At 59.9% G+C, this 42,379-nt stretch carries 35 protein-coding genes, 7 pseudogenes and 1 riboswitch; of the genes and pseudogenes, 23 read left to right on the top strand and 19 right to left on the bottom strand.

The features are described from left to right. Nucleotides 1-20: 20 nt before the first annotated feature. The 4 genes and pseudogenes from JFT80_RS09985 to JFT80_RS09970 form a co-directional block, all read right to left on the bottom strand. Nucleotides 21-149, bottom strand: a pseudogene (locus JFT80_RS09985) (helix-turn-helix-type transcriptional regulator); the annotation flags it as partial. Next, entirely contained in the window at nt 149-1,111 is a 963-nt protein-coding gene (locus JFT80_RS09980) for a DUF523 and DUF1722 domain-containing protein (RefSeq protein ID WP_201147739.1), read from the bottom strand. The gene JFT80_RS09980 and the pseudogene JFT80_RS09985, both read right to left, overlap by 1 nt. Nucleotides 1,112-1,329: 218 nt before the next feature. Continuing rightward, nucleotides 1,330-1,545, bottom strand: coding sequence for a TIGR02450 family Trp-rich protein (locus tag JFT80_RS09975; protein ID WP_201147738.1), 216 nt, complete (start codon nt 1,543-1,545; stop codon nt 1,330-1,332). Then, nucleotides 1,542-2,528, bottom strand: coding sequence for an NAD(P)/FAD-dependent oxidoreductase (locus JFT80_RS09970; protein ID WP_201147737.1), 987 nt, complete (start codon nt 2,526-2,528; stop codon nt 1,542-1,544). The genes JFT80_RS09975 and JFT80_RS09970 overlap by 4 nt, the downstream gene beginning before the upstream one ends. 197 nt (nt 2,529-2,725) lie before the next feature. Here JFT80_RS09970 and JFT80_RS09965 point away from each other — a divergent pair, with 197 nt between their 5' ends. Both JFT80_RS09965 and hemH read left to right on the top strand, forming a co-directional pair. Further along, on the top strand, nt 2,726-3,628 hold the full coding sequence (locus JFT80_RS09965) for a TIGR01777 family oxidoreductase (RefSeq protein WP_201147736.1): 903 nt from the start codon (nt 2,726-2,728) through the stop codon (nt 3,626-3,628). Between the two features lie 13 nt (nt 3,629-3,641). Further along, nucleotides 3,642-4,666: pseudogene (hemH, locus tag JFT80_RS09960) on the top strand (ferrochelatase). Between the two features lie 113 nt (nt 4,667-4,779). On the opposite strand, the gene JFT80_RS09955 reads toward hemH, so the two are convergent. Continuing rightward, nucleotides 4,780-6,054 carry a uracil-xanthine permease family protein gene (locus JFT80_RS09955; protein WP_201147735.1) on the bottom strand — a complete coding sequence of 425 codons (1,275 nt, stop codon included), beginning with the start codon at nt 6,052-6,054 and terminating at the stop codon, nt 4,780-4,782. A 2-nt stretch (nt 6,055-6,056) separates the two neighbouring features. Continuing rightward, nucleotides 6,057-6,695: a uracil phosphoribosyltransferase gene (gene upp, locus JFT80_RS09950; protein ID WP_007912842.1), complete on the bottom strand. Its 639-nt coding sequence runs from the start codon at nt 6,693-6,695 to the stop codon at nt 6,057-6,059. A 175-nt stretch (nt 6,696-6,870) separates the two neighbouring features. Between upp and JFT80_RS09945 the strand changes: the two genes are divergently transcribed. The 4 genes from JFT80_RS09945 (at nt 6,871) to JFT80_RS09930 (ending at nt 8,894) form a co-directional block, all read left to right on the top strand. Beyond that, nucleotides 6,871-7,428 (top strand): hypoxanthine-guanine phosphoribosyltransferase, encoded by a 558-nt coding sequence (locus JFT80_RS09945; RefSeq protein WP_016987197.1) that lies wholly within the window; start codon nt 6,871-6,873, stop codon nt 7,426-7,428. Between the two features lie 3 nt (nt 7,429-7,431). Further along, nucleotides 7,432-7,905 (top strand): WbuC family cupin fold metalloprotein, encoded by a 474-nt coding sequence (locus tag JFT80_RS09940; protein WP_045059242.1) that lies wholly within the window; start codon nt 7,432-7,434, stop codon nt 7,903-7,905. A gap of 152 nt (nt 7,906-8,057) precedes the next feature. After that, the gene (locus JFT80_RS09935) at nt 8,058-8,543 is read left to right on the top strand and encodes a hypothetical protein (protein ID WP_201147734.1); all 486 of its coding nucleotides are present in this window, start codon (nt 8,058-8,060) and stop codon (nt 8,541-8,543) included. A 63-nt stretch (nt 8,544-8,606) separates the two neighbouring features. Beyond that, the gene (locus JFT80_RS09930; RefSeq protein ID WP_201147733.1) at nt 8,607-8,894 is read left to right on the top strand and encodes a PA4642 family protein; all 288 of its coding nucleotides are present in this window, start codon (nt 8,607-8,609) and stop codon (nt 8,892-8,894) included. Between the two features lie 53 nt (nt 8,895-8,947). On the opposite strand, the gene mqo is transcribed toward JFT80_RS09930, so the two are convergent. Continuing rightward, nucleotides 8,948-10,456 carry a malate dehydrogenase (quinone) gene (mqo, locus tag JFT80_RS09925; protein WP_201147732.1) on the bottom strand — a complete coding sequence of 503 codons (1,509 nt, stop codon included), beginning with the start codon at nt 10,454-10,456 and terminating at the stop codon, nt 8,948-8,950. A gap of 706 nt (nt 10,457-11,162) precedes the next feature. Continuing rightward, nucleotides 11,163-11,396, bottom strand: coding sequence for a hypothetical protein (locus JFT80_RS09920; protein ID WP_201147731.1), 234 nt, complete (start codon nt 11,394-11,396; stop codon nt 11,163-11,165). Between the two features lie 195 nt (nt 11,397-11,591). On the opposite strand from JFT80_RS09920, the gene JFT80_RS09915 reads away from it, so the two are divergent. Beyond that, nucleotides 11,592-12,176 (top strand): YajG family lipoprotein, encoded by a 585-nt coding sequence (locus JFT80_RS09915; RefSeq protein ID WP_201147730.1) that lies wholly within the window; start codon nt 11,592-11,594, stop codon nt 12,174-12,176. A gap of 58 nt (nt 12,177-12,234) precedes the next feature. Here JFT80_RS09915 and JFT80_RS09910 read toward each other — a convergent pair whose 3' ends face one another. Beyond that, nucleotides 12,235-12,441, bottom strand: a complete 207-nt coding sequence (locus JFT80_RS09910; RefSeq protein ID WP_122838833.1) for a hypothetical protein — start codon at nt 12,439-12,441, stop codon at nt 12,235-12,237. 193 nt (nt 12,442-12,634) lie between these two features. On the opposite strand from JFT80_RS09910, the gene JFT80_RS09905 reads away from it, so the two are divergent. Then, nucleotides 12,635-12,913 (top strand): hypothetical protein, encoded by a 279-nt coding sequence (locus JFT80_RS09905; protein ID WP_201147729.1) that lies wholly within the window; start codon nt 12,635-12,637, stop codon nt 12,911-12,913. A 39-nt stretch (nt 12,914-12,952) separates the two neighbouring features. Here JFT80_RS09905 and JFT80_RS09900 read toward each other — a convergent pair whose 3' ends face one another. Then, entirely contained in the window at nt 12,953-14,116 is a 1,164-nt protein-coding gene (locus JFT80_RS09900; RefSeq protein WP_201147728.1) for a 1-acyl-sn-glycerol-3-phosphate acyltransferase, read from the bottom strand. Between the two features lie 142 nt (nt 14,117-14,258). Here JFT80_RS09900 and JFT80_RS09895 point away from each other — a divergent pair, with 142 nt between their 5' ends. The 4 genes and pseudogenes from JFT80_RS09895 (at nt 14,259) to JFT80_RS09880 (ending at nt 16,318) form a co-directional block, all read left to right on the top strand. Continuing rightward, on the top strand, nt 14,259-14,441 hold the full coding sequence (locus JFT80_RS09895; RefSeq protein ID WP_201147727.1) for a CPXCG motif-containing cysteine-rich protein: 183 nt from the start codon (nt 14,259-14,261) through the stop codon (nt 14,439-14,441). A 9-nt stretch (nt 14,442-14,450) separates the two neighbouring features. Further along, nucleotides 14,451-14,711, top strand: a complete 261-nt coding sequence (locus JFT80_RS09890) for a putative signal transducing protein (protein ID WP_025109321.1) — start codon at nt 14,451-14,453, stop codon at nt 14,709-14,711. Nucleotides 14,712-14,746: 35 nt separating this feature from the next. Next, nucleotides 14,747-15,369: pseudogene (locus JFT80_RS09885) on the top strand (SOS response-associated peptidase). A 129-nt stretch (nt 15,370-15,498) separates the two neighbouring features. Further along, nucleotides 15,499-16,318: pseudogene (locus JFT80_RS09880) on the top strand (M48 family metallopeptidase). 147 nt (nt 16,319-16,465) lie between these two features. Here JFT80_RS09880 and JFT80_RS09875 read toward each other — a convergent pair. The 3 genes and pseudogenes from JFT80_RS09875 to JFT80_RS09865 form a co-directional block, all read right to left on the bottom strand. Further along, on the bottom strand, nt 16,466-17,050 hold the full coding sequence (locus JFT80_RS09875; RefSeq protein WP_129395459.1) for a TMEM165/GDT1 family protein: 585 nt from the start codon (nt 17,048-17,050) through the stop codon (nt 16,466-16,468). A 90-nt stretch (nt 17,051-17,140) separates the two neighbouring features. After that, nucleotides 17,141-17,263: riboswitch (yybP-ykoY riboswitch) on the bottom strand. A 51-nt stretch (nt 17,264-17,314) separates the two neighbouring features. Beyond that, nucleotides 17,315-18,313: a class I SAM-dependent methyltransferase gene (locus JFT80_RS09870; RefSeq protein WP_141127560.1), complete on the bottom strand. Its 999-nt coding sequence runs from the start codon at nt 18,311-18,313 to the stop codon at nt 17,315-17,317. A gap of 32 nt (nt 18,314-18,345) precedes the next feature. Next, nucleotides 18,346-19,310, bottom strand: a pseudogene (locus tag JFT80_RS09865) (2-hydroxyacid dehydrogenase). A 132-nt stretch (nt 19,311-19,442) separates the two neighbouring features. Here JFT80_RS09865 and JFT80_RS09860 point away from each other — a divergent pair. After that, a complete protein-coding gene (locus JFT80_RS09860) occupies nt 19,443-20,072 on the top strand; it encodes a LysE family translocator (protein WP_201147726.1) in 630 nt (209 codons plus the stop codon). A gap of 42 nt (nt 20,073-20,114) precedes the next feature. Here the strand turns inward: JFT80_RS09860 and JFT80_RS09855 are convergent, their stop codons facing one another. Continuing rightward, the gene (locus tag JFT80_RS09855) at nt 20,115-20,747 is read right to left on the bottom strand and encodes a CatB-related O-acetyltransferase (RefSeq protein ID WP_201147725.1); all 633 of its coding nucleotides are present in this window, start codon (nt 20,745-20,747) and stop codon (nt 20,115-20,117) included. Between the two features lie 28 nt (nt 20,748-20,775). Beyond that, entirely contained in the window at nt 20,776-21,660 is an 885-nt protein-coding gene (locus JFT80_RS09850; protein WP_207187754.1) for a glycosyltransferase family 2 protein, read from the bottom strand. 243 nt (nt 21,661-21,903) lie between these two features. On the opposite strand from JFT80_RS09850, the gene JFT80_RS09845 reads away from it, so the two are divergent. The 4 genes and pseudogenes from JFT80_RS09845 to ltrA form a co-directional block, all read left to right on the top strand. Then, complete coding sequence (locus tag JFT80_RS09845) at nt 21,904-23,586, top strand: fatty acid--CoA ligase (protein WP_201147723.1); 1,683 nt, start codon at nt 21,904-21,906, stop codon at nt 23,584-23,586. 337 nt (nt 23,587-23,923) lie between these two features. Then, nucleotides 23,924-25,813: a DUF1302 domain-containing protein gene (locus JFT80_RS09840; RefSeq protein WP_201147722.1), complete on the top strand. Its 1,890-nt coding sequence runs from the start codon at nt 23,924-23,926 to the stop codon at nt 25,811-25,813. 28 nt (nt 25,814-25,841) lie between these two features. Beyond that, the gene (locus JFT80_RS09835) at nt 25,842-27,206 is read left to right on the top strand and encodes a DUF1329 domain-containing protein (RefSeq protein WP_201147721.1); all 1,365 of its coding nucleotides are present in this window, start codon (nt 25,842-25,844) and stop codon (nt 27,204-27,206) included. A 485-nt stretch (nt 27,207-27,691) separates the two neighbouring features. Continuing rightward, nucleotides 27,692-28,719, top strand: a pseudogene (gene ltrA / locus JFT80_RS09830) (group II intron reverse transcriptase/maturase); the annotation flags it as partial. A 354-nt stretch (nt 28,720-29,073) separates the two neighbouring features. Here ltrA and JFT80_RS09825 read toward each other — a convergent pair. The 3 genes from JFT80_RS09825 to JFT80_RS09815 are packed head-to-tail and all read right to left on the bottom strand — an operon-like array spanning nt 29,074 to nt 33,808. Next, a complete protein-coding gene (locus JFT80_RS09825) occupies nt 29,074-29,811 on the bottom strand; it encodes a hypothetical protein (protein ID WP_201147720.1) in 738 nt (245 codons plus the stop codon). A 5-nt stretch (nt 29,812-29,816) separates the two neighbouring features. After that, nucleotides 29,817-32,039, bottom strand: a complete 2,223-nt coding sequence (locus JFT80_RS09820; protein ID WP_201147719.1) for a hypothetical protein — start codon at nt 32,037-32,039, stop codon at nt 29,817-29,819. After that, nucleotides 32,018-33,808: a hypothetical protein gene (locus tag JFT80_RS09815; protein ID WP_201147718.1), complete on the bottom strand. Its 1,791-nt coding sequence runs from the start codon at nt 33,806-33,808 to the stop codon at nt 32,018-32,020. Before JFT80_RS09815 ends, JFT80_RS09820 begins: the two co-directional genes overlap by 22 nt. A gap of 471 nt (nt 33,809-34,279) precedes the next feature. Between JFT80_RS09815 and JFT80_RS09810 the strand changes: the two genes are divergently transcribed. The 3 genes and pseudogenes from JFT80_RS09810 to JFT80_RS09800 all read left to right on the top strand — a co-directional run bounded on the left by JFT80_RS09810 (nt 34,280) and on the right by JFT80_RS09800 (nt 38,555). Further along, nucleotides 34,280-37,018, top strand: coding sequence for a LuxR C-terminal-related transcriptional regulator (locus JFT80_RS09810; protein WP_201147717.1), 2,739 nt, complete (start codon nt 34,280-34,282; stop codon nt 37,016-37,018). A gap of 59 nt (nt 37,019-37,077) precedes the next feature. Then, nucleotides 37,078-37,722, top strand: a complete 645-nt coding sequence (locus tag JFT80_RS09805; RefSeq protein WP_122838774.1) for an MBL fold metallo-hydrolase — start codon at nt 37,078-37,080, stop codon at nt 37,720-37,722. Between the two features lie 103 nt (nt 37,723-37,825). Then, nucleotides 37,826-38,555: pseudogene (locus tag JFT80_RS09800) on the top strand (OmpA family protein). A gap of 81 nt (nt 38,556-38,636) precedes the next feature. Here the strand turns inward: JFT80_RS09800 and JFT80_RS09795 are convergent. After that, nucleotides 38,637-39,071, bottom strand: a complete 435-nt coding sequence (locus JFT80_RS09795) for a YhcB family protein (RefSeq protein WP_008086953.1) — start codon at nt 39,069-39,071, stop codon at nt 38,637-38,639. Between the two features lie 144 nt (nt 39,072-39,215). Here JFT80_RS09795 and JFT80_RS09790 point away from each other — a divergent pair, with 144 nt between their 5' ends. The 3 genes from JFT80_RS09790 to zapE all read left to right on the top strand — a co-directional run. Then, a complete protein-coding gene (locus JFT80_RS09790; RefSeq protein WP_201147740.1) occupies nt 39,216-39,845 on the top strand; it encodes an alpha/beta hydrolase in 630 nt (209 codons plus the stop codon). 24 nt (nt 39,846-39,869) lie between these two features. Then, complete coding sequence (locus tag JFT80_RS09785) at nt 39,870-41,225, top strand: tryptophan--tRNA ligase (protein ID WP_201147716.1); 1,356 nt, start codon at nt 39,870-39,872, stop codon at nt 41,223-41,225. 91 nt (nt 41,226-41,316) lie between these two features. After that, nucleotides 41,317-42,379 (top strand): cell division protein ZapE (zapE, locus tag JFT80_RS09780; RefSeq protein ID WP_201147715.1); only part of this gene is annotated, 1,063 nt, incomplete at its 3' end.

The raw sequence follows: 42,379 nt of genomic DNA, 5'->3' as shown, positions 1-42,379 counted from the left end.
TCGAACCGCAGCTACCGTCTTCGCAAGGTCACGGCATTCACGCCGGTTTGCCGGGCCACTTCACGGATCGGCAGCCAGCCTTCGTCCAAGGCTTTCTTGAAATCGTCGCCGAGGTCTTCGCTGGCGCTGGTGTCGAGTTGGTTAGTCATTAAATCGCATTTCGCAGGCTGAGGTTTTCCGGGTGCGGTTGCAGGTAAACCTGTTGCGCGATGTAAGGATCCGGGTGTTGGCGGAAGTGGTGCTTGAGCAGGGTCATGGGGACCACCAATGGCACGATGCCGTGGCGGTACTGGCCAATAACGTGCTGCATTTCCTGTTTGTCTTCGGCGCTGATCGCCTGTTTCAGATAGCCGCTGATGTGCAGCAGCACGTTGCAGTGAGTGCCGCGTGTCGCGCATTTTTTCAGCGCCGCCATCAGCTCGCTGAAGTAGCGTGGGCCGATTTCGCCGGGGTCGCTATGCGCCATGTTGCCCAGCAGCTTGCCGAGGGCCTTGTATTGCGGCGGGTTGTGGGCCATCAACAGGTATTTGTAGCGCGAGTGGAATTCGGTGAGGGCGCGACGGCTCAGGCCGTCGGCAAGTACTTGCTGCCATGCGCTGTAGGCGAAGACGCGCGTGATGAAGTTCTCACGCAATACCGGATCGTTCAGGCGCCCGGCTTCTTCCACCGGCAAGTCCGGGTGGCGCGCGCAAAAGGCTTGAGCGTAGATGCCACGTCCGCCGCCGTTCACCGGCGCGCCGTTGGCGTGGTAGACCTTGACTCGCTCCAGTCCACAGGACGGCGATTGCTGCATGAAGATGTAGCCGCAGATGTCTTCGAGTTCGCCGGCCATTTGCTCGCCGTACGCGGCCAGAGGCTCGGTGACGTTGATTGCCGGATTGACCGTGCCGATGGCTTGAGGACTTTCCGGATCACCGACCAGGCGGATCGGTTCGCGCGGAATGCCGAGACCGATGGCGACTTCCGGGCAGACCGGGGTGAAATCGAAATACTCAGTGAGGGTGCGGCTGCACAGGCGCGATTCCTTGTGTCCGCCGTTATAGCGCACCTCGGCACCCATCAGGCAGGCGCTGATGGCGATTTTCGGTTTGGCGCAAGGAAGAGCGGACATAGTCACCTCGAATCTAAACCTGTACAGAGATCAATCTCTGTACAACATTGGCTTAGCATAGATCCAAAGGTGTACAAGTCAAATAGTTTGTATAGGTTTTTACGCGACGACCTTTGTAGGAGCAAAGCTTGCTCGCGAAGGCGTCGGCTCATTCAATATCAATCTTGAATGTGAAATAGCGTTCGCGAGCAACCTTTGCTCCTACCCAAGCAAAAGCGTTATTGCCAGCCGAGTAGCCAGTGCTCGTTGTTCTTGAGAATCTGCCAATCGAGGCGTTCGGCACGTTTGGTCAGCACTGCCTGCAGTTCAACTTCCAGCACCGTGCCTTCCTCATCACGGAACAGCTCCGTCACCAGAAAGTGTTTTTCGCGATGCTGCGGGTGGGCTGCTGTCCATTTCGACAGCAGCAATTTGCGCGGATTGATTCGGTTCATTGCAGGTGTTCGTGTAAGCGTCGTGCCGCTTCCTGGCCACTGAGCCATGCCCCTTCAACACGTCCTGAGAGGCACCAGTCGCCACAGGCGTACAAGCCCAGATCGGCATCGGCCAACGTGCCCCATTCATGGCCGATGGCAGGGCGGGCGTAGAGCCAGCGATGCGCAAGGCTGAAGGTCGGCGCGGGCATGGCACTGTGCAGCAATTCGGCAAACGCACCGTGCAGTTGTTCGATCACAGCCTCCTTGGACAGGTCGATATGTTGCCGGCTCCACGCGCTGGTGGCGTGCAGCACCCAGGTGTCGAGCGTGTTGTCGCGCCCCGGTTTGCTGCGATTGCGCGCCAGCCAGTCGAGCGGGCTGTCCTGCACGAAGCAACCCTCGATGGGCGTATCCAGAGGTGTATCGAAGGCGAGGGCGACGGCCCAGGTCGGGTCCATTTTCACCCCGGCGGCGGCACCGGCGAGTTTCGGCGCAGCGGCCAGCAACGCGGTGGCTTGCGGCGCGGGCGTGGCGATGACCACATGGCTGAAGGGACCGTGAGTGAAACCTTCGGCGTCCTGCAAATGCCAGTGTTCTTCACCGCGAAAGACCTCGGTGATGCGGCAGGCGAAATGCACTTCCAGGCCATCGAGCAAGCCCCGGGTGATGGCGCTCATGCGCGGCGCGCCGACCCAACGGGTCTGCTCGTCTGGCGACAGGTTCAGCTGCCCGCCCTGATAGGTGTAGAGCTGCGGCGTCCACTCGGCGACCCAGCCCTGGCTTTGCCAACGCTGGACCTCGGTGACAAATCGCCGGTCACGAGCAGTGAAATATTGCGCGCCCATGTCCAGTGAGCCGGCGTCGCTGCGCTTGCTCGACATGCGCCCGCCGCTGCCGCGACTCTTGTCGAATAATTGGACGGTGTGCCCGCTCTCTGTCAGAGCCTGGGCGGTGGAGAGCCCGGCGATGCCGGTGCCGATGATTGCGATAGGTACAGTCATAGGGGCCTCGTTTACCTTTCTGTACAGACTACGCCGTGGATGAAACCTGTACAATTTTGTTTTTTGGTATAACTTCTAGCGTTCTCGTTCTGACAGCTTGGCCTATGGTTAAACAATAGAGCCTGCCCGATAGAAAAGATCCCTGCTTTTAAAAATAGACTAGTGATCCGGGTTAAACGCCACGCGAGGAAGATGTCATGCACATATTGCTGACCGGCGGTACTGGTTTGATAGGACGCCAACTCTGCCAACACTGGTTGAGCCAGGGACATCGCCTGACGGTGTGGAGTCGTCAACCGGACAAAGTCGCGAAAATCTGTGGTGCGCAGGTGCGCGCAATTGCACGGCTGGAAGACCTCGGCGAAGAGCCGGTGGACGCGGTCGTCAATCTGGCCGGCGCGCCGATTGCCGATCGGCTGTGGACGCATCGGCGCAAAGCGTTGCTGTGGAGCAGCCGCATTACGCTGACCGAAACGTTGCTGGCGTGGCTCGACAGCCGCACGCAGAAACCGGCGCTGCTGATTTCGGGCTCGGCGATTGGCTGGTACGGCGACGGAGGCGAGCGCGAGTTGACCGAGGAGTCGGCACCGGTGATTGACGATTTTGCCAGTCAGCTGTGCATTGCCTGGGAAGAAACTGCCCAGCGTGCCGAGGCCTTGGGCCTGCGCGTTATCCTGATCCGCACCGGGTTGGTGTTGTCGGCCGATGGCGGCTTTTTGTCGCGCCTGTTACTGCCCTTCAAACTCGCGATGGGCGGGCCTCTGGGTAATGGTCGGCAGTGGATGCCGTGGATCCATATCAAGGATCAGGTCGGCCTGATTGATTTTCTTCTGCACCGCGATCAGGCCAGGGGTCCTTATAATGCGTGCGCGCCGAAACCTGTGCGCAATCGCGAATTTGCCAAAACGCTGGGCAACGTGTTGCACCGCCCGGCGTTCATGCCGATGCCGAGCCTGGCACTGAAGGTTGGCCTCGGCGAGATGTCTTTGTTGTTGCTCGGTGGTCAAAAGGCCGTGCCGGCACGCTTGCTGGAAGCGGGTTTCACTTTCCAGTTCACGGATTTACGCGCGGCGTTGGACGATCTCTCCAGCCGCCTCTGAAATAGGACGTTGCATGACCGATCACGCCTTGCTTCTGGTTAACCTGGGTTCCCCGGCCTCAACTTCTGTGGCCGATGTGCGCAGCTACCTCAATCAATTCCTGATGGACCCGTACGTGATCGACCTGCCGTGGCCGGTGCGGCGTTTGCTGGTATCGCTGATCCTGATCAAACGCCCGGAGCAGTCGGCCCACGCTTATGCGTCGATCTGGTGGGAAGAAGGTTCGCCGCTGGTGGTGCTCAGCCAGCGCCTGCAACAGCAGATGAAAGCGCAGTGGACCCAGGGGCCGGTTGAGCTGGCCATGCGTTACGGCGAGCCGTCGATCGAGTCCAAACTGTTGCAACTGGTTGCCCAGGGCCACAAGCGAATTACCCTCGCACCGCTGTATCCGCAGTTTGCCGATAGCACCGTGACCACGGTGATTGAAGAGGCGCGGCGGGTCGTGCGCGAGCACCAGCTGGATGTGCAGTTCTCGGTGCTGCAGCCTTTTTACGATCAGCCGGAGTACCTCGACGCGCTGGTTGCCAGTGCCAAGCCATACCTGGAGCAGGATTACGATCACCTGTTGCTGAGTTTTCACGGCTTGCCCGAGCGCCACCTGACCAAGCTGGATCCCACGGGACAGCACTGTTTCAAGAATGAAGACTGCTGCAGGAACGCTTCGCCAGAAGTGTTGGCCACCTGTTATCGGGCCCAATGCCTGCGCAGCGCATCGGAGTTCGCCAAACGGATGGGGCTGCCGGACGGCAAGTGGTCCGTGTCATTCCAGTCGCGCCTGGGTCGGGCGAAGTGGATCGAACCCTACACCGAAGCCCGCCTTGATGAGTTGGCCGGAATGGGGGTTAAGAAGGTGCTGGTGATGTGTCCGGCGTTTGTCGCCGATTGCATCGAGACCCTGGAAGAGATCGGCGACCGGGGGCTGGAGCAGTTCCGTGAAGCGGGGGAGAGGAGTTGGTGCTGGTGCCGTGCCTGAACGATGACCCGCAGTGGGCTAGGGCGTTGAGCACGTTGTGCGAGCGAGCGCCTTTGGCGCTGTAAAGCATTGCGGCCAAGCCTTGCTCCCACAGATTTCATGTCAGTGCGCATCCATGTGGTTCGACTGAGTACCTGTGGGATCAACGCTTGCCCGCGATGGCGATTTCAAGCCTGGCTTACAGCAGAGGCTCATCCGCTTTTTTGTGCTTCCAGCTGTCATTCCCTGGCAGCAGCAAGTTAAGGGCAATGGCCACCACCGCGCACAGCGCAATGCCTTTGAGGCCGAAATCGTCCGGCCCTGTGCCTGTGCCGACCAGCACCCCGCCAATCCCGAATACCAGTGTCACCGACACAATCACCAGGTTGCGCGCTTCGCCCAGATCGATCTTGTGGCGAATCAACGTGTTCATCCCCACTGCCGCGATCGAGCCGAACAACAGGCAGAGAATCCCGCCCATCACCGGCACTGGAATGCTTTGCAGCAGCGCGCCGAACTTGCCGATGAACGCCAGGCTGATGGCGAAGATCGCCGCCCAGGTCATGATTTTCGGGTTGTAGTTCTTGGTCAGCATCACGGCGCCAGTCACTTCGGCATACGTGGTATTCGGCGGACCACCGAACAGGCCTGCCGCGGTGGTGGCAATGCCGTCACCCAGCAGCGTGCGGTGCAGGCCCGGCTTCTTCAGGTAGTCGCGACCGGTCACGCTACCCACGGCAATCACGCCGCCGATGTGCTCGATGGCTGGAGCCAATGCCACGGGAACAATGAACAGAATCGCCTGCCAGTTGAACTCCGGCGCAGTGAAGTGCGGGATCGCGAACCACGGTGCAGCGGCAATCTTCGCGGTGTCGACCACGCCGAAATAGAACGCCATGCCGAAGCCGACCAGCACGCCCGAAATGATCGGCACCAGGCGGAAGATGCCTTTGCCGAACACCGCCACGATCAACGTGGTGAGCAGGGCGGGCATCGAGATCATCATGGCGGTCTGGTAATGGATCAGTTCAGAACCGTCGCCAGCCTTGCCCATCGCCATGTTCGCGGCAATCGGCGCCATGGCCAGGCCGATGGAAATGATCACCGGACCAATCACCACCGGCGGCAGCAGACGGTCGATGAACCCGGTGCCTTTGATCTTCACGGCCAGGCCGAGGAAGGTGTAGACGAAACCGGCAGCCATTACGCCGCCCATGGTCGCGGCGAGGCCGAACTGGCCTTTGGCGAGAATGATCGGGGTAATGAAAGCGAAGCTCGACGCGAGGAACACCGGTACCTGACGGCCGGTTACGATCTGGAACAGAATCGTCCCCAGACCTGCGGTAAACAGTGCCACGTTCGGGTCAAGGCCCGTGATCAGCGGCATCAGAACCAGGGCGCCGAAGGCCACGAACAGCATCTGCGCGCCGGACAGCACCGTGCGCCAGAGCGGATCGTTGAACTCTTGCTGCATGCTCAAGCGTCCTTCTGCTTGGTGCCGAAGATCTTGTCACCCGCATCGCCAAGCCCAGGAATGATGTAACCGTGCTCGTTCAAGCGCTCATCGATGGACGCGGTGTAGATGGTCACGTCCGGGTGAGCTTTTTCTACGGCAGCAATGCCTTCCGGCGCGGCAACCAGAACCATTGCGCGGATGTCTTTGCAGCCAGCCTTTTTCAGCAGGTCGATGGTCGCAACCATGGAGCTGCCGGTGGCGAGCATCGGGTCGATGATCATTGCCAAGCGTTCGTCGATTTCCGGAACCAGTTTTTCCAGATAGGTGTGCGCTTGCAGGGTTTCTTCGTTGCGGGCAACACCCACAGCGGAAACCTTGGCACCCGGGATCAGGCTCAACACGCCTTCGAGCATGCCGATGCCGGCGCGCAGGATCGGCACGACGGTGATTTTCTTGCCGGCGATTTTCTCGACCGACACAGTGCCGCACCAACCTGCGATATCGTAGGATTCGAGCGGCAAATCTTTTGTAGCTTCATAGGTCAACAGGGCGCCGACTTCCTGAGCAAGCTCACGGAAATTCTTGGTGCTGATGTCAGCGCGGCGCATCAGGCCGAGTTTATGGCGGATCAGCGGGTGGCGGATCTCGAGGATGGGCATGAAAAAACTCCGGCGGCGGGCAAAAAAACCGGCCTAGATTAATCTATCCGAGGGTGATGTCCTATAGGACATTCTGTACGTTAGTCCATAAAGGCTTGATTCGACCGCGCTAGATGCGTACCTTTGCCCGCTTTTCGCGGTTATACCCCCCGCCAACCACCCCCCGGAGAGCGCCATGTCCGCTGATCTCGAGCATATCCGTCAAATCATGCGAGAGGCTGACTGCCTGTACACCGAATCTGAAGTCGAGGCCGCCATCGCCCGCGTCGGTGCACAAATCAACGAACAACTGGCTGACAGCAACCCGGTGGTGTTCTGCGTGATGAACGGCGGCCTGATCTTCTCCGGCAAACTGCTGACTCATCTGCAATTCCCGCTGGAAGCGTCGTACCTGCACGCGACCCGTTATCGCAACGAAACCAGCGGCGGCGACCTGTTCTGGAAAGCCAAGCCGGAAGTGTCGTTCATCGACCGCGACGTGCTGATCATCGACGACATCCTCGACGAAGGTCACACCCTCGGCGCGATCATCGACTTCTGCAAACACGCCGGCGCGCGCAAAGTGCACACCGCCGTGCTGATCGACAAGGATCACGACCGCAAGGCGCGTCCTGACCTGAAAGCCGATTTCGTTGGCCTGCCGTGCATCGACCGTTACATCTTCGGTTATGGCATGGATTACAAAGGCTACTGGCGCAACGCCAACGGGATCTTTGCCGTTAAAGGCATGTAAGCAATGACCACGCCGAGCTTTCTTGATAACACGCTGTTCGCTGAACTGGCCGAGAAAGCGGCGGCGAATCCGCGCGGGCGCCAGCATCATAACTTTCATCAGATGGAAGATGCCTGCCACCGCATGGCGGTAGGTCTGCAGCCGAGCACATACATTCCGCCTCACCGGCATTTGGGTGACAACAAGGCGGAAACCCTGCTGGTACTCAAGGGGCGTCTCGGGCTGTTGATCTTTGATGAGTCCGGAGCGGTGGTGAGCAAGCGTATCCTCCAGGCGGGTGGCGACAGCATTGGCGTTGACCTGCCCACGGGCGTGTTTCATGGCCTGGTGGTGCTGGAAGCCGACAGCCTGATGTTCGAGTGCAAGGCCGGCCCGTATCGCCCGGTAGGTGAAGGCGAACTCCCGGATTGGGCTCCCCGTGAAGGCGAGCCAGGTGTGGCCGAATACCACGCCTGGATGCGCGCGCAGTTCGATTGATCTTCGATCCCTGTGGGAGCGAGCCTGCTCGCGAAAGCGGTGTGTCAGGCGCGGAGATGTTGGCTGACCCAACGCTTTCGCGAGCAGGCTCGCTCCCACAATGAATGATGTTGGCTCATGCTAAAGTGCTGGCCTCTTCTTCGGAGCCCGTCATGAGCCTTTTGATTCGCAGCTGCGCCGTCCTGTTACTGACCGCAAGCCTGCCCCTGGCCGCAGCCCCTGCGCCGATGCACAGTCAATTCCTGCCGCCGGACGATCAGACCGTGCGCGATGCCGAGCCCGAGCAGCAGCAACTCTTGCAGGTCACCGACTATGCCGTGGTGGTCGGCGCGCAACGCCAGTCCAATCAGCAACCGATCCCGGTCACCTCGCCATTGATGATCCGCCTCAAGGGCAAGTCCCTGAACAAGGGAGCGACGATCGCTCAGGTGCTGGTCAACTTCGACGGTGAAAGCAAAAGCCTGAAAAAACCAATCTACGACGACAAGAGCAAAACCCTGACGTTGTTTTATCCACAGGCACAGTACCGGGTGATCATCGATCTGCTGCGCAACGACACCGTCTATGTGCAGTTCCTCAGTTACGCCAACGGTCACATCTGGGCCGATTTGCACACCGGGGCGGTGCGATCGCGTTGAGCCGGGCGGCCGGGCAGGGGTAAACTGCCCGCCCCGTGTAATGTCTGCGAGCTGGAGTCGGCAATGCGTAAAGATAAGAAACAAGTGATTGGTGACGAGATCGGCGATGAGCAGATCAAGCTGTTCCTCGATTTTGAGCCGGTCGACGCCACTTCGCCGTCGCTGCACAAATTGATCAAGGCCTATCGTGGTCTGCGCATCGATGATTTCGAGCGCTTCCTGACCTTCTTCGTTGCAGCCGGTTATGACGTGGACGGCAAGGACGAGCACGGCAAGACCTTTGTCGACCAGATCCGCGATCAACGCAACGCCCCCGAATACATCGAGCTGATCGAAAAAGCTCGCGGTTAACATCTGTTACCAACAAAAAACGCCCCAATGGGGCGTTTTTTTGTGAGGCCGAATCAAGCGTAGCTTGGGGTCTCGCTGCTTTCTTCAACCAGTTCCAGGGCGATGTTGTTCTGCGAGTTGATCTTGCGATACAGCGCAGCATCGGTTTCCAGAACCTTTTCACGGGCCGGGAAGATCTCGGCCAGTTTGCCAGCCCACTCACCTTTGGCCTTGGCCGGGAAGCACTTCTCGATCAGTTCCAGCATGATCGAAACGGTCACCGAGGCACCTGGCGAAGCGCCGAGCAGTGCGGCAAGGGAACCGTCCTTGGCCGAGACCAGTTCGGTACCGAATTGCAGGATGCCACCCTTTTTCGGGTCTTTCTTGATGATCTGCACCCGTTGGCCGGCCACTTCCAGGCGCCAGTCTTCGGCTTTCGCCTCCGGGTAGAAACGGCGCAGGGAATCCAGGCGCTGTTCCATCGACTGCATCACTTCGCTGACCAGGTACTTGGTCAGGTCCATGTTGTTTTTCGCCACTGCCAGCATCGGCCCGATGTTGCCGGCGCGAACCGACAGCGGCAGATCCATGAAGGAGCCGTGTTTGAGGAACTTGGTGGTGAAACCGGCGTATGGCCCGAACAGCAGGGACTTCTTGCCGTCGACCACACGGGTGTCGAGGTGCGGCACCGACATCGGTGGCGAACCGACGGCAGCCTGGCTGTAAACCTTGGCCTGGTGATGCTTGACCACTTCCGGGTTGTCGCAACGCAGCCACTGGCCGCTGATCGGGAAGCCGCCGAAGCCTTTGCTTTCTTCGATGCCCGATGCCTGCAACAGCGGCAATGCCGCGCCGCCAGCGCCGAGGAAGACGAATTTGGCGTCGACTTCACGGCTGCTGCCGCTGTTGACGTCCTTGATGCTCACGGTCCAGCCGTTGCCGTTACGCTTGAGGCCGGTCACACGCTTGCAGTACTTGACCTGAGCATCCGGAGCGCTGGTCAGGTGCTTGAGCAACTGATTGGTCAGGGCGCCGAAGTTGACGTCGGTACCGTTCATCACGCGGGTGGCAGCGAGGACTTCGTCCGGCGAGCGGCCCGGCATCATCAGCGGCATCCACTCGGCCATTTTGGCCTTGTCTTCGGTGTATTCCATGTCGGAGAAAGCGTGGTGCTTGCTCAGCACGTCGAAGCGTTCCTTGAGGAAGGACACGCCTTTGTCGCCCTGCACGAAACTCAGGTGCGGCACCGGGCTGATGAAGGATTTGCTCGAGCCGAACGTGCCTTTCCTGGTCAGGTACGACCAGAACTGCTTCGACACCTCGAACTGGGTGTTGATGTGCACGGCTTTCTTGATGTCGACGGTGCCGTCGGCGGCTTGCGGTGTGTAGTTCAGCTCGCACAGGCCAGCGTGGCCGGTACCGGCGTTGTTCCATGGGTTGGAACTCTCGGCGGCACCGGAATCCATCAGCTCGACGACTTCCAGCTTGATCGCGGGGTCGAGCTCTTTGAGCAGCACTGCCAGGGTGGCACTCATGATGCCGGCCCCTACCAGAACTACGTCGACTGCTTCGTTATGCGCCATTTAACGCGTCTCCAAAATCTGCAGCACCAAATTGTCGGCATGGCTGCCAGGCGTTCCGGGACAGATCTGTTATGCCCCAGCTATCCATGGTCAGGTCGCCATGTCCGAATCTTCGCAATTTTTCGCAACTTCGACGGATGCGTGCGGCCTCGCTTCAAGAGCTCCATGAACTCATTTCAGCACGTGGCTGGCAATTCGACTTATGGTCGAGACATCCGTTTTTGTGCAACCAAATCCGTAGCGGACAGGCTTCAGGCTCCGATATTCGAGGTATACCCGGTCCTGTGTCGTTGGGCTGTTTCAGACGCTAATGGTGCATGTTCAGACGCAAAACTATTCATTTGCTCGCCACACTCTTGTGAAGTTGTGAAAACCCGTTTTTTTCACGCTCTTTTGAAGACGTGAACCTCAAAAAAGGGCTGTCCAAGCCTGGCACCCTGCCCCCAAGGGCAAAACAACGCGGTGGCCGAGCGTCATGACAGCTCTGCAGATTCGCGAAAAGCGGGTTTTTGCCGGAAGAACAGGCAAGCGCGCCAACTTCACTCGATCTGTGTGGGCGGCTCTCTGTGGGCGATTTTGATGTCGATGCATGCGCATTGACGCTGTTGCGGGGCCCGATCAGGAGACGTCCTTATAATCGGGGGGAGATTGTATCGAAGAAATGCGGGCAGTTGCTCGTGTTTAATGACTTTTATTAGGCATCCGGTCAGATGCTCAACATCGCCTGCACCCTTGCGCGGGGCTGCGACGCCATGACGCGGGCGCTGGCGGGCAGTGGCTGGTGCAACCAGTTGAGACGGATTTCTTCAATTTCCACCCAACCGTCGCCCATGGGTTGCAGGCTGCACTGCTTGAACGCCTGACAATGACCGTTGCGGTCGAGCAGGGCGAAGCTGCGATGCAGTGGGCGCGGGGCGAATAACGAAATGAGAAAGCGCATGGCAAGATTCCTCCTGGGGTTGCCTGAAGGTTGGCATTGAGCGGTGACGGGACGGTGTATGAGCGATGACAGGTGTGTGACAGACAATGATTCCTGAATGCACTTCAGGCTTTTCCTTATTTGTGGCGCTGGTTACCCGCAGTGGCCCACCGCTATACTGCCGGCCTGTTTGTGCCTGATTCTGGAGAGAAGAGCATGTTGCAACGCCTGTTGTTCGGTTTGATCACTGTGGCCGGTTTGACCCTGGCCGGCTGCGCCCACAGCCCGCAACAACTGAGCCCGGAGCCGAAGCTGACCACGCAGCTCGCGCCCGTTGGCCATGGCCAGCAGGTGGTGGTGCGGGTGGTGGATGGCCGTCCTTCGCCAACCCTGGGTACCCGCGGTGGCATGTACCCGGAGACCAGCGCGATCACCGTGCAAGGTGCGCAGATCCTGCCGAAGTTGCAGGCCCAGGCTGAAGCAGCCGTGCGTTTGCTGGGCTTCACCCCGGTTTCCAGCGCCAATAACGCGCCGCAATTGACTGTGACCCTGGCCGAGCTCAAGTATCAGTCGCCCAAGGAAGGCATGTACGTGACCGAGGCTACTATCGGCGCCACGTTCCGTTCCGATGTGCAGAATGCCAATCGTCGCTACAGCGGTCGCTACGGCGCCTCCCTGGACCAGCGTTTCGGCATGGCACCTAATCAGGAAACCAACACCAAGCTGGTCAGCGATGTGTTGAGCGATGCGCTGACGCGCCTGTTCAAGGACCCGACAGTGGGTCAGGTGCTGGGCCAATAAGCGTTCGCGAGATGGAAAAAACATGCCCGGGACCAGAAATGGACCGGGCATTTTTATGTCAGGCCGCCTGGGAATAGAAATCCAGCACGCTGATCCCCGTGAGCAAATCCGTCTCCGGCAAGTCCTCATGCTGATGCCCGCCCAATGCGCAATACACCAGCCAGTGGCGGTCCTGGACATTGAAGGACAGGCTTCCCACAAGGTTCTGCTGTTCTTCGCTTGGGGCGATCAGGTAGAGGCGATCCTGGTTTTCGGCGTGCAGCATGACGTTTTCCGTGTCGGTTTCGAGGGGTGCCAGACTGACCCAGTCAGATGACGTCGCCGTGACACAGAACAGCATTTGCTCAGTTTTTCGTTATTTGTCGGAAAGGTGGGGCAGGTGGGCGGCCTTTCGGTAGAATCCGCGCCGCAGTCGTCGATCTGGCGACTTGCCATATCCGATTCGCCAGAGGTTCGTGATGTCGCTGCATTTGATGACGCTGTTTATCGCCCATCCCGCCAAGTTGATCAACCTGCTGGCCCTGCTGCTCGCCTTCCCGGGCAGCTGGCTGCTGCATGCCACCCGTCGCCGCGAGCAGCGCGCACTGGCCAGTATCGAGGCCCAGCGCCAGAGCCGGCCAAGCGTGGAGCCGATGCTGGATTGGGCGACGTTGCGCATGAACCGGTTTTTCTATCGTTTTGGTTTTGCCTGCCTGGGCCTGGCCCTGATCGTCTCCTGGATCAGCACGCAGTTTTGAACCTCTATAGAGAAGATCGCGGCCTGCGGCAGCTCCTGCCTATAGGGGCAACCCAGCCTTCACCCGGTACTGATTGCGCACCGGCGTTGCATATTGCAGCACCAGATACGGACGATGCTCCACAGGGCACGCGTCCAGCCGGCTCTGCCACTCTTCCTGCGCCTTGGCCAGTTCGTCCGCCGGGAATACCTCGGCAGCCTTCGGCACATTCAGTTGCGGATCGGCATCGGCCCACTGCGCGTACGCCAGGTAATGCACCGGAAACAGGCGATAACCGCCAAGAATCTGCTTGTCCATCTCGACTGCCAATTGCTTGGTGTCTTCGAACAGCTCGCTGATCGGCGCGGCGAAGTTCACGTGCACGCGGCCTTTGTAGCCGGTGATGCCCTTGGCAATGCTCACGTCATCTTCGCCCGGCGCTTTCGCGTAAGTGCCGGTGGTGGCGCGGATGTACAGCTCGCGAGCCTTGGCCTGGTCGCACGGGTCGTATTCGTAGCTGATCGACACCGGGGTGACGTTCAGTGAGCGAATGACTTCGCCGAACGGCTCGTCCTTGCGGCTCATGTGGAACATCTTGAGGATCGCCGACTCGGTGCGATCGTCGCCATCCTTCGCCCGGCCCTCGGCCTGAGCAATCCAGATCGAGGCGCAATCGTTGCGGATCGAGTGGTTGATGTACGCCGACAGCAGTTGATACGCGGCCATCTTCTCGCGACGACCGGTGATCGAACGGTGGACGATGAAGCTCTTGTTCAAACGCATCAGGTCGCTGACAAACGGCTTTTGCAGCAGGTTGTCGCCGATCGCGATGCGTGGCGTCGGTAGGCCTGCGTGGTACACGGCGTAGTTGACGAAGGCCGGGTCCATCACGATATCGCGGTGGTTGGCGATGAACAGATAGGCGCTGCCGGACTTGAATTGCTCGACACCGGTGTAGGTCACGCCGTCAGTGGCGCGCTCGATGGTGTGGTCGACGTAGGACTCGACCTTGTCCTGCAAAGTCGCTACCGATGTCACGTCGGCGAACTCACGACGCAGCCGATGGGCTATAAGTGGTTTGAGCATCCAGCCAAAAGCACCGGCAAAACGCGGGAAGCGGAAGTGGGTGAGGATATCTAGAAACGCCTTGTCGCCGAGCAGTCTTGCCAGTACCACAGGTACTTCGCTGTCGTCGTAAGGTCGGATGGCATCGAATTCGCCCATCATGCTCTCTTGTTGGAAACGGCTAGGGTAAGTAAAGGTTTTGATCGAAAACCAACGGGGCACGGTCTGAAAAGGTAGCCAGACAAAAATAGCCCTGCAAATAGACCGGCGATTATACGCACAAGTCACTTGGGAGACCGCGATGCTGGAAGCCGCTGAATACGAATGTCCTTATTGTGGGGAGCCGGTCGAGACGACAGTGGACCTGTCCGGCGGCGATCAGACCTACATCGAGGACTGTCAGGTGTGTTGTCGGCCGATCACGTTCGTATTGCAGGTTCATGGCGAGGATTGGTTTCTGGAAGTCTTCAGCGAAAACGAGTGAGGCGCGCCCATGCAGCGAATCTACGAGCCGGAAAACCTGATGGAAGGTGAAATGCTCAAAGGCATGCTCGCCAGCGAAGGCATCGAGGCGCATCTGGTCGGCCGCGATCTGCTCGGCGGTACCGGCGAATTGCCGATCTTCGGCCTGCTGGGGCTGTCCGTCGATAACGACCAGGCCGAGTACGCCCGTGAGTTGATCACCGCGTACAATGCCGCGCTGCCACTGCCCGGCGATGAACCGGAGAGTTTCCCCGGTACGCTGGTCTGTTAGGCTGACGTTCGTTTTATTCAGAGTCGTGTTGCCCCATGTGTGGACGTTATGCCCTGTTTCGCTGGAACCGCGACTTTGCGGCCCTGCCAGGTTTTCCTGCCGATCAACTGGCGCAGTGGAACATTTCCCCCAATGATTCGGTGTTGATGCTGCGCGCTGGCGCTGATGGCCAGCGCGAGTTGGCCCGCGCCCGTTGGGGGCTGACGCCGCCGTGGCTGACCGATTTGTCGAAAACACCCGCGCATGCCCGGGCGGAAACCGTGGCCGAACAGCCGATGTTCCGTGAGGCGCTGCGACTGCGTCGGTGTCTGCTGCCGGCCAACGGCTTTTACGAATGGCGCGGCACCCAGCGCAAACGCCCGTACTGGCTGACGCCGGGAGAGGGTTCTTCACTGTTTTTCGCGGCGATCTGGGAGGCGTATCCGGTGCAGGAGCAGGTCTGGTTGAGCACGGCGGTGATCACGCAGCCGGCCGCGAGCCAGCGCCGGCCGTTGATTCTGGATGCCGCCGGGCAGCAAGCGTGGCTCGATCCAGAGACGCCGTTGCATGCCTTGCAGGCCCTGCTGGCGAGCGAGCCTTCGCGCTGCGCGAGCGGGTGCTGGCGAATCTGATCAATGATCCGAAGCTCAATGGCCCGGAGTGTCTGACCCCGGGTTAGGCGCTGCCATGGGCAATTTTCTGCTCGGGCTCGGACCTTTTCCTCAAATGAGCGTCTGTATGTCTGTTGTATCTGGCGCCGATGACATTCCGCGCCTAGGATACCGGCATGTTTTCAAGGAGCTTTTCGATGAACAAGACATTGGTTTTGTGTGCACTGAGCGCAGGTCTGCTGCTCGCCGGTTGTCAGTCGGTCAACACCACCAGCGGTGGCGCGGTAGGTGTTGAGCGCAAGCAGCTACATGTTCAGCATGCTGTCGACCGACGAGGTCAACCAGATGTATGCCCAGTCCTACCAGAAGACCGTCGGCGAAGCGACCACCCAGGGCGTCCTGGACAAAACCAGCGCCGATGCCAAACGCATTCAGGTGATCGCCGATCGGTTGATCGCCCAGGCGCCGACATTCCGGCCGGACTCCGCGCAATGGAAATGGGAAGTCAATCTGATCAAGAGCGATGAACTCAACGCCAACTGCGGGCCGGGCGGCAAGATCATTTTCTACACCGGGCTGATCGACACGTTGAAGCTCACCGACGATGAAATCGCGGCGATCATGGGCCACGAAATCGCCCACGCCCTGCGCGAGCACGGGCGTGAAGCAATGTCCAAAGCCTATGGTATCGAGATGGCCAAGCAGGGCGCCGGTGCGCTGTTCGGCCTGGGCCAGGACAGCCTGGCGCTGGCGGACACCGTGGCCAACTACGGCATGACCTTGCCCAACAGTCGTACCAATGAAAATGAAGCTGACCTGATCGGTCTCGAACTCGCCGCCCGCGCCGGCTACAACCCTAATGCGGCGATTACGCTGTGGGAAAAGATGAGCAAGGCCAGTGAAGGTGCTCCGCCGGAGTTCCTCAGTACGCACCCGTCTTCCAGTAGCCGCACTTCTGCGTTGCAGGCGGCGATTCCGAAGGTCATGCCGCTGTACGAAAAAGCCCCGAAGTCCTGATAGTCATGGGGTGATGCCGCTGACGCCTTCGCGGGCTAGCGCGCTCCCACAGGTCCCGTGGTGGCCACGAATTTTGTGATCACCACCAACCCTGTGGGAGCGAGCCTGCTCGCGAAGAACGATGACACGGTCTATCGACTTGCGTCGTTAAACCCAGCCACTGCTCTGCATCGCCTTGTACACCGCGACAATTGCCAGAATCATGAACGCCGAAGCCGCGAGGCGACGGATCAAGGTCAGTGGCAATTTGTCTGCAGCAAAATTACCCGCCAATACCACCGGCACGTTGGCAATCAACATGCCCGCCGTGGTGCCGAGAATCACCAGCCACAGATCCGGATATTGCGCCGCGAGCATCACTGTGGCGACCTGCGTCTTGTCGCCCATTTCGGCGAGGAAGAACGCAATCAGCGTGGTCAGGAACGGCCCGAACTTGCGCGCGGTGCTGGTTTCATCGTCGTCCATTTTGTCCGGCACCAGCGTCCACAACGCGGTGGCGGTGAAGCTGGCGGCGAGGATCCAGTGCAGCGTCGCATTCGAGAAGAAGCTGCCGAACCAGGCGCCTACCGCACCGGCTGCTGCGTGGTTGGCCAGGGTCGCGGCGACAATACCGGCAATGATCGGCCAGGGTTTGCGGAAGCGAGCGGCGAGAATCAGCGCGAGCAGTTGCGTCTTGTCGCCGATTTCGGCCAAGGCAACGATTGCGGTGGGAACGAGTAGAGAGTCCAGCATCAGGGATTTTCCTAAGGGGCGGGTCGACACGGCTATGACACGTACAGCCTTCCCGCCCCGGGTAAGGTGTGCGTGTCATAGGTCTTGTCAAACCCTGCGATCCGTCTGGTGCGGACGCTTGGGTCGCATACGCCATGATCTGAGGATCAAGTATGTTGACGTATGCCGGACGAGCTTGGCGCTCGTGGGAGACTACTCCCCTAGGACGGAGCGGATTCTGCCTTCGCAAAACCGATACGGCAAGCCTCTTTTTTAAAAGAGTTTTCAGCCGCGCTTGGCTCGGTAAATGCGGAAACCATTGCCCTCGGCCTTGATTGCGCACACGCCCAGATGCTCTTCGATCAGCGGTTGATACTTGAGGAAACTGTTCGCGACCAAGCGCAGTTCGCCGCCGTTTTTCAGATGTTTGGCTGCTTTTCGCAGCAAGTTCTCGGTGGCGAAATAGTCGGTATGGACTCCGACATGGAACGGCGGATTGCTCAGAATCGCGTTCAAACCCATCGGCGCAGCGTCGATGCCGTCACCGGTCAGCACTTCGGCTTCCAGACCGTTGGCGGCCAATGTCAGACGGCTGCTGGCGGCAGCAAATGCATCGACGTCGAGCAAAGTCACCTGATTGTGCGGATAGCGACGTTTGACCGCTGCGCCCAACACACCCGCACCACAACCGAAGTCGAGCAGATGGCCACTCGGCAGTTTGTCCAGATGCTCCAGCAGCAGAGCGCTGCCGCGATCCAGGCGACCGTGGCTGAACACGCCCGGCAGGCTGATGACTTTCAACGGGCCTTCAGCCAGTGGCAGTTCATAGGTCTGCGCCAGGCTTTCCAGGGATTTCGCTTCAGGGGCGTTGGCCACGGTCACTTGCCAGAGTTGGCAGTGACGCGCGCTGTCGAGCTTGCGCGGTTTGCCGAACGGGTTGAGCTGTTTCGACGCACCTTCGATACCGCTGCGCTTCTCGCCGACCAGAAACACCTCGCGCCCGGCCAGACGCGAAGCCACGGCATTGAGGATGTAATCGGTCAGATCCTTGGACTTGGGCAGGAACACCACAGCGCTGTCGAACTCACGCTCCGGGACATTCACGCCGAACTGGCTGCGACCTTCGAAACGGGCGTCCAGTGCGGCTTGGTCGCCGGCATGCCAGCACCAGCCGAACGCGTTGGGCAGGCGCCCGAGCAAATCGTCGGCGGGCAAACCGGCCAGCAACAACGAACCTTGAAACAACTCGGGCTGACGAAGCAGTACTTCACTGCGCGGATCCATAACTGCTCCTCAAAAAAAAGTGCCGCAGTTTATCAACTGACGACACGCAGCGCTTTACCGCTGAAGTATCCCTGCGCATTTTCCGTGAGTTGGCCGACGATCCGCTGGCGCGCTTCACGACTGCCCCAGGCGTTGTGCGGGGTGACGATCAGGCGAGGGATGTCGTCGGCCAGCAGTGGATTGCCTGCGGTCGGTGGCTCTACGCTGAGCACGTCGGTGGCCGCGCCGCCGAGGTGGCCGTTGCGCAAGGCGTCGGCCAGCGCCTGCTCGTCAATCAGGCCGCCTCGGGCCGTGTTCACTACAAAAGCGCCGGCTTTCATCGAGGCCAGTTCCGGGACTCCAATGAAATGACGGGTGTGTTCGTTCAGTGGGCAGTGCAGGGTCAGGGCGTCGATCTGCGGCAGCAGCTCTGCCAGCGGCAGGCGATCCGGCCTGGCAGGGCGCCCCGGTATCTGGCCCAGTAGCACGCGCATGCCGAATGCTTGCGCCAGCCGGGCGACGGCGCCACCCAGTTCGCCATGCCCCAGCAAGCCAAGCGTCTTGCCTTCAAGCTCGACGATTGGATAGTCCAGCAGGCAGAACTGTTTCGCCTGTTGCCAGCGTCCTTCGCCCACGGCTTTCTGGTAGTCGGCCAGGCGGGTCGCCAGGTTCAGCAGCAACATGATGGTGTGTTGCGCCACCGAGGGTGTGCCGTATCCCTGGCAGTTGCACACGGTGATGCCGTGGCGCGCGCGGCGGCCAGATCGACATTGTTGGTGCCGGTGGCGGCAATCAGGATCAGCTTCAGCTCGGTGCTAGCGGCGATGGCGGCTGCATCGATCACGGTTTTGTTGCTAATGGCGACAGTCGCGCCCTTGAGTCGCTCGATCACCTGGTCTGGCGTTGTCTGGGCGAACAGTTGCAAGTCGCTGAAGCAATCGCGCAACGGTGCCAGGTCGAGGTCGCCCAGGTCCAGGGAAGGATGGTCGAGGAAAACTGCGCGGTGAGTGTTCGTCATCAACTGTACCTTTTGTGCATTGATCTGAAGGCGTAATCTGCCGAGCCTAACAGATGAAACAATCAGTTACTCATCGCAGGGCTGGCCTATACGCCGCTGGATTTCGCCAGGCCTGCCACTAAGGATTTGCGCATGTATTGGACAGAGTTCTTGACCGTTGCCCTCATTCACCTGCTCGCCGTGGCCAGCCCCGGTCCGGACTTTGCGGTGGTGGTGCGCGAAAGCGTGACCCACGGTCGTCGCGCCGGCACTTGGACTGCACTGGGGGTTGGCTCGGCGATATTCCTGCATGTGGGTTATTCGCTGCTGGGCATTGGGCTGATCGTGTCGCAATCGATCGTGCTGTTCAACGCCTTGAAATGGGCCGCTGCCGCTTACCTGCTGTACATCGGACTCAAGGCGCTGCGTGCGCAACCGGCCAAGCAGGTGACCGACGACCTGCACAAGGAAGCCGGTGAGCGCACTGCCCGTGGCGCCTTCACTTCGGGCTTTGTGACCAATGGTCTGAACCCGAAGGCCACGCTGTTCTTCCTGTCGCTGTTTACGGTGGTGATCAACCCGCACACGCCGTTGTCGGTGCAGGCTGGCTACGGCGTCTATCTGGCGGTGGCCACGGCGATCTGGTTCTGCCTGGTGGCGATGCTGTTCAGCCAGCAACGTGTGCGCGCCGGTTTCGCCCGCATGGGCCACTGGTTCGACCGCACCATGGGCGCTGTGCTGATCGCCATCGGCGTGAAACTCGCCTTCACCGAGATGCACTGAAGGAACTGGCGAGCGCCGCGCCATCTTGTCGCGGCCAATTCGTTACCCGGGTTGTTTCGACTGGCGCTGGCGGACGTAATCCAGAAACCCGTCCATGTCACTGCTGCACAGCAACCGTGACGCAGTCTTCACCTCTTCCATCGGCCAGTTCCACCAGGCAGATGCCAACAGTTCCTGGCGCACGTCTTCCTCGAAGCGCCAGCGAATGTGCCGGCTGGGGTTGCCGCCAACGATCGCATAGGGTTCCACGTCACGGGTGACCACGGCCCCCGCGGCGACTACTGCGCCATGACCGATGGTGACGCCCGACAGGATCAGCACATTGGCGCAGATCCAGCAGTCGCTGCCGATTACCACATCACCCTTGGTCGGGCTGCAGCCGGGAATATCCCGTGCTTCGTCGATCATCAACGGGAACGGGTAGGTGCTGACCCAGTCGGTGCGATGCCCGCCGCCGAGCAGAATCTGCACGCCTTCGGCTATCGAGGTGTAGGAGCCGACCTTCAGGATCGTATCGTCACCAAACTCCATGACCTCGGGAATGCCATAGGTCCCCACGCCTATTTCATAGCGGGGGTAGCGCAGGCGAATTTTCTCTGGCGCCCGTTGCAGTTTTTCCAGGCGCTTGAGGTGCTTGCGGATTTTTCGTTGTTTGAGTTTTTCGAGAAATTTCATGACCAGGCCTGGAAACGGGGAGGGGCGCTCAGCGATGCAGCATCAGGCGTTTCAAACGGCGGAAGCTGGTTCGGTTCAGGTGACGCCAGGGAATGGAGCGCAACAGTTTCCAGGCTTCCTTCTTGTCTTCGACTACCGCGTACTTGAGGGCCTTGTTCACCAGTTGCGTGCGAGCGCTCTGGTACGCGGGGTGGTCCAGGTACGGCGCGATGGCTTCAAGGTCCGCCTGTAGCAGCACCTTGTACTTTCTCGACAGATTGTTGGGGTGACGGCGATAGCGGGTCACGCACACCGGCAGCTCATGCACCTCGTAACCCAGGCGGGCGATGCGCAGGGTCATCTGGAAATCCTGGACCCGCAGGCTTGGCGCATAAAAGCCGGCACTGCGCATGGCGCTCATGCGATACAGCGCAACCGGAGCACCGATCACCACGGCGCCGCTGAGCACCTTGTCGAAGTCGTAGGTGCGGATCTCGTCGCGTTGTTGCTGCTTGATGGTATTGCCGTCGCTGTCCATGTAGATGATCAGCGCCCCCACACAGCCAACTTGCGGGTGCTGGTCCAGGTAATCCACCCGGATGCGCACGGACTGCGGCAGCATGATGTCGTCCAGGTCCGGCGTGGAAACGTAGTCGCCCTTGGCACGTAACGCAAGCCGTGGTTGAGGGCCGCGCTGACGCCCTGGTTGGCCTGGAGTATACAGCTGGAAGTCATGGGTTTGCTGCAATTGCCTGAGCATCGCGATGCTGTTGTCGCTTGAGCCATCGTCGACGATGATGACTTCAAAATTCGGGTAATCCTGGGCGAAGATGCTGGCGATCGCCTCTTCCAGGTATTTTTCCGCGTTGTAACAAGGCGCCACAATGGAAACCAGGGGCGCTTGTTTACTGGAGCAATCCAGAGGGTCGGTCACTTCAGTATTCATCGCTGTCATTGTGTCGGTAAAAGTGCATAGGCTCGCACGAAACCCTGCTGGCATCCATTACAAGTTACCCGGCGCAGGCAATAAGCTTGGCCGCCAGAGGCTGTGGGTGATGGCGCAAAGCTAGCATCTGACCCTTCGATGAAATCATTCCTTTGGCTGATTTGATGCCCGGGCTGGCGCATTAGAGTGCTGCTTTCAGCCACGACCGTGCAGTCAGGAAAAGGGATTCATATGTTGCAGACTCGCGTCATTCCCCCGGCCGATGGGGCCTACCAGTATCCATTGCTGATCAAACGGCTGCTGATGTCGGGCGCCCGCTACGAGAAGACCCGCGAGATCGTTTACCGTGACCAGTTGCGCTACAGCTATCCGACCCTGATCGAGCGGGTTGCGCGGCTGGCCAACGTATTGACGGCCGCCGGTGTAAAGGCCGGTGACACCGTGGCAGTGATGGACTGGGACAGCCATCGTTACCTGGAATGCATGTTCGCGATTCCAATGATTGGCGCGGTGATCCACACGATCAACGTGCGCCTGTCGCCAGAACAGATCCTCTACACCATGAACCACGCCGAGGACCGCTTCGTACTGGTCAACAGCGAGTTCGTCGGGCTGTATCAGGCCATCGCCCCGCACCTGACCACGGTAGAGAAAACCCTGCTGCTGACCGATCTGCCGGAGAAAACCGCCGAGCTGCCGAATCTGGTCGGCGAGTATGAGCAACTGCTGGCCGCTGCAAGCACGCAGTACGATTTTCAGGATTTCGACGAAAACTCGGTCGCCACCACGTTTTACACCACAGGTACCACCGGTAATCCGAAAGGCGTGTACTTCACCCATCGGCAACTGGTGCTGCACACCATGGGCGTGTCGACGATCATGGGTTCCATCGACAGCGTGCGCCTGCTCGGCACCAACGACGTGTACATGCCGATCACCCCGATGTTCCACGTTCACGCCTGGGGCCTGCCCTATGTGGCAACCATGCTCGGGCTCAAACAGGTCTACCCGGGGCGCTACGACCCGGAGTTTCTGGTGGAGTTGTGGCGCAAGGAGAACGTCACGTTCTCCCACTGTGTGCCCACCATCCTGCAAATGCTGCTCAACGCCAAAGGCGCGCAGGGCAACGACTTCGGCGGCTGGAAAATCGTCATCGGCGGCAGTGCGCTGAACCGCACACTGTATGAAACCGCCAAGGCTCGCGGCATTCAGCTCACCGCCGCCTATGGCATGTCGGAAACCGGGCCACTGGTTTCCTGCGCGCACCTCAACGACGAATTGATGGCCGGCAGCGAAGATGAACGCACCACTTACCGAATCAAGGCCGGTGTGCCGGGGCCGTTGGTGGAAGCCGCGATCGTCGATGCCGACGGTAATTTTCTGCCGGCCGATGGCGAAACCCAAGGCGAACTGGTGCTGCGCGCACCCTGGCTCACCGAGGGTTATTTCAACGAGCCGCAAAAGGGTGCCGAGCTCTGGGCCGGCGGCTGGCTGCACACCGGTGACGTCGCCACGCTCGACAGCATGGGCGTGATCGACATCCGCGACCGCATCAAGGACGTGATCAAGACCGGTGGCGAGTGGATTTCTTCGCTGGACCTCGAAGACCTGATCAGCCGTCACGCCGCGGTACGCGAAGTAGCAGTGGTGGGCATCGCCGATCCGCAGTGGGGCGAGCGCCCGTTTGCCCTGCTGGTGATCCGTGAAGGGCACGTGATCGGGGCGCGGGAACTCAAGGAGCACCTCAAGCCGTTCGTTGAATTGGGCCACCTGAGCAAGTGGGCGATTCCGAGTCAGATCGCCCTTGTTACCGAAATTCCCAAGACCAGCGTCGGCAAGCTCGACAAGAAGCGCATCCGCCTCGACATCACCGAATGGCAGGCCAACAACAGCACCTTCCTCTCGACACTTTGAGTGTCTGCTGGCGCGCCGAAAACGGCGCGCCAGACCCACCAAGCAAGCGCTTGGCTTGTGAAATCGAAAAATTCAGCCATCCTTGCCGTGCCGACATGTGTCGGACTGGCGAAAGGACTGTTCCAGAGTGGCCGGCAGCTGCAAATCACACTTTAGAGGGATCAAGCAATACCACCTGCTGGCTATAGTCCGCTCAAGGATTTTTAAGAACGGAGCACACGCACTAAACGGGGCGAGCAACTTTGGAGTGAATTCGGGCAGCCCTGGCGCCCGGTCCCTCCACAGCGTTTTTAAAAGTACTCACTGCCATAACAATAATGCACATGGAGTAGCGTCGATGACCTCAGTAAACCAGTTCTGGCGCCGGGCGAAATTGCCTCTGGCAGTCAGTCTTGCCTCTACGCTCGCCGGGCCCGCATTCGGCGTCAGTTTCAACGTCGGTGAAATCGAAGGCCAGTTCGACTCTTCGCTCTCCCTGGGCATGAGTGTTTCGACCCAGCAGCCGAACAAGGACCTGATTGGTGTCAACAACGGCGGCAAGGGCCTGTCCCAGACCTCCGATGACGGCCACTTGAACTTCAAGAGCGGGCAAGCCTTCTCGAAGATCTTCAAAGGCATCCATGACCTCGAACTGAAGTACGGCGACACCGGTATCTTCGTACGGGGCAAATACTGGTACGACTTCGCGCTGCAGAACGCCGACCTCGAATACAAGGACGTCAGCAACCACAATCGCGACGTAGCGGCCAGATCTTCTGGCGGTCAGATCCTCGACGCCTTCGTGTACCACAACTATTCGATTGCCGATGAGCCGGGTTCGGTGCGTCTGGGCAAGCAAGTGGTGAACTGGGGTGAAAGCACCTTTATCGGTGGCGGCATCAACTCGATCAACCCGATCGATGTGTCCGCGTTCCGCCGTCCAGGCGCCGAGATCAAGGAAGGCCTGATCCCGGTCAACATGTTCTATGTATCCCAGAGCATTACCGAAAACCTCTCGGCTGAAGCGTTCTATCAGATCGACTGGCAGAAGACCGTTACCGATAACTGCGGCACCTTCTTCTCGCAACCCGACATCGTGACCACCGGTTGCGACGATAATCTCCGGGTGCTGAACAAGCGTTCGACCATTCCAGGCATCGCGCTCGGCCCATTGGCCAACGCGGGCGTGGACGTCAACGAAGAGGGCGTGCTGGTGCGCCGTTCGCCGAACCGCAACGCGCGTGACAGTGGTCAGTGGGGCGTGTCGACCAAATACATGTTCGATCCGCTGGCGACCGAGTTCGGTGCCTACTTCATGAATTATCACAGCCGCGCGCCGATCTTCAGCGCCACGGGTGCGCCGCAGTCGGTGTACAACACCGCCGCGGGCCTGCCGGGTCCATTCGCTGCACTGGCACCTTTGCTGGTGGCGGGCAACTCGCAGTATTTCATCGAATACCCCGAAGACATTCGCCTGTACGGCTTGAGCTTCTCCACCACCCTGCCTACCGGTACGGCGTGGAGCGGTGAGGTCAGCTACCGGCCGAACGCGCCGGTACAACTGAACTCCACCGACATCCTGTTCGCCGGTGTTCGCCCGTTGGGCGGTGCGCTGACCAATGCCTCGATCCTCAACGGTGTTCCGGGGCAGGACCTGCACGGTTACAACCGTAAGGAAATCACCCAGTTCCAGACCACCCTGACGCACTTCTTCGATCAGGTCATGGGCGCCAACCGTCTGACCCTGGTGGGTGAAGTCGGCGTGACCCACGTGGGTGGACTGGAAAGCAAATCCGATGCTCGTTATGGCCGCGATCCGGTTTTTGGCCCGGGTGAACTGCCGGCCACCGGAGGCCTCGACACCTGCTCGCAGATTCTCAACACCTCCACCATCAACGGTGCAGGGCCGGGTGCATCTACCAGCAACCGCAGCAGCAACTGCAACAATGACGGTTTCACCACGGCGACTTCGTGGGGTTATCGCGGGCGTGCGATCTGGGACTACAGCGACGTGTTCGCGGGGGTCAACCTCAAGCCGAACGTGGCCTGGTCGCATGACGTCAAGGGTTACTCGCCGGGCCCCGGCGGCAACTTCGAAGAAGGCCGCAAGGCAGTCAGCCTCGGGGTCGATGCCGAATACCAGAACACCTACACAGCGAGTCTGAACTACACCAACTTCTTTGGTGGCGACTTCAGCACGGTGGATGACCGCGATTTCGTGGCACTCAGCGTTGGCGTGAACTTCTAAGCAGAGTTTTTTCAGGACGAACACACATATGAAAATAACAAAGAGTCTGTTCCACGCCGGTGTTCTGGGGCTTTCGCTGCTGGCGACCAGTGTGATGGCGGCCGTTCCCGCCGCTGAAGCCGACAAGCTGGGCAAGAGCCTGACCCCGATGGGCGCCGAGATGGCAGGTAATGCCGACGGCTCGATCCCGGCCTGGAAGCCGCTGCCGAAAAATGCCGGCACCGTCGACAGCAAGGGCTTCCTGTCCAATCCTTACGGCAGTGAGCAACCGCTGTTCACCATCACTGCGCAAAATGTTGATAAATATAAGGACAAGCTTGCGCCGGGCCAGTACGCGATGTTCAAGCGCTACCCGGACACCTTCAAGATGCCGGTCTACGCGTCCCATCGCGGTGCCACCGTGCCGGATGACGTGTTTGCCGCGATCAAGAAGAACGCCACCACGACCAATCTGGTCGCCGGCGGCAACGGTCTGGAAAACTTCGACACGGCCGTGCCGTTCCCGATTCCCAAAACCGGTCTGGAAGTCATCTGGAACCACATCACCCGCTATCGCGGTGGCAGCGTGACGCGCCTGGTTACCCAGGCAACGCCGCAAACCAACGGCTCGTTCAGCCTGGTGTATTTCCAGGATCAGTTCGTGTTCCGCGACAAGATGAAAGACTACGACCCGAAAAATCCGGGCAACGTGCTGTTCTACTTCAAGCAGAAAGTGACCGCGCCGGCCCGTCTGGCCGGTACCGTGCTGCTGGTTCACGAGACGCTCGATCAGGTCAAGGAACCGCGCAAGGCCTGGGTCTACAACGCCGGTCAGCGTCGGGTGCGTCGCGCCCCGCAAGTGTCTTATGACGGGCCGGGTACTGCCGCCGATGGCCTGCGTACCTCTGACAACCTGGACATGTACAACGGCGCACCGGATCGCTACGACTGGGCACTGGAAGGCAAGAAAGAGATGTACATCGCCTCCGACAGCTACAAGCTCGACGATCCGAAGCTCAAGTACGTCGACATCATCAAGGCCGGCCACATCAACCAGGACCTGACGCGGTACGAGCTGCGCCGGGTGTGGCATGTGGTTGCAACCCTGAAGGAAGGTCAGCGCCATATCTACGCCAAGCGTGACTTCTACATCGACGAAGACACCTGGCAGGCGGCGGTGATCGACCACTACGACGGTCGTAATCAACTGTGGCGCGTTGCGGAAGCCCACGCCGAGAACTACTACGACAAGCAAGTGCCTTGGTACGCCCTGGAAACCTTGTACGACCTGCAATCGGGTCGCTACCTGGCGCTGGGTATGAAGAACGAAGAGAAGCAGGCGTATGACTTCGGCTTCTCTGCCAGCAAAAGTGAATTCCAGCCGGGCAACCTGGGCCAGGACGGTATTCGCTAAGGTGTAACCCGAGGCCGCATCCTCGAAACAACGCCCCGACTGGTTCGGGGCGTTTTTATGTGCGCCCAGCATGGGCGCAATCTTGGGGGTGAAAGTCCCGCCGTAAGCTGGCCACAGCGAACGAAGTGAAGCGCAACTGCATAAGGGCGACCGAGTGTGGGAAGGAAGCGTGAATCGAAGCCATGAGCCGATGTACAAGAATCGGATACAAGGCGGAGCCGATCAGGGCGAGCGGGCATAAAATCGCGAAGCTCTTGTGGTCAAGGATCAGGCTGCGTAAATCCGGCGGTTGTGTGGTGAAGGATTGCGTTCTTACCTGGGGAGATCTCGCCTTGTGCCTGAAAGGGCGACGGTGCTAGCCGGAGCGAGAAGTCAGCAGAGGCCGTAGTAGTCTTTTTTTTGACGAAGGGCTGAACGAGAGAAAGCGTTATAGGCCATGTTGATGCGAAAGACCGGAAGTCAGATGCCTGCCAAACGCGGGGCGGATGGAGACTGCGAGCGGTGAAGCCGTGAGAAGCTCCGTCAGCGACGAGGTCAATCGCCCGCAAGATGAGTCCAACAACGCAGGGCAAGGGCTGCTGGAGCGGGCCTTTGCGAGAGAAAACCTGAAGCGGGCGTGGAAACGAGTTAAGGCCAACAAAGGCGCAGCAGGAATTGATGGTCTGGACATTGAACAGACCGCCGAACACCTGCTGACCCAGTGGGCGGCGATTCGCGAACAACTCCTTTCAGGCGTCTACCGGCCTAGTCCGGTACGGCGTGTTGCCATTCCCAAGCCTGACGGTGGTGAGCGCGAGTTGGGTATCCCAACGGTCACTGACCGTTTGATCCAACAAGCGCTGCTGCAAGTCTTGCAGCCATTACTCGATCCGACTTTCAGTGAACACAGCTACGGCTTTCGCCCGGGACGCTGCGCGCAGGACGCCGTTTTAGCGGCGCAGCGCCATGTGTCTTCAGGACGAAAAGTGGTGGTGGATGTTGATCTGGAAAAGTTTTTCGACCAGGTCGATCACGACATCTTGATGGATCGTTTGCGCAAACGGATCACGGATCAGGCGGTTATCCGGCTGATCCGTGTCTACCTGGATGCGGGAACGCTGATCAATGGAGTGGTCGAGAAAAGCCGCTGCGGGGCGCCGCAAGGCGGCCCGCTGTCGCCGTTGCTGGCGAATGTGCTGTTGGACGAAGTGGATCGAGAGCTTGAGCGTAGGGGGCATCGCTTTGTGCGCTATGCCGACGATGCGAATGTGTATGTTCGCAGCCGTAAGGCTGGTCAGCGGGTGATGGCCTTGCTGAAGCGCCTGTATGAAAAGCTGCACTTGAGCGTCAACGAGAGCAAGAGTGCGGTGGCGAGTGCATTTGGTCGCAAGTTTCTAGGGTATGCGTTTTGGGCTTCTCCAAAAGGCGTCAAAGGGCAGTAGCGGTCAAAACGCGTCAGCGCTTCAAACAGTGCATCCGCTGGTTTACCCGGCGCTCAGGTGGCCGCAGCTTGCAACAAGTTGTCTACCGAATCTCTCGAACCGCCCGGTGCGGAACCGCATGCCGGGTGGTGTGGCAGGGGAACGGCCTATGAAGGCCGTCCCCTATGCCGATTGAGAAAGACAGACTGGATTTTACTTGACCGTTAAATGCACGTGTCAGCGACGACCACCAGCACGTTATCAAAGTTAGAACACTTGAGACGCTTGCGTCAGGCTGATCTGCCCGGCTGTTGTTCTCTGGTTCCTAAGCTTTTCCCCATACCAAATTGGAATCTTGTCGTTATCGAACGCCGTGCCGTCTGGGGCGTTAAAGCGTCGATATTTGGCTGCCGACACCATGTGCAGATAGTACTTATTCAAGAGAGGATCACGTCTGGCCATGTCCACTAAACTCTGGCCCGGCGGCTCGTAACCTCGTTTTTTTCATGGTATTTACGAATATCGTCAATGGATGCCAAGCCCTGCTTCGCCGATGCAGACGGTGGCGGCAGTGCCACACAAGGTGGTCGGACCCAACTGACTGATCCAATTCCAAAGGTGTTGTCATCGAGCGTGTGCACTATCGGAAGTGCCGGCCAAGTGTCCACGACAATTGTCGACTTAGGGTCTATTTTTTCCAGCAGTACGGCAGTGGAAAGTTCCGCGCTATGCGGGACGTTTGGCAGGTCGGTAATTATCACATAGGCGTGATCTCCCCTGGCCTTGACCAAGGCGATCCATTTGTTATCGAAGGCTGGGTTGCGAGCCAGATTGACGAAGGCAACCTGAGCATTCTCACCACAATTTCCTGCCTGCACCCAAAGTATGCTTTGAACATGGTCGACCATCTTCTGATACTCGCCCTGGGGAATGTTGATAAGTCGCTGGGAGGAGATCAATTTTAGTCGCTGCCATGCCTCGCCTTTACTGCCCAGCTGGTCCAGGCGCTGGTCGGGCGATCCAAAAGGCAGCTGCAACTTGGTATGGAACGACTCATCATACGCTTGTTGAAGTTGCGTCAGAAACTCGCTGGAAACCGGCCTTGTGGGGGCGTGTTGCATCGGCTCTTCGTGTAGCCAGCTGCGCTGAAGCCAGCCGCTGACTGTCTCCGTTGGACCGTGAGTATCTTGTTCGACCGTTGTCAAACCGCCTACTCCACCCAATAGTCCCCCTCATCGGCCCGCCAGTGGCCCTCGTGGTAGTGTACCGGCGCGCCTTGCCCATTGGGCCGGTTCGGGTCGCGCACTCGCACCGTTGCCCAGCCATTGTCCGAGTAAACCTCAAACATTCTCCACTGACCCTGATATCGGTCCCGGATAAAGTGTTGACCATTGTGCTGGTAGAAATTGCCGGCTCGGGCTTTACCTGGACGCAACGTCATTTCCGAAAGCTGTATCAGACTGATGTCGGGGCACGCCAAGGCGTCATTGAGCCGGCCGCTGGCAGTAAAGGCTGTGCCGCGTTGCCGGACCAGAGTCTGCAGGGCCTCGCTGGCCTCACTGGCCGTACTGAAGTGGGCTTTGCCGACCCAGTGCAGTAACTTGGCCGGGTTGAGTGCGCGCAGCCCCGGTACTACGTCCAGCATATCCAGTGTCAGCAGTGCTAATTGCGTCAGCGCGCCTTCCGGGTGGCCGCTATCCAGTTGTTTCAGCGCATCAACCATGTCATGGCCCACCAACCCCAGGGTGCCGACGGTACAGGGAATTGCGCCAACCCCCGCAGTAGCCACCGTGCACACCGCTCCCGTGGCAAAGCGCAGGCCCTTGATCAGTTGTTCCAGCCCTGCTTCTGCACGGCTGGTCGTGACCTGCCGCGCATTGTCGATCTTGTCGTGCAGCCACTGAGTACTCACGTTTTCGGTAAAATCCCGGACAAAAGCCGTGGGTGACCGGTAATCATGCTGACCGCGCAGGACCTGGTCGACCACTTGTTTGTCTTTTATCGGGGTTCGTGCCAGCACATCCTCATAGTAGCCCGGCGTTTTCATCAACCGCTGATAGTCGGACAGTTTCAGCAGTTCCGAGCCATAAGGGCCATGGGGCAGGAAGAGATAATCGCTGCGCAGCGCTGGATCGGCACGCCGCAGCCCCGAGGGTTGGTGCAGCGAAAGCACGAATACCTCGGGTATTCGCCTTCCGTTGATCTGGAACGCTTGCAGGCTTGCCCAGCCTTGGACAGTGCGGGTGCGCAAGCCGTCGACTAGCACTTTGAGTGCCCCGAAGTGCTCGGAGTCGATTGCGCCATTGGCCTTGGCCTGTGTCAGGGACGCCTGCATTTGCAGCAAGGTCGAGTTTGTTCTCAGCTCGCGAAAGGTCCGCCCGCATTCGCTGCCGGGATCGAGCCACTGCTCCAGGTGGTTGATATAGGCGTCACCGGCGTAGTTGTTGCGCAGATGACTTTGCACGCTCTGCTTGAAGCTTTGGCTATTTAGCGTCTGCATCACGGTCGGATCTTCGGTTTCCAGACGCGCATCCTTGATGAAGTTGTTGCTGCTTGCTAACACATTGTCGCCATGCTGGCGGTAGCCTTCCATGACCCAGTCGGTCCAGCTCATGGTCTGGTCGTTGAAATGGATGTAGACGGCGTCAGCATCGAGCGTGGAATTAGTGGCCAAGGCACCGGTATTGCGCAGGACGTTAGTCAGTTTTTCACTTTCGTTGCGCTGGGTAAGTGTGCGTAATGTTGGCAGGTATTCATCGATGAAGTCCGCCATCTTCTGTCCGCTAGCCTGCGCGGCGGCCATATCGTGGTCGATCTCAGGGTTGGCCTCCAGAACCTGCAGGCGTCTCGCCTGTCTGTCCAGTTGTACGCTGGCCCGCTGTTCGAGCTTCTCCAGCAGACTGGCCCCCGGGTAAAACCTCACCTGCAGGTCCTTCTCGGTCCAGCCGCTTGGCAGTCGTGCGCGTTCATCCAGGAACCGCATCAGCGTGGGGCGATGCCCGGTTTCGGAGGCTCGCAGGGCCAGTTCGGGCAATCGTTCGAAGGCGGTGAGGGAGGCCCTCGCCTCAGGCAACTGTACCTCGGCGTTCAGTGACTGCAACAAGCGCTTCATATCCAGGTGCTGGAACATCTCCTGGCGTGTACCGAACGCCTGCACTCGCCGTTCTTCGGGACGGTACAGCACCGCGCCGTCCTCCTGGCCCCGGGCATCGCGCCGGACAAACACCTGTAACTGCGGCAGGGGCAGCTTGAGGGCATCGGTGCCGTTGCCGGTTGATAGTTGCAAGCTGCCGACTTGCACCAGCGGATCACCGTTAACGGCCGCTGTCACCACCTCCAATCCGGCTATGAGCTCGCCGGCGCCGCGCAGGTAACCCTTGAGTTTGCTTTCCAGCAGCGCCTGTTGCAGCTCTATTTCGTAGAGGCTGGCCAAGGCTTTTTCAGGGCAGGTCGTTGCGCCTGTAAATGCGCAAGCCGCGATCCCGTAGCGCTGAGCAGTGGTGTTTCCCCGGCTAGAGTCGCCAGGTGTTCGTTGTGCTCCTGCCGGGCTTGCGCATAGTTCAGCCACAACGCTTGTTCCCCTGCACTTGAGCGCCCCAGCCAGTGCCAGGCTGGCGTCGCGTTCCACTGCGCAGCCAGGGCTTGCAATAGCAGCTTTTCATCCTGCCGCTGGGGGCTGTGGAGGGTCTGATCGGCCAGCGCAATAACGTTGCGCACCAGTAGTCCATCAGCCGTCTCTATCACCGGGGAACGTCGGGCCCGAGCATGCGTGATATCCAGTGCCTGTGCTGGCAAGGGCCCAAGGTCCTGATGCAGCAGCGCCCCGACCTTGGCCTGCAGCGCGGGACGATCGTTCGCCAGCACGGGGTCGGCCACCATTTGCATGACCGCCTCCAGCGTGGAGGTCAGGGTGCCTTCTGGAGTCAAGTGCGAGTGCAGCTTTAATGCCTGCCACAGGGTTTGCTCATGGGGTGTGAGTTCAGGGGGAATCGCCGAGGGCGTCTTCAGAGTTGGTGCGAGTGCATGTTCCGTTGGTGCTCCTGTGGTTCCAGTCGTCGTGGTACGCAGCATCTGTGCTGTGCTCCAGGTGGCACCGGCTACGGCGCCAAAACCCAGGCCGGTGCCTATTACGCGCAAATATTGGCCTATTGGGGTAGTGAAGGGCGTGCCCGGCAGATCGACAGATAAATCCGGATTGACTAGCGGCATCTCCACATCTGCCTCACGCTCGGCGTAGGGCATGCGTTGCGAGAACCAGCCGATGACCCCGCTGATGGTCCTGGGGAACGCGTTCAATAGGCTCCCGGGCCTTGCTCCGGCGGAGGTCGTCTGCACCTGCGTCGCAACGGTCTGCGGGTTGCACGCCTGTACCAGGCTCAGGTCAAGCCTCGGCTCCCCTGGGGAGGCGTCGCCATGAGCCAACGTATGTTTGTCCCTCTCCCACTGGTTCCGTATTTCGGCAATGGCCTCAGGGGTATTCGCATGGGTGAGGCGCAGCGGCCCGGAGGCCGGTGCATTGAAGCACTCGTTCAGCGAGTTCAGCACTGGCTGCGTGTAGAGTCCGAGCCGTGCGCAATTGCCCAACAGTCGGGCCAACTCCTGCAGCGTGCGCGGGACCTCCAGCGAAGGTGCACCGACATGCCGGTAAAGCCACTCGGACAGTCGATCCTGCCCATATCCAGCGATTACGGCCGCCAACAGATGTACCGGTATCATCGGTGCGGCCATGCCGGGCAGGCTGTACAGCCCGTACAGGAGCGCGACCGGACTCAATCCTCGCTCAAGGGCTGAATTGAGGCTCGCGAGAAACTCGCTGGGCGTGGATGCATGCCGAAGATGTAAGCCAGTCGTTCGCCAGTTTTCACTGGCTGTCTGCACATTAGTCGGTGTCTGCCAGTAGTTGCGCAAGTACCGGGTCAGCGCCATCAAAGGCAGGTACGGGTCCAGTGAATGAGCCGCGCCGCGTAGCAGCAGGTGTGCCGGAACCTGTAAGCCGAACTCACGCAAGTATTGCGCCTGATCGGGAGCCAACGAAACGTGCGCACGCGCAGGCTGCCATTTGGGTATCTGCTCCAGGGGAGTGCCACCTTCCAATAGCGCCAGATGTCCGCGTCCCCGTTTGACCTTGCTATGGTCCTTGGCCGGTTCGGTCCTGGTCGGCAAAATCGCGCCCCCGCAAACATTGCGCAGCTCAGCCGTCAACCTTTGACGTGCCTGCGTATTGCCGTTTAGGGGGGCGTGGGAATGTCGTACGTGGAGCGACTCAAGTTGGGGGGATCTGGATGCCCATGCGGCGCTTCTCCATTGATTGGATTTAAGTGCCTTGGCGTTTCATTGCGATGTCCAAGCCGCTGCCAAAGGTGCTGGAGCCGCAATCGGATCGCGCCCAAGGCGCTGCAAGTCTGCAGCACGGCGGGTTATCGCTTGCTCGACGATCAATAGCTTGTAGAAAACGCGCATTGGTCGGGTGCGCCAGTGTGCCAGCCGCCTGAATCGTCCGCGGGTCGCTACGCAACCCAGGCCTGGTGCGCTATGACGCCACATGGGCGGGAAGTCACACGCCTACGACCTTTTTGTAGCCATTTGTAGCAGCAACCTTCATAACCGGTTCGTTTAAGGCTAGTCTGCGGACATCTGCAACGCCGCCAACAGCAATTCGAACAAGAGCCGGCCATGACTGATCTGTCCCCACTTCCGGGTCCCGCAAGTGTTGCCGTCGCGGCATTGGACGGGCGATTTTTTCGCCCGCCGTTGCCTGACGGATACGTGTTGCGCCCACGCCTTTGCGAGCGCCTGCAAGCCGGGCTCGGTGGGCGGCTGTTGCTGATCAGCGCCCCCGCCGGGTTTGGCAAGAGTTCGCTGGCGGTGGAGTTCTGTCAGAGCCTGCCGGCGTATTGGCAGAGTCTCTGGTTGGGGCTGAGCCCGCGAGACAGCGACCCCGGGCGGTTTCTCGAACGCCTGCTCGAAGGTCTCCAGGATTTTTATCCCAAGCTTGGCAGCCAGTCCCTTGGCCTGCTGAAAATGCGCCAGCGCCATCAGCCATTTGCTTTCGAGGAGTGGCTGGACGGCTTGCTCGATGAGCTGGCCGTGCACTTGCTGCCAACCGCTCCACTGTTGCTGGTGCTCGATGACTACCACCTGGCCCAGGGGCCGGTGCTCGACCGTTGCCTGCAATTTTTCCTCAATCATCTGCCTGACGGCCTGCTGGTGATGGTGACCAGCCGCCAGCGCCCGGACTGGCATCTGGCGCGCCTGCGCCTGTCCCGGCAATTGCTCGAACTGCACGAGCAGGACTTGCGCCTGACTCACGACGAAGCCCAGACCCTGCTCGATCGCCACAGCACCTCACTGCGCGGCGAAGCTCTGGAAAACCTCATAGAGCGCAGCGAAGGCTGGGTCGCTGGCCTGCGTTTCTGGCTGCTGGCCGCCTCCGAAGCGGGCAGTGACGGTGCGTTGCCTCAGTCCCTGCATGGTGGGGAAGGGCTGATCCGCGATTACCTGCTTGAGGAAGTCATCGATTGCCTGCCCGCCGAAGTGCAGGCCTTCCTCTACGACACCGCCCCCCAGGAGCGCTTCTGCAGCGAACTGTGCGACGCCGTTCGCGAGGCTCACGACAGCGCAGAGATCCTGCGATTCCTGCTGGCTCACCAGGTGTTCCTGGTGCCCCTGGACGAGCAGGGTCACTGGTATCGTTATCACCATTTGTTTTCCGATCTGCTGCGCACCCGCCCCACCGCCCAGGCCATCGTGCCGGCAGCGAGCCTGCACCTGCGCGCATGCCGCTGGTTCAACGCCCAGGGGCTACTCGATGAAGCGGTGGAACAGGCGTTGCGTGCCGGTCACCTGGACGTCGCAGCGAATCTGGTGCAGAACCTGTCCGAAGAGCAGCTGCTGGCCGAACAGAACGTCGGCATGTTGCTGCGCTGGAAGATGGACTTGCCCGACAGCCTGCTGATCAGTACGCCGCGCCTGATCGTGCTGTACAGCTGGGCCCTGGGGCTGGCCTGCCAACTGGACGCTGCCGAAGAACTGGCCAGTCATCTGAGCCGCTTTCTGCCGGCCCCTTCGGCCACGGCGCAAAAGTCCATGCTGGCGCAGTGGCTGGCCCTGAGCGGGATTATCGCCCGCGGACGGGGCAACCGTGAACTGACCCTGCTGTATTGCACTGAAGCCCTGGAGAGCCTGCCGTCCAAGCGCTATGGCCAACGCTTGATGTGCCTGTCGACCTTGTCCAACCTGGCCATCGCCGACGGCGACCTGTGGCGTGCACGCGGGTTGAACCGCGACTCCCTGGAGCTGGCACAGCGGGTGGGTAATCCATTGTTCGAGGCGCTGGCGCATTACGACCGTGCCCGAGTGCTCCAGGCCCGCGGGGAAATCCTGCGGGCGCTGGATGAGGTGCGCCAGGGCCTGCAGCGCCTGCAAGGGCTGTCGCCGCAACGCCTCTATGCCGTTCGCGCACGCCTGACGTTATACGAAGGATTTCTATTGGCCATGCGCCTGCAGCCACAGGCTGCGCGCATTCGACTGCAGGCTGGCCTCAGCGAAGCACGAGCCTGCCGGGATATCAGCGTGTTGATCGGCCATTGCGTGATTGCCCGAATCGAAGGCAGCAGCGGCGAGTTTGCCAAGGCATTCGCCGAACTCGCCGAAGCCGAGCGCCTGATGCATATCTGGGACGTGCCGCCGATTTATTACCTGGCGATGATTACCCTGGTCAAATGCGAGCTATGGCTGGCCCAGGGCCGCACCGACCTGGCCGAAGCCTGGCTGGCGCGTCTGAGCCAGACCTACAATGGCGAAAACCCCGCTGCGCCGCCGGAATTTCATCCGCAACTGCCCTTGCATATCGAATTGCAGCAGGCTTTGCTGGAGGTCATCCAGGGCCAGTTGATGCTGGCCGAGGGGCGGTTGAACGCACTGCTGGAAAACGGCCAGCAAACCGGGCGGCAGATGCTCAGCGTCATGGTGCTGACCCAGAAGACCGAGCTGCTACTGGCCAGCAACCGCGAACCTGAAGCCCGGCAAAGCCTCACTCAGGCCCTCGATGCTGCGATTGGTGGCGTGGTGCAACCTTTCGACGGCTTGCTGAGCAAACATCCAGCCTGGTTGCGCGAGCAACTCCAGCACAATGCCAGGACCGCAGTTTGCGCCGCCCTGGCAGAGCATCTGCCCGCCATACCACCGCGCATAGCCTCGGAGCCATCCCACGCCTGCGAGCAACTGAGTGCCCGGGAACTGGCCGTCCTGAAGCTGATTGCCCAAGGGTGCTCGAATCAGGAGATCAGTGATCAGCTGTTTATTTCGCTGCATACGGTGAAGACGCATGCCAGTCATATCAACAGCAAGCTGGGGGTAGAGCGCAGGACTCAGGCGGTGGCGCGGGCGAAGGAGTTGGGGGTATTGGGGTGACGCTGTCGGGCCCGCCAGCCTGTGCCAGAATAGGCCATCCATTCTTCTCAGGAACCACCATGGTCGCTGCCAGCCCCGCGCTCATCCGCGAAACCTTCCCCGTCGGCCCGTTGCAGTGCAACTGCACGATCATCGGCGATCCGATCACGAAAAAGGCCATCGTCGTCGATCCCGGTGGCAACCCTGAGTTGATCATGGCGCGACTCGACGCCCTCGGGCTCAAGGTGGTGAGCATCATCCACACCCACGCACACCTGGATCACTTCCTGGCTTCCGGTCAGATGAAAGAGAAAACCGGGGCGACCCTGCATCTGCACAAGGAGGACCAGTTCCTCTGGGACAACCTGGAGATGCAATGCCAGATGTTCGGCGTGCCTTACACGCCGGTACCCCCGCCAGATCGCTGGTTGGCCGACGATGAAGAACTGGCTTGCGGCTGTGGCGTGGCATTGCACACACCCGGTCACACACCCGGCTCTATGAGCTTCTGGTTTGCTGACGCTAAGCTGCTCATCGCCGGTGACACCCTGTTTCGTCGCGGGGTAGGGCGCACGGATTTATGGGGCGGGGATCAGGCCACCATCGTGCGGTCGATCAAGCAGCGCCTGTATACCCTCGATGAAGAGGCGACCGTGATCACCGGGCATGGACCGGACACGCGACTGGGTGACGAAATGCGGGAGAACCCGTTCGTGCGCGCCTGATGTCTGCCTGACGGAATTTTTATCGCGCAAAATGATCCAACGCCGGCAAAGGTTCAATGCTTAAGTCCGTTGCACCACAGAATGCAAAAAGTAGGAGCTCTTCATGTTCACCACGCCTCGTCTGATTATTGCCGCTACTGCCATCGCCGTGCTGTCTCGGCTGCGCTTCGCCGAACCCGTATGACAACCAGGGTCAGGCCGATAGCGGTTCCCAGGGCATGAGCAAAACCGCCAAGTACGGCGGCCTCGGCGCTTTGGCCGGGGCGCTGGCGGGCGCCGCCATTGACCACAACAATCGTGGCAAGGGCGCGCTGATCGGCGCCGCCGTGGTAGGTGCTTCCGCTGCCGGTTACGGTTATTACGCTGATCAGCAGGAGAAGAAGCTGCGTGCGAGCATGGCCAACACTGGCGTGGAAGTTCAGCGTCAGGGCGATCAGATCAAGCTGATCATGCCGGGCAACATCACGTTTGCGACTGACTCGGCGAACATTGCATCGAGCTTCTATCAGCCGCTGAACAACCTGGCCAACTCGCTGAAAGAGTTCAACCAGAACCAGATCGAGATCGTCGGTTACACCGACAGCACTGGCAGCCGTCAGCACAACATGGACCTGTCGCAGCGTCGTGCGCAGAGTGTGGCGACCTACCTGACGTCGCAGGGTGTCAGTGGTGCCAACCTGACAGCCCGTGGCGCCGGCCCGGATAACCCGATTGCCAGCAACGGTGACGTCAATGGCCGGGCGCAGAACCGTCGGGTTGAGGTCAACCTGAAGGCGATCCCGGGTCAGCAATATGGTGGTCAGCAGCAAGGTAATGTTCAGCAGTACCCATAAGCGTTTGGCTGAATATCAGGTGTGAAAAAAGCCCCCGGACACATCACTGTCCGGGGGCTTTTTGTTTGGCGCTAAGGCTGATTACTTCTTCAGACCGTAATGCTCATCGAGCATGCCCGGCGCGTTCGGGGTTTTCGGTGCGTAGTCACGTGGCGGCTCCTGATCGCGCGGAGGCGTCAGGCGTTCGCGTGGGGTCTGTACGGCGTCAGCATGCAGGGCAGCGATCAGGCGTTGACGGGTCTGCTCGTCCAGGGCCAGACGGTTGGCACCCTCGGCGAGATGATCCTGCACTTCCTGGTAGCTCTGGGTCAGCTTCTTGACCAGCGTTGCGGTGCTGTTGAAGTGAGTGACCACTTCGTTCTGGTAGCTGTCGAAACGCTCCTGGATATCATCCAGTTGACGCTGCGTGCGGCTCGGTGCGGCGCTGGGCACAACGCGCGCGATCAGGAATCCAATGGCGACACCCACAACCAGGGCAAGAGTCGGTAACAACCAAACTAAGAGCGAGTGTTCCACGAGTCCTTCCTCTATAAACGGCTTTGCTTTACGTTAACGGCTCGAACCTGCGCTGTATACCGCGATTCACTCGCAATAGATTGGCACAGACAATTTGCTAGACGAGTCGACCCGATTCGAGGTCACGGAGTTCCTTCCTTGCTGATGCGTGAAACCCCAGTTGTGATTGAAGGCCCGGTGGGTCAATTGGAAAGCTTGTACCTGGACAACGAGCAGCCGCGCGGCATCGCGCTGATCTGCCATCCGAACCCGGTGCAGGGCGGCACCATGCTCAACAAGGTCGTCTCGACCCTGCAGCGCACCGCGCGCGATGCGGGGTTGATCACCTTGCGTTTCAACTATCGCGGCGTTGGCGCCAGCGAGGGTTCGCACGACATGGGCACCGGTGAAGTCGACGATGCCCAGGCTGCCGCCCAGTGGCTGCGGGAAAAACACCCGGAGCTGCCGCTGACGCTGTTCGGTTTCTCCTTCGGCGGATTTGTTGCGGCAAGTCTCGGCGGCCGTCTCGAAGCGCAGGGTGTGCAGCTCAAGCATCTGTTCATGGTCGCCCCGGCGGTGATGCGTCTTGGCGAGCAGGACCAACTGCCGCAACACGGCGAACTCACCGTGATCCAGCCAGAAACCGACGAAGTCATCGATCCGCAGCTGGTCTACGACTGGTCGGAAAAACTCCAGCGCCCCCATGAGCTGCTGAAAGTGGCAGAATGCGGACACTTTTTTCATGGCAAGCTGACCGATCTCAAGGATCTGATCCTGCCGCGTCTCTCGAATTGATTGCAGTCTGACAAGCGATTACCCATGACGAACCGTACCCGTATCCTCACCGGCATCACCACCACCGGCACCCCGCACTTGGGCAACTACGCCGGTGCTATCCGCCCGGCGATCCTCGCCAGTCGCGACAGCAATGCCGATTCGTTCTACTTCCTGGCCGACTACCACGCCCTGATCAAATGCGATGACCCGCTGCGCATTCAGCGCTCGCGTCTGGAAATCGCCGCGACCTGGCTGGCCGGTGGCCTCGATGTCGACCGCGTGACCTTTTACCGCCAGTCCGACATCCCGGAAATCCCTGAGCTGACCTGGCTGCTGACCTGCGTCGCCGCCAAGGGCCTGCTCAACCGCGCCCACGCCTACAAGGCCTCGGTAGACAAGAACGTCGAAACCGGTGAAGACCCGGATGCCGGCATCACCATGGGCCTCTACAGCTACCCGGTGCTGATGGCGGCGGACATTCTGATGTTCAACGCACACAAAGTGCCGGTCGGTCGTGACCAGATCCAGCACGTGGAAATGGCCCGCGACATTGGCCAGCGCTTCAACCACCTGTTCGGTCAGGGCAAAGAGTTCTTCACCATGCCTGAAGCGCTGATCGAAGAGAGCGTGGCTACGCTGCCAGGCCTCGACGGTCGCAAGATGTCGAAGAGCTACGACAACACCATCCCGTTGTTCAGCAGCGCCAAGGAAATGAAGGACGCGATCTCGCGCATCGTGACCGACTCCCGAGCACCGGGCGAAGCGAAAGATCCGGACAACTCGCACCTGTTCACGCTGTTCCAGGCCTTCGCCACCCCGGCGCAGTCCGACGAATTCCGCAGTGAACTGCTGCAGGGCCTGGGATGGGGCGAGGCGAAGAACCGTCTGTTCCAGCTGCTGGACAGCGAACTGGGTGAATCCCGCGAGCGTTATCATCAACTGATCGAACGCCCGGCAGACCTGGAAGACATGCTGCAGATCGGCGCCAAGAAGGCCCGTGCCGTGGCCACGCCGTTCCTCAACGAGCTGCGTGAAGCGGTCGGTCTGCGCTCGTTCGTCGCCCAGACTCAAGTGGCTGCCACCACGAAAAAGAAAGCCACCAAGGCCGCGCGCTTCGTCAGCTTCCGCGAAGACGACGGCAGCTTCCGATTCCGCCTGCTGGCGGCTGATGGTGAGCAGTTGCTGCTGTCGCGCAACTTTGCTGACGGTAAAACCGCAGGTCAGGTAACCAAACAGTTGCAAGCGGGCCAGGCTCTGGACGTGCGCAGCGAAGACCTGAGCTTCAGCGTCTGGCTCGAAGGCGAGTGTGTGGCCGACAGCGCCACGTTCGCTGACGGCGCCGCTCGCGATGCCGGCATTGATGCGTTGCGGATCGCGCTGACCCCGGTTCAGGAATAAATCGACGGCTCGGTCCGACCAAGGGCTGATTGCCATTCCGACGGGCCGTCGCTACAGTGACGGCCCGTTTTTGTTGCCTTGCTAACGAATTATGACGCCCCTAGAACGATACCAAGCTGATCTGAAACGCCCGGACTTCTTCCATGACGCCGCGCAGGAAACTGCTGTGCGTCATCTGCAGCGTCTGTACGAGGATCTGATCGCCGCCGATCAGAACAAACCGGGTCTGCTGAGCAAGCTGTTCGGCAAAAAAGATCAGACGCCGGTCAAGGGCCTGTATTTCTGGGGCGGCGTGGGTCGCGGCAAGACTTACCTGGTCGACACCTTCTTCGAAGCGCTGCCGTTCAAGGAAAAGACCCGTACCCACTTCCACCGCTTCATGAAGCGCGTGCACGAAGAGATGAAAACCCTCGGCGGCGAGAAAAATCCGCTGACCATCATCGCCAAGCGTTTTGCGACTGAATCGCGGGTGATCTGCTTCGATGAGTTCTTCGTTTCCGACATCACCGACGCGATGATTCTCGGCACCTTGATGGAAGAGCTGTTCAAGAACGGCGTGACTCTGGTCGCGACGTCGAACATCGTGCCTGACGGTCTGTACAAGGACGGCCTGCAACGCGCGCGCTTCCTGCCAGCCATCGCGCTGATCAAGCAGAACACCGAGATCGTCAACGTCGACAGTGGCGTCGACTACCGTCTGCGTCACCTCGAGCAAGCGGAGCTGTTCCACTTCCCGTTGGACGAGGCGTCACACGAAAGCCTGCGCAAGAGCTTCCGCGCCCTGACGCCGGAATGCACCGCAGCCGTCGAGAACGACGTGTTGATGATCGAGAACCGCGAAATCCGTGCCCTGCGCACTTGCGATGACGTGGCCTGGTTCGACTTCCGCGAACTGTGCGATGGCCCACGCAGCCAGAACGACTACATCGAACTGGGCAAGATCTTCCACGCCGTGCTGCTCAGCGGCGTCGAGCAGATGAGCGTCACCACCGACGACATCGCCCGGCGCTTCATCAACATGGTCGACGAATTCTACGACCGTAACGTGAAGCTGATCATCTCCGCCGAAGTCGAGCTCAAAGACCTCTACACCGGCGGTCGCCTGAACTTCGAGTTCCAGCGCACCCTCAGCCGCCTGCTGGAAATGCAGTCCC

The sequence above is a fragment of the Pseudomonas sp. TH10 genome, from assembly GCF_016651255.1.
Taxonomy (GTDB): Bacteria; Pseudomonadota; Gammaproteobacteria; order Pseudomonadales; family Pseudomonadaceae; genus Aquipseudomonas.
Note: the sequence above shows the minus strand (reverse complement) of the source record. Positions and strands in the feature narration are given on the sequence as shown.

Coding starts and splice junctions, on each gene's coding strand:
- JFT80_RS09920 (WP_201147731.1), bottom strand. CDS start 11,396: ATGCGCTTTCTCATTTCGTTATTCGCCCCGCGCCCACTGCATCGCAGC.
- JFT80_RS09980 (WP_201147739.1), bottom strand. CDS start 1,111: ATGTCCGCTCTTCCTTGCGCCAAACCGAAAATCGCCATCAGCGCCTGC.
- JFT80_RS09785 (WP_201147716.1), top strand. CDS start 39,870: ATGACGAACCGTACCCGTATCCTCACCGGCATCACCACCACCGGCACC.
- JFT80_RS09970 (WP_201147737.1), bottom strand. CDS start 2,528: ATGACTGTACCTATCGCAATCATCGGCACCGGCATCGCCGGGCTCTCC.
- JFT80_RS09900 (WP_201147728.1), bottom strand. CDS start 14,116: ATGGGCGAATTCGATGCCATCCGACCTTACGACGACAGCGAAGTACCT.
- JFT80_RS09940 (WP_045059242.1), top strand. CDS start 7,432: ATGACCACGCCGAGCTTTCTTGATAACACGCTGTTCGCTGAACTGGCC.
- JFT80_RS09935 (WP_201147734.1), top strand. CDS start 8,058: ATGAGCCTTTTGATTCGCAGCTGCGCCGTCCTGTTACTGACCGCAAGC.
- mqo (WP_201147732.1), bottom strand. CDS start 10,456: ATGGCGCATAACGAAGCAGTCGACGTAGTTCTGGTAGGGGCCGGCATC.
- JFT80_RS09945 (WP_016987197.1), top strand. CDS start 6,871: ATGTCCGCTGATCTCGAGCATATCCGTCAAATCATGCGAGAGGCTGAC.
- JFT80_RS09890 (WP_025109321.1), top strand. CDS start 14,451: ATGCAGCGAATCTACGAGCCGGAAAACCTGATGGAAGGTGAAATGCTC.
- JFT80_RS09975 (WP_201147738.1), bottom strand. CDS start 1,545: ATGAACCGAATCAATCCGCGCAAATTGCTGCTGTCGAAATGGACAGCA.
- JFT80_RS09905 (WP_201147729.1), top strand. CDS start 12,635: ATGTCGCTGCATTTGATGACGCTGTTTATCGCCCATCCCGCCAAGTTG.
- JFT80_RS09790 (WP_201147740.1), top strand. CDS start 39,216: ATGCGTGAAACCCCAGTTGTGATTGAAGGCCCGGTGGGTCAATTGGAA.
- JFT80_RS09915 (WP_201147730.1), top strand. CDS start 11,592: ATGTTGCAACGCCTGTTGTTCGGTTTGATCACTGTGGCCGGTTTGACC.
- upp (WP_007912842.1), bottom strand. CDS start 6,695: ATGCCCATCCTCGAGATCCGCCACCCGCTGATCCGCCATAAACTCGGC.
- JFT80_RS09855 (WP_201147725.1), bottom strand. CDS start 20,747: ATGAAATTTCTCGAAAAACTCAAACAACGAAAAATCCGCAAGCACCTC.
- JFT80_RS09870 (WP_141127560.1), bottom strand. CDS start 18,313: ATGGATCCGCGCAGTGAAGTACTGCTTCGTCAGCCCGAGTTGTTTCAA.
- JFT80_RS09835 (WP_201147721.1), top strand. CDS start 25,842: ATGAAAATAACAAAGAGTCTGTTCCACGCCGGTGTTCTGGGGCTTTCG.
- JFT80_RS09805 (WP_122838774.1), top strand. CDS start 37,078: ATGGTCGCTGCCAGCCCCGCGCTCATCCGCGAAACCTTCCCCGTCGGC.
- JFT80_RS09810 (WP_201147717.1), top strand. CDS start 34,280: ATGACTGATCTGTCCCCACTTCCGGGTCCCGCAAGTGTTGCCGTCGCG.
- JFT80_RS09955 (WP_201147735.1), bottom strand. CDS start 6,054: ATGCAGCAAGAGTTCAACGATCCGCTCTGGCGCACGGTGCTGTCCGGC.
- JFT80_RS09895 (WP_201147727.1), top strand. CDS start 14,259: ATGCTGGAAGCCGCTGAATACGAATGTCCTTATTGTGGGGAGCCGGTC.
- JFT80_RS09910 (WP_122838833.1), bottom strand. CDS start 12,441: ATGCTGCACGCCGAAAACCAGGATCGCCTCTACCTGATCGCCCCAAGC.
- JFT80_RS09930 (WP_201147733.1), top strand. CDS start 8,607: ATGCGTAAAGATAAGAAACAAGTGATTGGTGACGAGATCGGCGATGAG.
- JFT80_RS09860 (WP_201147726.1), top strand. CDS start 19,443: ATGTATTGGACAGAGTTCTTGACCGTTGCCCTCATTCACCTGCTCGCC.
- JFT80_RS09965 (WP_201147736.1), top strand. CDS start 2,726: ATGCACATATTGCTGACCGGCGGTACTGGTTTGATAGGACGCCAACTC.
- JFT80_RS09875 (WP_129395459.1), bottom strand. CDS start 17,050: ATGCTGGACTCTCTACTCGTTCCCACCGCAATCGTTGCCTTGGCCGAA.
- JFT80_RS09840 (WP_201147722.1), top strand. CDS start 23,924: ATGACCTCAGTAAACCAGTTCTGGCGCCGGGCGAAATTGCCTCTGGCA.
- JFT80_RS09845 (WP_201147723.1), top strand. CDS start 21,904: ATGTTGCAGACTCGCGTCATTCCCCCGGCCGATGGGGCCTACCAGTAT.